The sequence below is a fragment of the Uliginosibacterium flavum genome (assembly GCF_040566545.1).
In the GTDB taxonomy this organism is placed as follows: Bacteria; Pseudomonadota; Gammaproteobacteria; order Burkholderiales; family Rhodocyclaceae; genus Uliginosibacterium; species Uliginosibacterium flavum.
On record NZ_JBEWZI010000019.1, the window covers coordinates 1 to 57671 of the forward strand.

47 protein-coding genes (1 of these 47 running past the window's edge) are annotated in these 57671 nt (G+C 59.8%); 33 read left to right on the plus strand and 14 right to left on the minus strand.

Going from position 1 to position 57671, the window contains the following annotated elements; genetic code table 11:
- Positions 1-487: 487 nt before the first annotated feature.
- From ABXR19_RS15450 to ABXR19_RS15460, 3 genes are all read left to right on the plus strand, one after another.
- The gene (locus ABXR19_RS15450) at positions 488-1669 is read left to right on the plus strand and encodes a flagellin (protein WP_354602042.1); all 1182 of its coding nucleotides are present in this window, start codon (positions 488-490) and stop codon (positions 1667-1669) included.
- Positions 1670-1900: 231 nt separating this feature from the next.
- Positions 1901-2713, plus strand: a complete 813-nt coding sequence (locus tag ABXR19_RS15455) for a hypothetical protein (protein WP_354602043.1) — start codon at positions 1901-1903, stop codon at positions 2711-2713.
- Positions 2710-7578: a glycoside hydrolase family 99-like domain-containing protein gene (locus ABXR19_RS15460; RefSeq protein ID WP_354602044.1), complete on the plus strand. Its 4869-nt coding sequence runs from the start codon at positions 2710-2712 to the stop codon at positions 7576-7578. Before ABXR19_RS15455 ends, ABXR19_RS15460 begins: the two co-directional genes overlap by 4 nt.
- Here ABXR19_RS15460 and ABXR19_RS15465 read toward each other — a convergent pair.
- Positions 7561-7875, minus strand: a complete 315-nt coding sequence (locus ABXR19_RS15465; RefSeq protein ID WP_354602045.1) for a hypothetical protein — start codon at positions 7873-7875, stop codon at positions 7561-7563. The genes ABXR19_RS15460 and ABXR19_RS15465 overlap by 18 nt on opposite strands.
- A gap of 431 nt (positions 7876-8306) precedes the next feature.
- Here ABXR19_RS15465 and ABXR19_RS15470 point away from each other — a divergent pair, with 431 nt between their 5' ends.
- The 21 genes from ABXR19_RS15470 (at position 8307) to ABXR19_RS15570 (ending at position 26145) form a co-directional block, all read left to right on the plus strand.
- The gene (locus ABXR19_RS15470; RefSeq protein WP_354602046.1) at positions 8307-9497 is read left to right on the plus strand and encodes a flagellin; all 1191 of its coding nucleotides are present in this window, start codon (positions 8307-8309) and stop codon (positions 9495-9497) included.
- A gap of 513 nt (positions 9498-10010) precedes the next feature.
- The gene (locus tag ABXR19_RS15475; protein ID WP_354602047.1) at positions 10011-10403 is read left to right on the plus strand and encodes a flagellar protein FlaG; all 393 of its coding nucleotides are present in this window, start codon (positions 10011-10013) and stop codon (positions 10401-10403) included.
- 76 nt (positions 10404-10479) lie between these two features.
- On the plus strand, positions 10480-11868 hold the full coding sequence (gene fliD / locus ABXR19_RS15480; protein WP_354602091.1) for a flagellar filament capping protein FliD: 1389 nt from the start codon (positions 10480-10482) through the stop codon (positions 11866-11868).
- 34 nt (positions 11869-11902) lie between these two features.
- Positions 11903-12316, plus strand: a complete 414-nt coding sequence (gene fliS, locus ABXR19_RS15485; protein ID WP_354602048.1) for a flagellar export chaperone FliS — start codon at positions 11903-11905, stop codon at positions 12314-12316.
- Positions 12313-12648, plus strand: coding sequence for a flagellar protein FliT (locus ABXR19_RS15490; RefSeq protein ID WP_354602049.1), 336 nt, complete (start codon positions 12313-12315; stop codon positions 12646-12648). Before fliS ends, ABXR19_RS15490 begins: the two co-directional genes overlap by 4 nt.
- A 24-nt stretch (positions 12649-12672) precedes the next feature.
- Positions 12673-13863, plus strand: coding sequence for a flagellar hook-length control protein FliK (gene fliK / locus ABXR19_RS15495; RefSeq protein WP_354602050.1), 1191 nt, complete (start codon positions 12673-12675; stop codon positions 13861-13863).
- Complete coding sequence (locus ABXR19_RS15500) at positions 13850-14191, plus strand: EscU/YscU/HrcU family type III secretion system export apparatus switch protein (protein ID WP_354602051.1); 342 nt, start codon at positions 13850-13852, stop codon at positions 14189-14191. Before fliK ends, ABXR19_RS15500 begins: the two co-directional genes overlap by 14 nt.
- Before the next feature lie 281 nt (positions 14192-14472).
- The gene (locus ABXR19_RS15505) at positions 14473-15234 is read left to right on the plus strand and encodes a flagellar brake protein (protein WP_354602052.1); all 762 of its coding nucleotides are present in this window, start codon (positions 14473-14475) and stop codon (positions 15232-15234) included.
- A 2-nt stretch (positions 15235-15236) separates the two neighbouring features.
- Complete coding sequence (locus ABXR19_RS15510) at positions 15237-16175, plus strand: cation diffusion facilitator family transporter (RefSeq protein WP_354602053.1); 939 nt, start codon at positions 15237-15239, stop codon at positions 16173-16175.
- 2 nt (positions 16176-16177) lie between these two features.
- Positions 16178-17215 (plus strand): quinone-dependent dihydroorotate dehydrogenase, encoded by a 1038-nt coding sequence (locus ABXR19_RS15515; RefSeq protein ID WP_354602054.1) that lies wholly within the window; start codon positions 16178-16180, stop codon positions 17213-17215.
- Between the two features lie 366 nt (positions 17216-17581).
- Entirely contained in the window at positions 17582-18163 is a 582-nt protein-coding gene (gene rsxA / locus ABXR19_RS15520; protein WP_354602055.1) for an electron transport complex subunit RsxA, read from the plus strand.
- The gene (gene rsxB, locus ABXR19_RS15525) at positions 18163-18729 is read left to right on the plus strand and encodes an electron transport complex subunit RsxB (RefSeq protein ID WP_354602056.1); all 567 of its coding nucleotides are present in this window, start codon (positions 18163-18165) and stop codon (positions 18727-18729) included. The genes rsxA and rsxB overlap by 1 nt, the downstream gene beginning before the upstream one ends.
- The gene (gene rsxC, locus ABXR19_RS15530; protein ID WP_354602057.1) at positions 18726-20642 is read left to right on the plus strand and encodes an electron transport complex subunit RsxC; all 1917 of its coding nucleotides are present in this window, start codon (positions 18726-18728) and stop codon (positions 20640-20642) included. Before rsxB ends, rsxC begins: the two co-directional genes overlap by 4 nt.
- Entirely contained in the window at positions 20639-21604 is a 966-nt protein-coding gene (locus tag ABXR19_RS15535; protein WP_354602058.1) for a Gfo/Idh/MocA family protein, read from the plus strand. Before rsxC ends, ABXR19_RS15535 begins: the two co-directional genes overlap by 4 nt.
- 7 nt (positions 21605-21611) lie before the next feature.
- Positions 21612-22637 carry an RnfABCDGE type electron transport complex subunit D gene (locus tag ABXR19_RS15540; protein ID WP_354602092.1) on the plus strand — a complete coding sequence of 342 codons (1026 nt, stop codon included), beginning with the start codon at positions 21612-21614 and terminating at the stop codon, positions 22635-22637.
- A 92-nt stretch (positions 22638-22729) separates the two neighbouring features.
- Positions 22730-23320, plus strand: coding sequence for an electron transport complex subunit RsxG (gene rsxG, locus ABXR19_RS15545; protein WP_354602093.1), 591 nt, complete (start codon positions 22730-22732; stop codon positions 23318-23320).
- 11 nt (positions 23321-23331) lie between these two features.
- A complete protein-coding gene (gene rsxE / locus ABXR19_RS15550) occupies positions 23332-24012 on the plus strand; it encodes an electron transport complex subunit RsxE (protein ID WP_354602059.1) in 681 nt (226 codons plus the stop codon).
- A 49-nt stretch (positions 24013-24061) separates the two neighbouring features.
- Positions 24062-24292, plus strand: coding sequence for a hypothetical protein (locus ABXR19_RS15555; protein ID WP_354602060.1), 231 nt, complete (start codon positions 24062-24064; stop codon positions 24290-24292).
- A gap of 37 nt (positions 24293-24329) precedes the next feature.
- The gene (gene nth, locus ABXR19_RS15560; RefSeq protein ID WP_354602094.1) at positions 24330-24977 is read left to right on the plus strand and encodes an endonuclease III; all 648 of its coding nucleotides are present in this window, start codon (positions 24330-24332) and stop codon (positions 24975-24977) included.
- A 5-nt stretch (positions 24978-24982) separates the two neighbouring features.
- Positions 24983-25420: a DUF1841 family protein gene (locus ABXR19_RS15565; RefSeq protein ID WP_354602061.1), complete on the plus strand. Its 438-nt coding sequence runs from the start codon at positions 24983-24985 to the stop codon at positions 25418-25420.
- Between the two features lie 119 nt (positions 25421-25539).
- Positions 25540-26145, plus strand: coding sequence for an HAD family hydrolase (locus ABXR19_RS15570; RefSeq protein ID WP_354602062.1), 606 nt, complete (start codon positions 25540-25542; stop codon positions 26143-26145).
- A gap of 100 nt (positions 26146-26245) precedes the next feature.
- Here ABXR19_RS15570 and ABXR19_RS15575 read toward each other — a convergent pair whose 3' ends face one another.
- Together ABXR19_RS15575 and ABXR19_RS15580 are read right to left on the minus strand one after the other, a co-directional pair.
- Positions 26246-27088, minus strand: a complete 843-nt coding sequence (locus tag ABXR19_RS15575; protein ID WP_354602063.1) for a M48 family metallopeptidase — start codon at positions 27086-27088, stop codon at positions 26246-26248.
- Complete coding sequence (locus tag ABXR19_RS15580) at positions 27081-28244, minus strand: MFS transporter (protein ID WP_435594336.1); 1164 nt, start codon at positions 28242-28244, stop codon at positions 27081-27083. The genes ABXR19_RS15575 and ABXR19_RS15580 overlap by 8 nt, the downstream gene beginning before the upstream one ends.
- A gap of 184 nt (positions 28245-28428) precedes the next feature.
- Between ABXR19_RS15580 and ABXR19_RS15585 the strand changes: the two genes are divergently transcribed.
- On the plus strand, positions 28429-29877 hold the full coding sequence (locus tag ABXR19_RS15585; RefSeq protein WP_354602065.1) for an alpha/beta fold hydrolase: 1449 nt from the start codon (positions 28429-28431) through the stop codon (positions 29875-29877).
- Positions 29878-29995: 118 nt separating this feature from the next.
- Here the strand turns inward: ABXR19_RS15585 and ABXR19_RS15590 are convergent, their stop codons facing one another.
- Positions 29996-30463, minus strand: a complete 468-nt coding sequence (locus ABXR19_RS15590) for an LEA/WHy family protein (RefSeq protein ID WP_354602066.1) — start codon at positions 30461-30463, stop codon at positions 29996-29998.
- Between the two features lie 71 nt (positions 30464-30534).
- Between ABXR19_RS15590 and ybiB the strand changes: the two genes are divergently transcribed.
- On the plus strand, positions 30535-31446 hold the full coding sequence (ybiB, locus tag ABXR19_RS15595) for a DNA-binding protein YbiB (protein ID WP_354602067.1): 912 nt from the start codon (positions 30535-30537) through the stop codon (positions 31444-31446).
- A 58-nt stretch (positions 31447-31504) separates the two neighbouring features.
- Here the strand turns inward: ybiB and ppa are convergent, their stop codons facing one another.
- The 4 genes from ppa to hemN form a co-directional block, all read right to left on the minus strand.
- Complete coding sequence (gene ppa / locus ABXR19_RS15600) at positions 31505-32050, minus strand: inorganic diphosphatase (protein ID WP_354602068.1); 546 nt, start codon at positions 32048-32050, stop codon at positions 31505-31507.
- 139 nt (positions 32051-32189) lie between these two features.
- Positions 32190-32615: a universal stress protein gene (locus ABXR19_RS15605; protein ID WP_354602069.1), complete on the minus strand. Its 426-nt coding sequence runs from the start codon at positions 32613-32615 to the stop codon at positions 32190-32192.
- A gap of 26 nt (positions 32616-32641) precedes the next feature.
- On the minus strand, positions 32642-33346 hold the full coding sequence (locus ABXR19_RS15610) for a sulfite exporter TauE/SafE family protein (RefSeq protein ID WP_354602070.1): 705 nt from the start codon (positions 33344-33346) through the stop codon (positions 32642-32644).
- A 58-nt stretch (positions 33347-33404) separates the two neighbouring features.
- Positions 33405-34781 carry an oxygen-independent coproporphyrinogen III oxidase gene (gene hemN, locus ABXR19_RS15615; protein ID WP_354602071.1) on the minus strand — a complete coding sequence of 459 codons (1377 nt, stop codon included), beginning with the start codon at positions 34779-34781 and terminating at the stop codon, positions 33405-33407.
- 92 nt (positions 34782-34873) lie between these two features.
- Between hemN and fnr the strand changes: the two genes are divergently transcribed.
- Positions 34874-35611, plus strand: a complete 738-nt coding sequence (gene fnr, locus ABXR19_RS15620) for a fumarate/nitrate reduction transcriptional regulator Fnr (RefSeq protein ID WP_354602072.1) — start codon at positions 34874-34876, stop codon at positions 35609-35611.
- A 71-nt stretch (positions 35612-35682) separates the two neighbouring features.
- On the opposite strand, the gene dapB is transcribed toward fnr, so the two are convergent.
- Together dapB and ABXR19_RS15630 are read right to left on the minus strand one after the other, a co-directional pair.
- Complete coding sequence (dapB, locus tag ABXR19_RS15625) at positions 35683-36486, minus strand: 4-hydroxy-tetrahydrodipicolinate reductase (protein ID WP_354602073.1); 804 nt, start codon at positions 36484-36486, stop codon at positions 35683-35685.
- A 50-nt stretch (positions 36487-36536) separates the two neighbouring features.
- On the minus strand, positions 36537-36875 hold the full coding sequence (locus ABXR19_RS15630; protein WP_354602074.1) for an outer membrane protein assembly factor BamE: 339 nt from the start codon (positions 36873-36875) through the stop codon (positions 36537-36539).
- A gap of 177 nt (positions 36876-37052) precedes the next feature.
- Here ABXR19_RS15630 and fur point away from each other — a divergent pair, with 177 nt between their 5' ends.
- On the plus strand, positions 37053-37493 hold the full coding sequence (gene fur, locus ABXR19_RS15635) for a ferric iron uptake transcriptional regulator (RefSeq protein ID WP_354602075.1): 441 nt from the start codon (positions 37053-37055) through the stop codon (positions 37491-37493).
- Positions 37494-37644: 151 nt separating this feature from the next.
- On the opposite strand, the gene ABXR19_RS15640 is transcribed toward fur, so the two are convergent.
- The 4 genes from ABXR19_RS15640 to ABXR19_RS15655 all read right to left on the minus strand — a co-directional run bounded on the left by ABXR19_RS15640 (position 37645) and on the right by ABXR19_RS15655 (position 42402).
- Entirely contained in the window at positions 37645-39159 is a 1515-nt protein-coding gene (locus tag ABXR19_RS15640) for a UxaA family hydrolase (protein WP_354602076.1), read from the minus strand.
- 2 nt (positions 39160-39161) lie between these two features.
- Positions 39162-40685: a tagaturonate reductase gene (locus ABXR19_RS15645; protein WP_354602077.1), complete on the minus strand. Its 1524-nt coding sequence runs from the start codon at positions 40683-40685 to the stop codon at positions 39162-39164.
- A gap of 132 nt (positions 40686-40817) precedes the next feature.
- Positions 40818-41759 carry a sugar kinase gene (locus ABXR19_RS15650; protein WP_354602078.1) on the minus strand — a complete coding sequence of 314 codons (942 nt, stop codon included), beginning with the start codon at positions 41757-41759 and terminating at the stop codon, positions 40818-40820.
- Between the two features lie 178 nt (positions 41760-41937).
- Positions 41938-42402, minus strand: a complete 465-nt coding sequence (locus tag ABXR19_RS15655) for a tRNA (cytidine(34)-2'-O)-methyltransferase (protein WP_354602079.1) — start codon at positions 42400-42402, stop codon at positions 41938-41940.
- A gap of 120 nt (positions 42403-42522) precedes the next feature.
- On the opposite strand from ABXR19_RS15655, the gene ABXR19_RS15660 reads away from it, so the two are divergent.
- The 5 genes in view from ABXR19_RS15660 to ABXR19_RS15680 are tightly spaced (at most 12 nt apart) and all read left to right on the plus strand, a layout consistent with a single transcriptional unit that may run on beyond the window.
- On the plus strand, positions 42523-43932 hold the full coding sequence (locus ABXR19_RS15660) for a GAF domain-containing protein (RefSeq protein WP_354602080.1): 1410 nt from the start codon (positions 42523-42525) through the stop codon (positions 43930-43932).
- Between the two features lie 12 nt (positions 43933-43944).
- Positions 43945-46104: a PqqD family peptide modification chaperone gene (locus ABXR19_RS15665; protein WP_354602081.1), complete on the plus strand. Its 2160-nt coding sequence runs from the start codon at positions 43945-43947 to the stop codon at positions 46102-46104.
- Positions 46101-48062 carry a preprotein translocase subunit SecA gene (locus tag ABXR19_RS15670; protein WP_354602082.1) on the plus strand — a complete coding sequence of 654 codons (1962 nt, stop codon included), beginning with the start codon at positions 46101-46103 and terminating at the stop codon, positions 48060-48062. The genes ABXR19_RS15665 and ABXR19_RS15670 overlap by 4 nt, the downstream gene beginning before the upstream one ends.
- Positions 48063-48070: 8 nt before the next feature.
- Complete coding sequence (locus ABXR19_RS15675) at positions 48071-48913, plus strand: efflux RND transporter periplasmic adaptor subunit (RefSeq protein ID WP_354602083.1); 843 nt, start codon at positions 48071-48073, stop codon at positions 48911-48913.
- 12 nt (positions 48914-48925) lie between these two features.
- A protein-coding gene (locus ABXR19_RS15680) for a tandem-95 repeat protein (protein ID WP_354602084.1) crosses the window boundary here: on the plus strand, positions 48926-57671 show its 5' portion. It continues 5564 nt past the right edge of the window; the window shows 8746 of its 14310 coding nt (coding positions 1-8746); the start codon lies at positions 48926-48928; the stop codon falls past the right edge of the window.

Genomic DNA, 57671 nt, shown 5'->3' on the forward strand with positions numbered 1-57671 from the left:
GCGACTTGCGACTTGCGACTTGCGACTTGCGACTTGCGACTTGCGACTTGCGACTTGCGACTTGCGACTTGCGACAGACGCACGGCACAAAAAAACACCCCGGCAAGCTAACTTTCGGGCAGCTTCCGGGGCTTTTTACGTGCGGGGCACAGTGCCGCCTTAATGTCATTTTCGACCCCCATTCTGGAAACTTGAGGCCCAGAAGCACTTTTTTACGGTTTCAAACACCTCGTAGACCCGCGCCCAGCCTTGTTCTACAGACAATCAAATACGGCCGAAAAAATACTTTTTGCCTGCACTATCACCTCACCCTAAATAAGCCCGTATTTCTCCCGTTGATTGAACCATGGCAGCGCAGCACATGAGGCAAGGCAAACAAGCTCTAAAGTCTCAAGCCGCTCTGACGTAACAGACACACGAGCACACAGCCCGTGATTGCTTGCAAAAGCAAGCAGAAGTGAGAAACGCACATACAAGGAGCTTTATCATGGCCATGACCATCAACACCAACGTCGCGTCGCTGAATGCACAACGCAACCTGACGTCTTCCCAATCTTCACTGTCAACTTCCCTGCAGCGTCTGTCCTCTGGCTTGCGCATCAACAGCGCGAAAGACGATGCCGCCGGTTTGGCCATTTCCGAACGGATGAGCGCCCAGATCAAGGGTCTGACGGTTGCCTCACGCAATGCCAATGACGGCATCTCGCTGGCGCAGACCGCAGAAGGCGCACTCTCCACCATCGGTGACAACCTGCAGCGTATTCGTGAATTGTCGGTCCAGTCCGCCAATGCCACGAACTCGCAATCTGATCGCGATGCACTACAGTCCGAAGTAGAGCAATTGACCTCCGAAATCGACCGCGTGGCCAATCAGACCTCCTTCAACGGCACCAAGATCCTGGACGGCAGCTTCACCAGCAAACTGTTCCAGGTCGGCGCCGACGCTGGCCAGACCATCGGCATCAACAACATTGTCGATGCCAACATTGACAAACTCGGAACCGCCCAGTTTGCAGCAGCCACAACCAGCACGGCAGCAGTCTCGTCGGGCACGGCCACCGCAACCGGCACCGTCTCTGGCATGAGCATCAACGGCATCAGCATTGACACTATCGATATCGCTGTAGGCGATACCGGTGCCGACGTTTCAACCGACCTCGCTAACGCCATCAATGCCAAGATGGACCAGACCGGTGTCTATGCGTCGCTCGACAGCACCAACAAGCTCACGCTGTCTTCGGTGAAAGCAGGAAAAGATCTGGTCCTTGGCAGTCTTGGCTCTCTCACGGGTGGCACAGGTATCGGCCTTGTAACAGGCGGCCTCACAGCAGGAACGGCCGCGTCCCAGACGGCAGTCCATGCAAAAGATGTCGACATCTCGACTTTCACCGGCTCCCAGAAGGCTCTGGAGATTGTCGATAAGGCACTGACGGCAGTAAATTCGGCCCGCGCTGATCTGGGTGCCGTGCAGAACCGCTTCACCTCAACAATTGCCAATCTGGCAACATCGTCTGAGAACATCGCGGCAGCCAAGGGACGCATCACCGATGCCGACTTCGCCTCGGAAACAGCGAACCTGACCAAGGCACAGATCCTGCAGCAAGCAGGCACCGCAATGCTGTCACAAGCCAACTCGCTGCCACAGCAAGTGTTGAGTCTGCTGCAGTAAGCACTCAGCCAATCGCGCAATACCTCAGCCCGCTATCGCAAGATGGCGGGCTTTTTCACGTCTGATCGCCACAGAGCTGAATTGCCCCCAAAAACGCCCTTTTATCCCGGACCCGAAGCGTTCACTGCGGCATATGATGAGAATAAGCTCCCCTTGAACAACGCAGTGTTGCGACGAAATCGACGCGTCTAGAGCCCCTACAAAAATCCGGGACACTCAAAAGGAAACAAAATGATCTGCGGCGTTTCTTATAACGTATTCAACGGCGAAGAGCATCTCCTGCACTCCATAAAACAAATTCGCTCGTGCGTCGACTTTGTTGGTCTCGTTGCACAGAGAGTCTCCAACCTTGGGAATTTAGCAGATCCATCGTTGGAGTCTATTATCGATACGGCAATCCGATCCGGCCTGGCTGACAAAGTAACCTGGTACACACCCGACCTCGCCGCCCCACCGGTAATGAATGAGCTACATAAGCGCAATATCGGACTGAATGACGCCAAGAGCGCGGGAGTCACTCACTTCATGACCATGGACTGTGACGAGTACTATGACAGTAAAGAATTCTTAGCGGCGATTGACTTCATCCGCGACTGCCGCATCAAAGCGACATCAGTACGAACTTATCTACACATCCACAGACCAATCTGGCGATCACGACTTCCTGACAACACCTGCTGTTCTTTCCTGTCAGAGATCGACGCCAAGTCGGTAATCACTCTAAATTCGCCTTACCCCACATTCATAGACGGCACCAGAGGCATCAACGGAAATGGCAGACCATTCCATTTCTTTGATGAGCACATCATTGCCATGAAACACATGAATCTAGTGCGAAAAAGCATCGACTCAAAGCTATCAAATTCCTCAAACGCCGGCATGATCGATTTCATCAACAATGTCCGTACCATCTACAACCAATGGACCCCAGGAGAAACCTTGAATTTCCCGGGAAAGCCTCCAATGGAAATAATTGAAGTTCCGGACATATTTAACATTGACGCCATCTTTCAAACCAACGAAAAGGCCGCCAAAAATCCATGACCAAGAAAACAGTAATCCTGACAAACCACAGCCTCAGATACTATGCCGGCTCTGAGCTAACAACGTTTGAATTAGCCAGGGAGTTTCTTCGCCGAGACTGGGATGTGTATGTTGCTTGCTTTGAGCTCAGCCCCGCCATAAAAGATCTATTTAAGCCACTAGAGATTAGCTGGATAAACCTTGGCGAAGAACAATTCCCTCTGACTGACCGTAAGGTCGATCTAGTCTGGGGGCATCACTTCACCACTTTCGACAGATTATTTGCATACCACAGAATTAAATCTGAAAAATCAGTTTTTGTATCTTTGTCGCCTTTTGAACCACTCGAAAGCCCGCCGATATACGCCAAAAATCTTAGCGCCATCGGCGCAAACTCCATCGAAAACTTCAACGCCTTGACCCAACAAGGCTTCCCTTCTGAGCGCATATTCCTGTTCGAGAACAGCGTCAGCGAAGACTACTTCTCGTTGCAGCCCAGCAAAAAACCCTACTCCCCATGCAGCATAGCCGTAATTTCAAATCACGTACCCAATGAAATCCGAGAAATAAAAGGCAACAACAAACAGATCTCCATAGATTTTTATGGATTTGAGTACCAAAGCGTTCTGATCACCAAGGAAATCCTCTCCCAATACGACCTTGTTATAACTATTGGCCGGACAGTACAGCAGTGCTTTGCGCTAGGAATACCTGTTTACTGCTATGACAGGTTTGGCGGGCCTGGCTACATAGACATCTACAATTTTGAAAAAGCTGCGGCCTACAACTTCTCAGGGCGCTGCTGCCGAACAAAACTAGGGCACGTAGAATTAATCAAACACCTGCTATCAGGCTACCCTGATGCGGTAAAAAATCTTTCTATACTTAGAGAAATATCAATAAAAAGATTCTGCATATCAGACAACCTCAGCAACGCACTTAACTTCATTGCACCTTACAGCACAAATGAATTGCCGCTCGAAATATCATCAACCATAGCGAGGCAGTCTCTTTACCACGCCAAGCGAGAAAACACCCAAGCTGCCGCAAACGACCCAGCGAGGTCTAAATTCGAAGAGTCCACGCGCAACGTTTTCAAAACAGAAGAGCAAATAAAGAGTCAAACAGACAACAAGCAGCTCCAAGAATACGAAAATTACTCGACGAAAAAGTCATCATCAGCCAGAGCCATCGCTTTCTACCTGCCGCAGTTTCATCGAATCCCGGAGAACGACCAGTGGTGGGGAGACGGCTTCACCGAATGGGACAACGTGCGCCAAGGCAAGCCCTTGTTCGATGGGCATTATCAACCGCACATCCCAAGCGAGCTTGATTACTACAACCTTGACGATATCTCGGTACTCTCCAATCAGGCAAAACTAGCGCGCGAGTACGGCCTGGAGGGGTTTTGCTTTTATTACTATTGGTTCGACGGCAAGCGCCTGTTGGAAAAGCCCATTGATCAAATGCTGGCGCATCCTGAGATAGATCTACCATTCTGCCTTTGCTGGGCCAACGAAAACTGGACCCGTCGCTGGGACGGCGGTGAGCGAGAAATTCTCATCGAGCAAAGCTATTCCACAGACCTCAACGCCCGCTTCGCAGAAGACCTGCTGCCTTATTTCAGGGATAGCCGCTACATCCGCATCAATGGCAGGCCCGTGTTGCTGATCTACCGCACCGACATCATTCCGAGTCTTAAAAATACCATCGCCAGCTGGCGCCAGACCTGGCGTGATCACGGCATTGGCGAGGTCTATCTGGTTTGCGTGGAAAGCTTTACCGTCAGCCCGCCAGAAGCCAACGGCTTCGATGCCAGCTGCGAATTCCTGCCGCACCAGGTCGACTTTTCATCACTCCCCCCCTTTCCCTATCCACAGCAGCTGGCTGATCGCAGCGCCCGAATTGGCAGCTACGAAAAACTGGTGAAACAGCTGTGTGCTCGCCCGGCACCTCCCTACAAACGCTTCCGTGGCGTGGTGCCGGCTTGGGACAACAGCGCCCGCCGGCGCAAGGGCGGCGCCACCTTGTTTACGGGCTCTTCACCTGAACTCTACGAACAATGGCTGGCACATGCGATACGCCAGACCCGCATCAACTTTGAAGGTGAAGAGCAATTGCTCTTCATCAATGCCTGGAATGAATGGGGCGAAGGCTGCCATCTGGAACCCGACCAACGCTACGGACGGGCCTATCTCGAAGCCACGCAACGCGCACTGAGCGCACCCGTCGACGTAGATCTGCATTACGAACGCAAGCTCAAACCCTACCTTGACTGGATCGCCAGCACCGCAGAGCGCTTCCCGCGCGCCCTGCCCGAGCATTCCCTGAACAGCCTTGTTTTCGTCATCGACGCCACCACGAGCAGCGCCGGACTGGCAGACACCCTGGCAAGCCTTGACGCCTGCTGCACTGCCGGTGCCCGCCGGGTGCTTGTGGCCACACAGCCGCAGGGCGCAGAGCAGGCGGAATTCATCCAGAGTGATTCAGTGAGCGCCAGCTTGCTAAGTCGGATCAGTGAAATAGCTGGGGCCTGGCTATGCATCCTGAGCCCGGGCGACAAGATCAATCCGGCCGCCTTCCACGCACTCGCGGCGGCACTTCGCGAAAACTCGGTGCCCGGGCTGATCTACACCGACCACGATCTGCTGGATGAGCAGCGGCGCCGCCACAGCCCCAATCTCAAGCCCGACCCAGACCCGGACCTGCTCTACGCTGCCGACTACATCGGGCGCGCCGTGCTGATGCACTCAGCATTGCTGGCAAGCCCCGGCGTCACGGCAGATATGCTCTGGCCGGAAATCCTCCTCACCTGCAGCCTGGAAGCTACGCGTGACAGCAAGGCCCGCTGGCAACACGTTGCGGAAATCGCCTTCCACCTCGCGGACATCCGCCCCCCCAGCTTACCCGTCGCCCAGCGTGCCGCAATACTGGCCGCGCACTTCTCTCGCCACGGCATACACGCCGAGATACAGCAGGGGCTGGCGCCGGAAAGCCTGCGCATCAGCTATCAGCACGCCGAACGCCCGCTGGTATCCATCATCATTCCCACCCGCAACCAGCTCGGGCTACTGCGACGCTGCATCGAAAGTTGCACCGAAAAGACCAGCTATCCCCACTATGAGTTGCTGATCGTCGACAACAACAGTGACGACCCAGAGACCCTCGTCTATCTGCAGCAACTGATCGATCTCGGCCTGGATCAGCTGCAGATATTCTCCTACCCCCACCCCTTCAATTTTGCCGCCATGAACAACCTCGCGGCCAAGGAAGCGCGGGGAGAATACCTAGTACTGCTTAACAACGACACCGCCATCATTAAGAGCGACTGGCTGGAGGCGCTTCTCAATCACGCCCAGCGCCCTGAAGTCGGTGCTGTGGGCGCAAAACTGCTCTACCCGGACGGAAATATCCAGCACGCAGGCATAATCCTCGGCTTGCGAGGCCCCGCTGAGCACCCCTTTATCGGTAGCCCGATGCAGGCCGAAGGCTACAACCAGCGCCTGCTGCTGGACCAGCGCTACAGCGCCGTCACCGCCGCCTGCATGATGGTGCGGAAATCCGTGTATCTCGAAGTTGGCGGCATGGATGAGCGAGCCTTCGCCGTCTCGTACAACGACGTGGATCTTTGCCTGAAGATCGGTAGCGCCGGCCACGCCGTGGTATGGACACCACACGCGCTCGTCATGCACGTCGGCAGCGTCAGCCAGAAAGCCGAAGACCCGGCCAAAGACGCCGCCAAGCGCGAGCGCTTCAACAAAGAAAAAGCCGCGATGTATGAGCGCTGGTTGCCACAGCTCACCCGCGACCCGGCCTACAACCCCGGCCTCAGCCTCAACGGCAAGGGCTTCGAACTGGAGGCAAACCCGCTATTCCAAAGAAATCCCGGCAGCCCGAAACTCTACGCCCTGTGCGGCGACCAACAGGGCTCTGGCTTCTACCGCATCATCGCCCCTTGTGACCAGCTTGTCAGTGCAGGGCTCGCCACCGGCGCAAGCTCCCGCATCTATCTGCCCCCCCCGTGCGTTGCCAAAGCCGCGCCGGATGTCATGATCTTCCAGCGCCAGATCACCGACGAGCAGATCAATAGCATGCAGCAATACCGCAAGCTCATTCCGGCGAAAATGATCTTCGAACTGGACGATTACCTCCCCAACCTGCCGCTATCCAGCATTCATCGCAAGGACATGCCGCCCGACATCCTTCGCAACCTGCGCCGCGCCATGGCGCTGTGCGACCGTGTCGTCGTCTCCACAGAGCCGCTCAAGGCAGCGATGCACAACTTCCATCCGGAAATCGTCGTACTACCCAACTATCTACCTCCAGCGCAATGGGGCGGTCTACCCTCTCGCGGGCCTCACACCCCTGCGCGCAAGCCCCGCGTGGGTTGGGCCGGCGGCGCGGGCCACACCGGAGATCTGCGCTTGATCCGCGAAGTCGTGCAGGCACTGCAGGACAAGGTTGAATGGGTGTTCTTCGGCATGATTCCCGAAGGCGTCCACCCTGATTCGGTTGAATGTCATATTAGCGTAAGCCTGCGGGATTACCCGACCAGCCTCGCAGTGCTGGATCTGGACCTCGCACTTGCCCCCCTGGAGGACAACCGCTTCAATGCCTGCAAGAGCAATCTCCGGCTGCTCGAATACGGCATTTGTGGCTACCCGGTCATTGCATCCGACGCCCCACCCTATCGCTGCGGATTGCCTGTCACACTGGTCAAAAATCGCTTCAAAGACTGGGTGGAGGCAATTGAAGCCAAAATAGCCGATCCCGATGCTCTCAGACAGGAAGGCCTCACATTGCAGACAGTCGTGCGCGAAACCTGGATGCTAAAGGGCGAGAACCTCGCCCGCTGGCAAGCGGGATGGCTACTCGGCGCCACCTGAAAAATCATCCGCCTGGGCGTGGCTGCATAAACCAGCCCAGAGCGACTCCCCTGATTCCGGATGGACTGATGCCACACGCACGGCCTGAGCTGTGCCGAGTGAAGTAAATTGGTCCTGCCCGCCGATCAAAATATCGCGCTTTCGCCCAATCACCGGGCAAGTCGAAGCAACAAAGCTTCGTTCCCGGTGTCGGTGCTGCCCTGCCTTTTCATACCCATAAATCCGCAGTTGCGGTGCGCCGCGTTGGCGCAAGGATTCGTTATAGATCGGCCTGCGAGTGGCAGTGAGATTACCCATGCTGCAAGTTCATCAGCCGCAGCCCACCGAGCCGTTACGCAGCAACTTGTGCAACAAGGCCAGCCTCGCTCCTCACCTATGGATCAAGCGCTCGTTCGCGCGGTGGGTGGATCACCCAAACAGATGCTTCTAACTCTCTGTCTCTGTTCAGCCCTTCAGAAACGGCAGTTATTGCCGGCATATCGCAGCGATGCGGCAAGCAACGGCAATTTTTTCGTAGAACCCCTCCCGCTTCAAGCCCGACGAGCTTTACCTTAAATCCTCTGAAAGGCTTGCCAGATATGGTTCTTGATGAAGTGGCACACCCCATGCATAGGAGAAGCCAAGTCGATCTACCTGAGAGATGGTGGACACGAACCGACCGCAATGCTCAGTGCCTTGGGTCAGAGACTTCGGCTCAATCATCAAATCGTCTAGTGGAGAACTGAATCATGGCCATGACCATCAACACCAATGTGGCGTCGCTCAACGCCCAGCGGAATCTGACTACGTCGCAGAGTTCGCTTGCAACCTCGCTACAGCGCCTGTCATCAGGTTTGCGCATCAACTCTGCCAGAGACGATGCTGCCGGCTTGGCAATTTCGGAACGCATGAGCACCCAGATTCGTGGTCTGACCCAAGCATCGCGCAATGCCAATGATGGCATCTCGCTGGCGCAGACTGCAGAAGGCGCAATGGCAGAAATTGGCAACAATCTGCAGCGCATCCGCGAACTTTCAGTCCAGTCCGCCAACGCAACGAACTCCGACTCGGATCGCGTTGCGTTGAACCAGGAAGTCCAGCTGCTGGTCGCCGAAATTGATCGAGTGGCAAACCAGACGGCATTTAACGGTACCAAGATCCTGGATGGCAGCTTCACCAGCAAACTGTTCCAGGTCGGCGCCGACGCGGGCCAAACCATCGGCATCAACAGCATCGTCGATGCAAACGTGGATACGCTCGGCATAGCTCAGTTCGCCGCAGCATCAGCGACCACCGCCGCGCTTGTAACTTCAGGCGGCACAGCCACAGCTGCCGGCTCGTTCGGTGGTACGGTCATCAACGGCGTAACGATCGACACGGTAAATATCGCCATTGGTGACAGCAGCAGCGAAGTCTCGGCCAATATTACCAATGCCATCAACGCCAGGATGGATCAGACCGGCGTATTTGCCGAGGTTAACAGCACAACCGGTGTCCTCACCCTGAACTCACTGAAGGCCGGGCAGGATCTGACTTTCACCGCCGGCACGCAAACGGCCGGCACTGGTGTCACAGCCGCACTGACAGGCATTGCGGCAGGTACCGCAGCCTCCCAGACTGCAGTTCATGTCGAGGATGTGGATATTACGACCTTCATCGGCAGCCAGCGCGCCCTGGAAATCGTGGATAAGGCCCTCACAGAGGTAAATTCCTCACGGGCCGAAATGGGCGCCATCCAGAACCGTTTCACTTCAACCATCACGAACCTGCAGACTGCCACGGAAAACCTATCATCATCTCGCGGCCGAATCCTGGATGCAGATTTCGCGGCTGAAACCGCCAATTTGAGTCGTACCCAGATCCTGCAACAGGCGGGCACGGCGATGCTGGCCCAGGCCAACGCACTGCCACAGCAGGTCTTGCAACTGCTGCAGGGTTAAAAATATCCTGCTTCGGACAAACGGGGGCTGCGGCTCCCGTTTTTTTATCCACTGGAGATGCGCATCAAATGGCACTCTTGAAGCCTGCAAGCTGAAGAACAAGGATTGGCAATGGTCTACAAGCCACCATGCCGGAAATCCAATCCACACGCGGCTGTACAGACCGCCGCCATTCAAAACCGTCATTGCAGGCTCCGTCACTCGACGCATCCTGGCCGGCTCGTCCCCAAAGAAACGTGAGATCTCACCCTAGAAGCTCAGGTAACCCTGTGGAAGTTACCGAAGGCTCCGTTAATTCCTTCAGCAGGAAGAAATCCGGAGTGCAGATGAAGATCTGCCGGGCTCAACCTGTAACAAGAGAAACGCATTCATCAATTGGATAAGACTGCCATGAACAGGCGTGCAAACAAGCTTGCAACAAATACCGGAAACGGAATTCGAGCCCCCCTGCATGCCGCCGGACTCAGGCACTTAACCAAATGAGAATACCTGCCACGACAGGAGGTTAGCATCATGGCAATTCCTTCCCTCTCAGCATCACTTCCTGCCGCCCCAACGGCAAAACCTGCCGCAGCCTCCCCCGTGGCACGCCCGACTCGCAGCAACGAGTTGTCCGACGCAAACCCTGCAGCCTCTGCGGCAGATCTTGCGCGGATGCCTGATCCTGCCGTGCAGCCTCCCAGCCGCCAGCAAATCGATCAAGCCATGGAACAGATGCGCGAGGCATTGCCTCCTGTGGCACGAAACCTGCAATTCTCGCTTGACGAGGAAACTGGTCGCAGCGTTGTGAAGGTAGTGGACGCCACAACCAACGAGGTGATTCGCCAGTTTCCCAGCGAGGAATTGCTGGCCATCGCCAAAGCGCTGGACAAGTTCACCGGCCTGATGCTCAAGCAGAAGGCGTGACAAGGAAATGCCGTCCTGAGGACGGAATGCGAGGAACATCATGGCAGCCATAACTTCTGCAGGCTTGGGTTCGGGTATGGATATCGAGGGTCTGATCTCCAGCCTGATGTCGGCCGAGCAACGACCAGTCACCCTCCTCCAGACGAAGGAAAGCAAAGAGACCACCAAGCTGTCCTCATGGGGGCAGATCAAAAGCGCACTTTCCAGTCTGCAGGTAGCCGCTCAGGCGCTGGATACGCGCAGCGAATTCGCAACCTACAAAAGCAGCATTGCTGACTCCAGCGTAGCCAGCGTGGCGATCAACGGCACAGCCGTCGCAGGCAATTATTCGATTGAAGTCGGCCAGCTTGCCTCCGCGCAAAAAATCAAGTCGGCAGGTTATGCATCAATGAGCTCGGCTGTCACCGGCAGTACCTTGCCCGCGACACTGACACTCGAGATTGGCACAACCACAGCGGGCGTTTTCTCTGGCGACGGCAGCAAGACCAAAACCATCACCATCGACTCAAGCAACAACACCCTGAGCGGATTGCGCGATGCCATCAACGCATCCAAAAGCGGGGTAAGTGCCAGCCTGGTCAATGATGGAGGCAGTTCACCGTATCGCATGGTCCTGACGTCGGACAGCACCGGAACCGCCAGCACTTTCAAACTCTCAGGCCTCACAGACTTCAGCTATAACCCTGCCACGAACACCGGCACAGGGCTGAGCACGGTCAACACAGCAACCAATGCTCAGCTGACAATCGATGGCATGAGCGTCACCAAATACAGTAATACGATTACTGATGCCATTCAGGGCGTGACCCTGAATCTGAGCAAGACCAACGTTGCAAATGCCACCACCCTGACCGTTTCCAACGACACCGCTGGCGTGCAGACAAAGGTCGCAGCATTTATCAGTGCCTATAACTCGCTGAATTCCGTGATCAAGGTTCAAACTGCCTACGATCCGAACAGCAAGACCGCTGGCACGCTCAATGGCGACAGCACGGTCCGCAACATTCAGAGCCAGCTTAAAAGCATCCTGACGAGCGTGGTAGGCAGCGGATCAATGGCTCGCATGTCAGATGCCGGCATTGCTTTTCAAAAAGATGGCAGCCTGGCCCTTGATAGTGCGAAGTTCCAGGCCGCTCTGGCCAAACCCACTCAGGATGTCGCTGGACTGTTCGTCAAGGACGCCAGTAGCAGTTCCAACGGCGTGGCGAGCCAGATAGCCACTCGCGTTGCCTCGATGCTGGCCTCTGGCGGGATGCTCACCGCTCGCACCGATGGCATAAATGCCACCATCAAGACGCTGGATAAACGCATTGACACGCTCAACGACCGCTTGGTCGGCATAGAAAAACGGTACCGCGCGCAATTTACCTCTCTCGACACAACCATCGCGAACATGAATGGCACCAGCAGCTTTCTCACGCAACAGTTGTCTGCGCTGTCCAACCTGAGCAATTACTCAAACTAAGCAACCATTCCAAGTATCAAGGAGACGATCAATCATGTTTGCACGCAACTCAGCAGCCACTTACGCCAGGGTTGGCATCGAGACGAACGTGTCATCTGCTGATCCACATCAGTTGATCTTGATGCTTTTTGACGGCGCGTTGCTAGCGGTTAATTCCGCTGCCGCTGCCATTGAGAGCAAAGACAACCCTGCAAAGATCCGTCACATCAGCAAGGCTGTCGAAATCATCACCATGGGCCTTCAGGCCAGCCTAGATGCGTCGGGGGGGGAACTGACCGAACGATTACACGCACTCTATGACTACATGGGCATGCGTCTGGCGCTGGCCAATGCGCAAAGCAACACAGCCCCACTCATTGAAGTTTCTGGCCTGCTGCGCGACCTGCGCGAAGCCTGGGCCCAGATCAGCGACGCGACACGCGCCGAAACCACTGCACAGGAGGCATGATGAACACGCCTGTCACCCTGTATGAATCGATCCTTCAGCTGTCGCGCCGCATGGTTGCCGCAGCGGAGGCCAATGACTGGGATCTGTTATGCGCGCTGGAGAGCGAAGTCACGGCATTGCGCGAGCGGCTGCAGCAGGACGATCCGCCTGCCCTGCAAGCCTCGCTGGATGAGGCTACGCGTCAACGCAAGGCCACACTGATTCACCAGATTCTGGCCGATGACCGCGAAATCCGCAGCCATACCCAGCCCTGGATGGAGAGCGTCAAAACCCTGCTGGCCGGCAACGCGCGACAACGCTCCGTGCAACAGGCTTACGGCGCAGGCCGTTAACGACATTTCACCGGACGACAGGTCATGATCCCCTCAGACCTTGCCGTCCGCCTGCGCAGCCTGATCGATGCAAGCGTGCAACCTATGTCGGTGGCGCACGCGATCTCGTCCGATCTGCCGCGTTTCGAAACCGGTTCGCGCTTCACCGCGCAAATCCAGAACCCCTTGCCAGACGGCAGTTTTCGCGCCGTGGTTGAAGGCAAGACGATGACCCTGGCCTTGCCGGACTCCGCCAAAAGCGGCGATGTGCTGGAACTGATCGTCACCGAGCAGCGCGGCAGCACCATCCACGCCCGCCAGACCAATACGCTGCCCTTGCCCGCCATGAATGCCGGCGAGGTGCCCAAGCCCGTGCTCAGTCAGACCGGTCAGTTGATCAGCCAGTTGCTGACTGGACGCTTTGGCGAGCCCGAGCCGGTGCCACTCGCCAAGGGCGCAACGCTACTGCCTGCACCACCGCAAACCGCCGCCGAACTGGTTCCCCTGCTCAAACAGGCGGTCAGCAGTAGCGGTCTGTTCTACGAATCACACCTGCGCCAGTGGGTCGAGGGCAAACTGCCGCTCGCCACCCTGCAGCAGGAGCCTCAAGCGCAACAGCCGCCCCTGCCCGATCCAGCCGCCCCCCCTCTGTCAAGCCGCACCGCGCTTGAGTCTTCAGGCAGGGCGCCGCTAGATGCAAACGGCAAGCCACTCTCCAAGCTATCGGTTGAGAGTGAAGCCGCCAAGGTGATGCTGACACCAGCCAGCAGCGCGGACGACGCGGCCGAGCCAGCCCAGGCTCGCGCGGTTCATCTGGAAGCCTTTGCCGAGCAAGCGGGCAAAAGCAGCGCAGCCAAAGCCGTGGCGGAACCACTGATGCCGATAGTGCAACAGCAGCTCGAAGCCCTCGCCAGCCACCAGATGACCTGGCAGGGGCAGGTCTGGCCCGGCATGCAGATGCAATGGGACGTGAGCGACCCCGATCATCAACGCACCAGCGGCGATGAAGAGCTGCCGCAGATCTGGCGCAGCACCCTGCGCCTGCAACTGCCGCGCCTCGGGGACGTTCAAGCCCAGCTGGTTTTCGGCCCGCAGGGGCTGAGCGTGCAGATTGACACTGACAACGGCGTATCCGCCCAGCGCATGCGGGTGGCACAGGCGCAGTTGCAGTCATCGCTGGAGGCGGCGGGCGTGCCCATCATCCAGTTGCAGGTGAGCGAACATGCAAGCGCCTGAAGCACGTCAGGAGCAACCGGAACGCCGCGCCAGCGCGGTGGCCCTCGCCTATCAGGACGGCGATGGCGCGCCGCGCGTTGTCGCCAAGGGCAATGGCCTGATCGCCCAGGAAATCATCGACCGGGCGCGCGCCGCAGGCGTGTATGTGCACGAATCACGCGAACTGGTCGCACTGCTGATGCAGGTAGATCTGGATCAGAACATTCCGCCACAGCTTTACATCGCGATTGCCGAGCTGCTGGCCTGGCTCTACAAGCTGGAGCAAGGCCAGCAGGCGCCCCCACCCGAGCTGCCCGGTGATATAGTCGAGCAAGCTGCCGCACTGTAATTCCAACTCCAGATAGAAACGATACTTTGTTGACTTCGCCTTGCCGTGCTACAGCACTGTCTGCGGGCTCGTCGTCGCGTCTCTATCTGGAATTGGAATAAATAGCCGGCGGTACCTGATATTTCAGAAGCTGTTCACGATCTGTTGCGAGAGGCCGTCAGCGGGGTGAAGAGCAGCGCAGGAACCGGAGTGTATGTTGATACACGAGGATTCCGAGCAGCGCATGAGCCCCGATCACGGCCTCGCAGTAAGATCATGGACTGCTTCTTAGAGCCTCCAGAATGACAAAAGCGACCACACCCGAGCCCAAGTTCGAGCTTCTGCAAGCCGACGATTATTCGCAATACCTGCTGCGCGAGCCACGCGAAATCGCCTTCGTGCTACGCCAGCTGGCCGCCCGGCGTTCGATGGTCACCGCCCATTTTGGCGAACGCAACGAATTCCTGCTGACCACCGTCATTGAAGTCGCCGCCGACAACAAAAGTCTGCTTGTCGATCTGGGGCGCGAAGAAACCATCATCGCCAATGCCATGGCCTGCGGCAAGTTGCTGTGCGTGACACAAATCGACAAGGTCAAAGTCCAGTTCCCGCTGGAGCGCCTGGAACGCGTCACTCACGAAGGCTTCCCGGCCCTGCGTGCGCCCCTGCCCGATGTGCTGCTGCGCCTGCAGCGGCGCGAGTATTACCGCCTCTCGGCGCCGGCTGCCGACACCCTCAGCTGCCAGATCCCCTTAGCGAATGATCGTCGCATCACGGCCCGCGTCATTGACATTTCGGGCGGAGGCATCGCGGTGCTGGCTCCGCCTGATGACACCCTGCTGCAGCCGGACATGAGCTTTCGTAACTGCCAGCTGGTGTTGCCCGAATTCGGCGCCATCACCGCCACCGTGCACGTGCGCAGCCTGTTTCGCATGACCCAGCGCAACGGCCAGGACATGCTGCGCGCCGGCTGCCAGTTTCAGGATCTGAGCGCACCAATGGCCCACGCCATCCAGCGCTACATCCTGCGCATCGAACAAGATCGCGCCAGCCGCAACGTCTAAACATGGCGGCCAACACCACTTCCGACGCGATCACCTACATCCGCTTGTCGGTTGTCGCAGCGCTGGCCACGATCATCCTGAAGTTCATCGCCTGGTGGCTGTCCGGCTCGGTCAGCCTGCTTTCGGATGCGATGGAATCCTTCGTCAATCTGGCCGGAGCGATCTTTGCGCTGGTGATGCTCAAGATCGCCGCCGAGCCGCCCGATGCTGATCACCCCTGGGGCCACAACAAGGCCGAGTATTTCTCCAGCGGCTTTGAAGGCAGCCTGATTTTCGTCGCTGCCGGCGCCATCCTGTGGGCCGCCATTCCGCGCCTGTTTGCACCCCAGCCACTCGAATCACTGGGCATAGGCCTGTGGTTCTCGGCCGCCAGCACCGCCATCAACTTCGCCACGGCAATCACCCTGCGCCGGGCCGGCAAACGCCTGCATTCGGTGGTGCTGGAGGCTGACTCAGCCCACCTGATGACCGATGTATGGACGTCGGTCGGCGTGGTCGGCGGGCTGATCGGCGTGATGCTCACCGGCTGGCTGTGGCTGGATGCGGTGATCGCCATTCTGGTAGCCCTGCACATCCTGTCAGAAGGCTGGAAACTGATGAGCGGCGCCGTCGGCGGGCTGATGGATCACGCTATGGATGCCGACGAAATCCTGCAGATCAAACAGATCCTGCGCAACTATGCCGAACGCAACGTGCACTACCGTCACCTGCTCACCCGCCGCTCCGGCACCCAGCGTTTCGCCCACGTCGACATCCTCGTTCCCGGCGACTGGAGCGTCGAGATCGCTCACACCCTGCTCGACGAAATCGAAGCCCGGATTGCCGCAGAAGTTCATGGCACACAAACCACGACCCATCTGGAGCCGGTATATTGCGTCCTCAATACCGCTCCACCGGCCGCCACCAAGCCAGTCGCAGCCGCCCGTTCACCACAGGAATAAAGATGCTCTACTCACTCGCCCGTCCCGTTCTGTTCTCGCTCGACCCCGAATGTGCCCATGACCTCAGCCTGTGGGGCATGCGCAATTTCGGCGGCTGGATGCCATCAGTGAGCATGCAGGAAGGGGAGACCGTCGAAGTGATGGGCCTGCGCTTTCCGAACCGCGTCGGCCTGGCCGCCGGTCTCGACAAGAACGGCGAAGCCATCGATGCGCTGGCCTCCTTCGGCTTTGGCCACATCGAAATCGGCACCGTCACCCCGCGTGCTCAGCCCGGCAATCCGAAGCCGCGCATGTTCCGCATCCCGGCCAAGACCGCGATCATCAACCGCATGGGCTTCAACAACGACGGCGTCGACAACCTCGTCGCCAACGTTCGGGCCAGCCGCTTCAAGGGCATCCTCGGCATCTCCATCGGCAAGAATTTCGACACGCCGATTGATCAGGCGGCCGACGATTACATCAGCTGTCTGGACAAGGTTTATGGCCACGCCAGCTACGTGGCAGCCAATATTTCCTCGCCGAACACCAAGAATCTGCGCCAGCTGCAGGGCGAATCAGAACTCGACAGCCTGCTCGGCCGCCTCAAACAGCGCCAGACCGAACTCGCCCAGGCCCATGGCCGCTACGTGCCGATCGCCCTGAAAATCGCGCCGGACGTGGATGAAGCTCAGCTCACCAACATCGCCGACGCCCTGCGCCGTCACCGCATCGACGGCGTGATCGCCACCAACACCACGCTCTCGCGCGATGCCGTGATGGGCCAAGTCCATTGCAACGAAGCGGGCGGCCTGTCCGGCGAGCCCGTGCGCGAGCGCTCTACCGAAGTCGTCCGCTCGCTGGCCGTCAAACTCGGCGGCGAAGTGCCCATCATCGGCGTCGGCGGCATCACCCAGGGCGAGCACGCGCTGGAAAAGCTCCAGGCCGGCGCGACGCTGATCCAGCTCTACACCGGCTTCATCTATCGTGGCCCTCAGCTGATCAGCGACTGCGTCAAAGCCACGCGCGTGTTTGAACGCGATGCGCCGGAAACGGTCGCTTAATCCGCCAGCGGCGGAGTGCTGAGTTCTGAGGATTGAGTGCTGAATGGGCATGCCTGTAGAGCCGCGCCCAGCATGCGTCTTCTGGCAAGGGTGTTGAAGAGGCTTATTGGATGAGCCTCTCCGAGCACCGCTGTAGGTCGGGCTTTAGCCCGACATCCTCATTGCCACACCCGCGTCGGGCTAGAGCCCGACCTACGAAAGGTCTGCCTCACGAGCGCTAGCGGACGTTTTTACTCAGCACTCAATCCTCAGAACTCAGCACTTGCGGCGGTCTTATGCCGCATCTGCATACACCTATAACACCCCTGCGCTTTGGTTTCACACTGCGGACGGGGATAATCGTGTCCAAACTTCGGGCAAAAATTCATGGCTCACTACATTTTTCTGATCATCGGCGCCGTTCTGGTCAATAACGTCGTCTTCGTACGCATCCTCGGCCTGTGTCCGTTTCTCGGCGTTTCCAAGAAACTGGAAACGGCCATCGGCATGGGCGCCGCCACCACTTTCGTGCTCACCCTGGCCTGCGGCAGCAGTTACCTGATCGAGCACTGGCTGCTCATTCCCTTCGATGTCGCCTATCTGCGCACTTTGTCTTTCATCGTGGTGATTGCCGCCATCGTGCAGCTGACCGAACTGGTGATCCAGAAGACCAGCCCCGTGCTGCATCAGGTGCTGGGCATCTACCTGCCGCTGATCACCACCAACTGCGCGGTGCTGGGCATTCCGCTGCTGTCGGTCAATTATCAGCACAATTTCATGGAGGCCCTGCTCTTCGGTGCCGGCAGCGCCACCGGCTTCTCGCTGGCGCTGGTGCTGTTTGCCGGCATCCGCGAACGTCTGGAGGGGGCCGAGGTGCCAGCGCCATTCAAAGGCACGGCGATTGCGTTGGTCACCGCCGGGCTGATGAGCCTGGCTTTCATGGGTTTTGCCGGACTGGACAAGTTCTGATGTTGTCAGCTCTCCTCGTAATGGCGGGTCTCGCCATCGTCATTGGTGCCGCACTCGGCTTCGCCTCGCTCAAATTCAAGGTCGAGGGCGATCCGCTGGTCGACAAGATCGACGCCATCCTGCCGCAGACACAATGCGGCCAGTGTGGCTTCCCGGGCTGCAAACCCTATGCCACCGCGATTGCCAATGGCGAGGCGGACATCAACTGCTGCCCCCCCGGCGGCGATGACGGCATCCACAAACTGGCCGATCTGCTGGGGCGTGACTACAAGCCGCTGAACGCCGAAAATGGCGTTGAGAAACCCAAGGCCGTGGCCTTCATCGACGAGCAGACCTGCATCGGCTGCACCCTGTGTCTGCAAGCTTGCCCGGTCGACGCTATCTCCGGCGCGGCCAAGCAGATGCATACCATCATCGCCCCGCTGTGCACCGGCTGCGAGCTGTGCATCGCGCCCTGTCCCGTGGACTGCATCACGATGCAAGTAGTAGAAGAAACCGTGGATACCTGGAAATGGCGTTACCCGACCTTTCTGCTCAAACCCGTTGCTGAGAGGGCCTCCGCATGAACGCGCTGCGCAAACTCTTCAGTTTCAATGGCGGCGTGAAACCGGCCACCAACAAGACCGACTCCTCGCGCGATCCGATCGTGACGCTGGATCAGCTGCCCCTGCCCGCACAGTTCGTGGTGCCGCTGCATCAGAGCGTGGGCGGCATTCCGCAACCTCTGGTGGAAGCCGGCGAGCGCGTGCTCAAGGGCCAGCGCATCGGTGGCGCCGACGGCAATTTCTCGGCCGCCGTGCATGCACCAACGTCCGGCACCGTGCTGTCGGTGGAGCCACGCCTGATGGCGCACACATCCGGCCTGTCGATGCTCAGCGTGGTGATCGAGCCCGATGGCAAAGAGGAATGGACCGAAACCACGCCACTGGACTGGCGCAAGGCCAGTGCCGACGCCGTGCGCGACCATCTGCGCAATGCAGGCGTGGTCGGTCTGGGGGGCGCCGTTTTCCCCAGCCACATCAAGCTGCGCGCGGGCCGCACGACGCCGATGAAGTCACTGATCATCAATGGCGCCGAGTGCGAGCCCTTCATTACCTGCGACGATCTTTTGATGCGCGAGCGTGCCGACAAGGTGCTGGCCGGCGTCAAGATCATGCGCGAGTTGCTCGGCGCGCAGGAAGTGCTGATCGGCATCGAAGACAACAAGCCCGAAGCCATCGCGGCCATGACGGCCGCCTGCACCGCAACGGGCGACGCCACACTGCAGACCATTGCCGTGCCGACCCGCTACCCCGCAGGCGGCGCCAAGCAGCTGATCCGCGTGCTGACCGGCATCGAAGTGCCGCATGGCGAACGCTCCACCGACTACGGCGTGCAGTGCTTCAACGTCGGCACCGCCTATGCGATTTTCGAGGCCATCGAACTCGGTCGTCCGCTGATCTCGCGCATCCTGACGATTGCCGGCAACGTCGAACATCCGCGCAACTACGAAGTGCTGTTCGGCACGCCGATGGATTTCATCGTCAAGCAGGCCGGCTGGAAGGACGACACCAACGCCTTCATCATGGGCGGTCCGATGATGGGCTTCCGCATGCCGGCTTTCGATGTGCCGGTGGTCAAGGCCACCAACTGCATCATCGCCGCCAGCCCGCGCCTGTTCGCCCCGCCCCCGCCCGAAATGCCCTGCATCCGCTGCGGCGAGTGCGCCCGCGCCTGCCCCGCCGACCTGCAACCTTTCGAAATGTACTGGCACAGCCGTTCCAAGAATTTCGGCAAGGTGCAGGAATACAACCTGTTCGACTGCATCGAATGCGGCTGCTGCAGCTATGTGTGCCCCTCACATATCCCGCTGGTCGATTACTACCGTTTCTCCAAGACCGAGATCTGGGCGCGCGAACGACAAAAGGAAGCCTCCGACGAAGCGCGTGTGCGTTTCGAAGCCCGCAACGAACGCGCTGAACGCGAGAAGCGCGAAAAGGCTGAAAAGCTCGCTGCCCGCACAGCCGCATCCAGAGCCGCTTCCGCAGCCACCAGCCCGGAGAGCAGCGCTGCGCGTGCCTCTACAGACATGTCATTGGAGACGCCCGCTGCGAGCGGCTCTGCAACCGACGAAGGCAAGAAGGCCTTGATCGAAGCGGCCATGGCTCGCGCCAAGGCCAAGAAAGCGGAAGCCGCTGCGAATGCCCTCTCCTCCAGCCCTTCTGGGAGCGTTGAGGCGGCACTAGGCGCTACACCGGTAAAGCAGGAGCTCGATGCAGCAGGCAAACAGGCCCTGATCGACGCCGCCATCGCCCGCGCCAAAGCCAAAAAAGCCGAAGCGGTGGCGGGTGAAGATGCTGCGCCGGCAGCCGAAAAGCCAGCCAAAAAAGTCCTGAGTGAAGAAGAAAAGAAAGCCCTGATCGACGCCGCACTGGAACGCGCCAAGGCCAAGAAAGCCGCCGCCGAAACTGCCACAGAACCGAAGGACACCGCACCATGAGCAGCCTCGTCAACTGGGGCATCCTCGGCTACGCCCGGATCGCCCGCATGCAGGCCATTCCGGCCATCGCCGCCGCCGGTAACAGCCGCGTCCACGCCATCGCCTCGCGCGACGCGGCCAAACTCGCCGAAGCCTGTGCCCAGGTGCCGGGCGCCGTCGGCTACGCCAGTTACACCGACGTCCTCAACGATCCGGCCGTGCAGGCGGTCTATATCCCGCTGCCCAATTCGCTGCATCGCCAATGGGCGATTGCCGCGCTGGACGCCGGCAAGCACGTGTTGTGCGAAAAGCCGCTGGCCCTGAATGCCGCCGAGGCGCGTGAAATGACCGCGGCCGCGCGCAGCAACGAACGCCTGCTGATGGAAGCCTTCATGTATCGCTACACCGACCGCACAACTCAGTTGCGCACGGTGCTGGAATCCGGCGTACTGGGCAAGATCCGGCATGTGAATGCCAGCTTCCGCTTCCTGCTCGACCGTGCCAGCACGATCAAGATGCAGCCGGAACTGGGCGGCGGCGCGCTGTATGACGTCGGTGTGTATCCGCTCAACCTGCTGGGCCTGATTGCTGGCGACGCACTTCCGGTCGCCGTGCATGCCGAAGGCGAATTCGACAATGGCGTGGATGTGAACGTCTCGACGCTCCTGCGCTACGAATCCGGCCTGCTCGCCACGCTGCACTGCGGCTTCAATGCCTTCGGCCAGATGGGCGCCGAGATCGTCGGCACGCAAGGCCGTCTGCTGATGCCCGATCCCTTCCTCGGCGATGCCGGTGAACTCACCCTCGTCACCGCCCAGGGCACGCGCAGCATTCCGGTCGTCGCTACCGACCGCTACGCCTCGCAGGTGCGCGACTTCGCCGCCGCCATCCTGCAGAACCGCGCGCCACTGCTCTCGCTTGATGAATCCATCCGCAATCTGGACGTGCTAGACATGATCCGCGCCAGTCTGAAAGCTCACTGACACCATGATCAACAATTCCCCCTACGTTCGCGCCCAGGCCAGCGTCACCCGCGTGATGCTCAAGGTGCTGGCGGCCCTCGTACCGGCGATTGCCGTGTATGTGTGGCAGTTCGGCCCGACCATCCTGATCCAGTTGGCACTGGCGACAGTCACGGCACTGGCCAGCGAAGCGCTGATGCTGAAGCTGCGCGGCAAGCCGCAGCCGCTTTTCCTGACCGATCTATCGGCGATTGTGACGGCTTGGTTGATCGCCCTAGCCTTTCCGCCCATGGCGCCCTGGTGGGTGATCGTCACCGCCACGGCCTTTGCCATTGTCGTGGCCAAGCATCTGTACGGAGGCCTCGGCCAGAACCCCTTCAACCCGGCGATGGTGGCGTACTGCGTGATGATCGTGGCCTTCCCATCGCTCATGACGCAGTGGCCTGGCGACATGCGGATGCAGGCTGCGGCACTGGCCGAGCACGCTCAGGTATTTCCGAATGGCCCGGCCATGGCGCTGGACGCCATCACCAGCGCCACGCCGCTGGACGCGCTGCGCACGGGTCTGCGCGCAGCGGGCAGTTCGGTCGCCAGCGTCAGCGCTGACCCGGCCACCTTCGGCAGCGTCGCCGGACGTGGCTGGGAATGGATTGCGCTGGCCTACCTGATCGGCGGCCTGTGGCTGATCCAGCAGAAAATCATCACCTGGCACATCCCGGTGGGCTTCATTGCCGGGCTGGGCGTGATTGCCGGTGCCTTCTGGCTGGGCGACAGCACGCATTACGCCTCGCCATTACTGCACCTGGCCGCAGGCGGCTCAATGCTTGGCGCTTTCTTTATCCTGACTGACCCGGTATCGGCCGCCACCACGCCTCGCGGCAAGCTGATCTTTGCGGCCGGTGCCGGACTGATCGTCTATCTGATCCGCGTCTTCGGCGCTTACCCGGATGGCGTCGCCTTTGCCACGCTGCTGATGAACATTCTGGTGCCTTTGATCGACATGAAGACCCAGCCGCCGGTCTTCGGTCACAAGAGCCCGCGCAAGGACGCATGATGCAAGAAGACAACCCGAACAGCTCCGCGCCCGAAGCCGCAAGCGCCAAGCAAGAATCCGTGCTGGGTCTGTCGGCCAGCACGGCGGCCGTGATGCTCGCCTTCACCCTGGTGTTCACCGGCCTGATGGCCGGCACCTATGAAGCCACGCGCGAACCGATTGCGCGCAGCGCGGCTGCTGAACAGCTGCGTCTGATCAACGAAGTGCTGCCGCCGGCCAGCTACGACAACACCTTGCTGAACGACGTGCGCACTCTCGGCGCGACGCCCGAACTGGGTCTGCCCAAGGGCGGCCGCATCTGGCGTGCGCGCAAGAATGGCCAGCCCGTGGCGCTGGTCTTCGAAGCCATCGCCCCCGATGGCTATGCTGGCGCGATCAAGCTGGTGATTGCGGTCGGGGCAGATGGCCGCGTGGGTGGCGTACGCGTCACCGATCACCACGAAACCCCGGGCCTGGGCGACTACATTGATCCGAAGAAGGACAAGAACAAGGCCAGTCCGTGGGTTGAGCAATTCGTCGGCAAGACGCTCGCCACCCTGCCGCTGGAGCGCTGGAAAGTGAAGAAGGATGGCGGTGAATTCAACTATCGCACCGGCGCCACGATTTCACCGCGCGCAGTAACCAATGCCGTAGCCCGCGCTGTGCAATATGCCAGCACCCAGCGCGACGCGCTGTATCAGTAAGGAGTCTGCTCATGGCAACGCATGACCTGAAGGACATTTTCTGGAACGGTGTCTGGCGACAGAACACCGGTCTGGCGCAATTGCTGGGCCTGTGCCCGATCCTGGCCGTATCGACCAATCTGGTGAACGGCGTCAGCCTGGGCATCGCCACTATTGTGGTGATGGCCATGTCGAATGCGGTGGTGTCGGCGCTGCGCAACCTGATTCCGTACGAGATCCGCATCCCGGTGTTCATCCTGATCATCGCCGCGCTGGTCACCGTCCTTGACCTGGCTTTCAATGCGTATCTGCACGAGCTGTATCTGGTGCTGGGCATCTTCGTGCCGCTGATCGTCACCAACTGCATCGTACTGGCTCGTGTAGAGGCTTACGCAGCCAAGAACCCGCCTCTGGCCTCGGCCGTCGACGGCATCGGCATGGGCGTCGGTCTGGTGCTGGTGCTGACCATCCTCGGCGGCGTACGCGAAATCATCGGCAGCGGCACCCTGTTCTCAGGCATCGAAATGCTCTTCCCCAGCGCGCATGCCATCCAGATCCTGCCGGCCAACTACCCCGGCTTCCTGTTCGCCATCCTACCGCCGGGTGCCTTCATCGCCCTGGCCTGCCTGATCGCCGCACGTAACTGGTTTGAGGCGCGCAAGGCTACGGCAAAGCCCGTTGAAGCCGCGGGCTGCGCGCCGGCTGCGCACTGACGCAGCAGGAACATATCGACGCCCATTCTTGCTAGAAAGGAAGCTCACCATGTTGACAAAGGCCCAGCGCGTATCAAGAAAGAAGGACAACGTAACCTACTGCTATCCAAGCAAAGGATATGACTCAAGCAGTGCAATCCAAATTGATTTGGAGCACTACGAGGAAGTTGACACAATTCAAGGTGAGTTACCGGAAAGCGACGAAACGTTTCCAAAAGGCGCTCCCATGGAGAACTATGCCAAGGTAGGCGAGAAAATTCTCAAAAAGAAAATCCGCTGATTTGATCTAAACAGTGACTGCTAACATGCCACGCCTGATGACGAAAGCGGAAGTCCGCGAAGCCTTCCGGCGCTGGCAAGCGGCCAATCCAGCCCCGGTCACCGAGCTGGAATACGCCACACCCTTCCAGCTGCTGGTGGCCGTGGTGCTGTCGGCGCAGGCCACCGACAAGGGCGTGAATCTGGCCACGCGCAGCCTCTTCCCGGCCGCCCCAACGCCCGAAGCGATGGCTACGCTGGGCGAAGCCGGCATCAGTGACTACATCAAGACCATCGGCCTGTTCCGCAACAAGGCCAAAAACGTGGCGCAGCTCAGCCGTCAATTACTGGAGCGCCATGCGGGCGAAGTCCCACGCTCGCGTGAAGCGCTGGAAGCGCTGCCCGGCGTGGGCCGCAAGACCGCCAACGTCGTGCTCAACGCCCTGTGGCGCGAGCCGGTGATGGCCGTGGATACACACATTTTCCGCGTGGGTAACCGCATGGGTCTGGCCCCCGGCAAGGATGTGCGCGCCGTTGAAGACGCGCTGATGCGCCGCATCCCCAAGGACTATCTGGTCGATGCCCACCACTGGCTGATCTTGCACGGCCGCTACATATGCACCGCACGCAGCCCGAAATGCGGGCAATGCAGCGTTCGCGACCTGTGTCAAAGTACTGACAAAACCGATCACCCGACTCAGTCCTGAAAATCATGTTCAACCCCACCCGCGATCAAGCCCGTCTGTTTTTCATCGACAGCTGGCGCAAGCATCAGGCAAAAGAGAGCCTGACCGCGATGGAAGACATCGCCGCCGAATTGATCTTCCAGCACCCGGAATACCAGGCCTTGCTGGAAAATCCGGAAGCCGTGGACAAGGATTTCAGTCCCGAAGACGGGCAAGTGAATCCTTTCCTGCATCTGTCGCTGCATCTGGCGATTCATGAGCAGCTCTCGATCAATCAGCCGCCGGGCATCCGCGAAGCCTATGACGCCTGCCTGCGCCGCCACGGCGACGATCGCCACGCGGCCCTGCACGACGTACTCGACGCGCTGGGCGAAACGATTTTCGCAGCGCAACGCAGCGGCCAGCCGATGGATGCGCTGGCTTATGTCGAAAACGTTAAACGACGGGGAAAAGGCGGGAATTAGGCGTTGGGAACTCGGGACTGGGAACTGGGGACTGGGTAAAATCAAACCCGCCCCCACCCCGGGTACCCAGTTCCCAGTCCCGAGTTCCCGATTCCAGTCCCCAGTCCCCAGTCCCCAAAATGATAGACACCATCATCTTCGATCTCGGTAACGTCCTGATTCCCTGGGAGCCGCGCTGGCTGTTCCGCAAGCTGCTGGCAGACGAGGCGCAAGTCGAGCATTTCCTGCAGGAAGTCGATTTCAATGCGTGGAACGCGGCGCATGATGCTGGCCAGCCTTTTGCCGTTGGCATCGCTTCGCATGGCGCGAAACACCCGCAGCATCGCCATCTGCTCGAAGCCTATTTCGAGCGCTGGGAGGAGTCGGTCGCGGCGCCCTTCGATGAATCCGTAGCGCTGCTGCACGAACTGAAAGCGGCCGGCTTTCGTCTGCTCGCGCTGACCAATTTCTCGACCGAAACCTTCCCACGCGCGCAGCGTCTGTACAGTTTCCTGCAGGAATTCGAAGGTGTCGTGGTCTCGGGTGAAGAAGGGCTGATCAAGCCGGATCCGGCCATCTATGAATTGTTGCTCGAGCGCTATGGCGTAGAACCCACGCGCGCCGTGTTCATCGACGACAGCGCCGCGAACGTTGCCACGGCGCGCCAGTTGGGCATGCATGCCATTCACTTCACCGGACCCGAAATGTTGCGCGGCAGCCTGCGCGCACTGAATCTACCCGTCTGACAGTACGTGCCTGAAGAGCCGCCCTGCGCCTGCCTCTGCAGGCAGGCATACTGAAGAATCAAGCCCGGGGCTGCTCTTCAGCATGCTCGCACAAAACATCCTACAAGCTAGCTCGCCCGCCGCGCTTGGCCTGCTCGTACAGCGGCATCACGATATCGCCGTAGTGCTGCAAATCCTGTTGCCGGTCTGCGCTGGCCGGGTGGGTCGACAGCCATTTCGGTGGCGCTCCCTCGTTGGCCTTGCCCATCTTCTGCCACAGCGACACCGCCGCACGCGGGTTGTAGCCGGCGCGGGCGGCGAGTTCGATACCGATGCGATCTGCTTCGGTTTCGTGTTCGCGAGAATTGGGTAGCTCAAACGTCACGTTGTAGACCATCCCGGCCAGATCCATCTGGCCTTGGTCTGCCCCCAGCACCAGACCGACGATGGACAAACCCAGCCCGGCGTTCACTGACTTGGAGGCGCGCTCCCAGGCATGTTCGCGCAAGGCATGAGCGATCTCATGGCCCATCACCTGGGCGAGCTCGTCATCCGTCGCCTGGAGTTGTTCGATCAGCCCGGTATAAACCGCGATCTTGCCGCCGGGCATGCACCAGGCATTCAGCTCCTTCGAGCTGATCACATTCACTTCCCACTTCCAGTTCACCGCTTCCGGGCGAAAAACCGAGATCTGCGGAATCAGACGATTGGCGATCCGGCGTACCCGCTCCACATCTTCCGCATCCTTGTTCAAGGCCTGTTTTTTCTGCGCTTCGCCCAGCAGCTGCTGGTACTGCAACGCGGCTTGCTGATTGAGCTGGGCGCTATTGATCAGCGGCGAAACATGTTGCGGGCGTGACACGCCCACCATGCCCGGCTGGGTTGTCTGCACGGTCTGACATCCCACCACGGCGGCGCAGGCCAATACGATGGCCCAGGACCAGGGGCCAATATTCTTACGCATGATGCTCTTCTCCATTTTCAGGCCAGGCGCTCCGGCTCAGCCATAACACACCGAAACCGATCAAGGCGAAACCGGCACTGGCGGTATAGGTCCAGCCTGCGCCCACACCATCCCACAGCCAGCCGCTGGCCAGGCTGCCGATGATGCCGCCCGCCCCGAAGGAAATGCTGCCATACAAAGCCTGCCCCTGTGCCTGATGCTGACCACCGAACCAGTGGCTGATCGCCGACACGGCCGCGATGTGATTCACGCCGAAAGTAATGCCGTGCATCAATTGCGCCAGTAGCACGACGACAATCACGTCCACGCACCAGCCAATCAACAGGAAACGCAAAATCGCACAGCCCAAAGCGAAGAGCAGCAAGGCCTTGATCGAGAAACGCTGCATCAGGCGCGGTGCCCACATAAAGATGAGGATCTCCGCCAGCACACCGAGCGTCCACAACAGCCCGACAACGCTCTTGCTGTAGCCAGCGGCGACCAGATGGATGGAGTAGAAAACATTCAGCGCACCATGCGCCGAGGTCATCAGCATGCAGGAGGCCAGCAATGCGAGGACCTCTGGTCGACGCACGATGGGCCACAGCCCGCCCTTCACGCGCTCGGCATCACAGTGTGGCGCCTCCGGCACCCACAATGACGAAATCACAATCGCCAACAGCATCGCCACTCCGCCATACACGACCCAGTCAATGCTCGCGCGCTCCAGCCACCAGCCCATGCCGAGCACCGTGACCACAAACCCGAATGAACCCCAGGCGCGGATCGCGCCGTAGCCGGGCCGCCCATTCAGATGATTGAAAGTGGTGGCCTCGGCGAGCGGGCTCTGCGCCGTCCAGAAAAAGCCCATCACCGCCAGCGAAGCGGCAATTCCCCAGAAGCCCGTCGACCACGCAATGCCCATGAAGCCCAGCAGGGAAATCAGTGCCGCCACGCGCAGCACCGGCATGCGCCGCCCCAATCGATCCGCCAGCCAGCCCCACAGATTCGGCGCGAGCAGACGCATCCACTGCATCACCGCCAGCAAGAAGCCGATCTGCGCTGCGGCAAAGCCACGGCTCTGCAGATACAGAGCGAAATACGGCATGAAGATACCGATGAAGGCAAAGTAAAAAAAGTAGTACGCGGAGAGGCGGCGGAAGGGCACAGAAGGCATCCCGTTATTAGACCAGATAGCGACCGCCCAGCCCATGCCCGCAGAGCCCCTGTGCGCCTATCTGTGCGAGCAGGCGTGCTGCAGATCCTTGCCACGTGCGGGTCTTGAAGCAGATGCACGGCGCGCCTGGCAACACGCGAATCCACTACCATCCCGTTACCGTGTCGCGCGAAATTCTCCTCCCATGCAAGCTCTGCGTCGCATCCTCCTGTCTGCAGCCCTGCTCTGCGCACCCCTGACATCCGCGCAATCCCAATCTGAGCCGGTTGCCCCGCCGTCCGTCTGCGATTACTGCAAGGAAAAACTCCTGACGCTGGATACGCTGCGCCAGGCTCTGCCCGCCGACTGGCTGCTGCAGACCGAACGTGAACCCGTCTTCGGCGGCGAGCTGCTGGTCGTTCAGGCCGGTCTGCAAAACCCGCAAACGCTGGTTCTGGTGCATGGCCTCGGCCAGAACGGTTTCACCGACTGGGTCAGCGTGATGCCGCAACTGGCACAGCGCTACCACGTCATCAGCTTCGACTTCCCGGGCTTTGGCTACTCCAGCAGCCCGAACGGCAAGTATTCGCCGCGCAACTACGCCCGCGTGCTGAATGGCGTACTCTCCCGCCACGCCAAGGGACGCGCCATCGTCGTCGGCCATTCGCTGGGCGGTGCGGTGTCGCTGCGCTTTGCCAGCGAATATCCGGCGCAGCTCGACAAGCTGATCCTTGTCGATGCCGCAGGCATCCTGCAGCGCACCGCCTTCGTCAAGCACAGTGCGCGCGTGCCGCTGGGTGTCGAGCAAATGCCCGGTTTTCTGAAAAATACAATCGCGCGCATTCAGGATTTCGGCAACTCCGCCGTCGAAAAAATCGCCAGTTTTCCCGATCCGACGCGCCTCCTCGGTGCCAGCGAAACCCTGTGGGGTGGGGTGATGGCCAATCGCAGCAACGCCAATGCGGCGATGGCGCTGGTCGAGGAAGACTTCAGCGCGGACATTCCGAAACTGCAAACGCCCACCTGGATCATCTGGGGCGAGGCCGACACTGTTGCCCCGCTGCGTACCGGCCAGACGCTGGCGCGGCGCCTGCCACTGTCGCAATTGCTGACAATGCCAGGCGTGGGTCACACGCCGATGGAGCGAGCCACCGCGCAGATGCTCTACCCGCAACTGCTACGCGCGCTGAACAACCAGCCCGTAACCGCCGCTCGACCAGAAGCGCCCAGCGGCGCCTTGACCGACCTGCACTGCCGAGGGGAAACAGATCGGCTCTACAGCGGCCATTTCCGCGAAGTCATCATCGAGGGCTGCACTGCGGTCAAATTGCAGAATGTCAGCGCCGAGCGCATCGTGATTCGTGACGCCATCGTGCAGATGCTCAACGTGCAGGTGCGCGCCAAGGGCACGGCGCTGGAAGTGGTCAACTCGGAACTGATTGCCACTGCCGGAGAGTTCAACGGCGACATTGCCATCCGCGCCGACAAAGCCCGCGTCGATCTGGCCGGCATCAAACTTGAGGCCCGCCGCACCGCGATCGAGGTGCAAGGCTTCTCGCGCCTGATCGGCTCGGTCAACGAAATCCGCAGCCCGGCTTACACCGGCCCTTGGCAAGGCAGCGAGGAAATCGAAATGGGCGTGCTGGCGCCCTAGCCTGAAGAGCCGCCCCCAACGGCGATCTACAAGCAACCTGTCCGCAACGCTTTACAAACAGCCACTCTCCAGACTGCATGCCTGCAGAAGTCCGTCCCACGCGACTCTGCAGGCATCCTCAAAAACGCGCGCCCAAACCCTGCAGCTTGCTGAGATCCAGCGCACCGGGCTGATCAAAAGGTGCGCGCCCATAGCCGCTGATTTGGGCTTCACCTTTTATGCGGTAGTGCAGTTTGCCATCGGCGGCGGTGAGTTCCTGCAAACGATTGAGCAAACCGAGCAAATGCGCCCTGGCATCCAGCTCGACCAGCGCCTCACCCCGTGCGGGAATGCTGACGGCGGCCGGCGCCTGCCCGCTGGCAAACGTGCTCTCGCCCACCTGCAGATCAAATGTGACACTCTCGACGGTGATCGCCATTGCGTTCGGATTCTTCACGCGCAATTGCAGCTTGATGCGCTGCTGCAGGATGTTGCCGCCGGTCAGCCGCACGTCCGCCAGACTCACCTCCGGCTTATGCCAGGTGACACAGGCCGCCAGCGAGATTGACACACCCAGCAGCAAGAAACGCTTGGTCACTTTACGCATCGGCACACACATTCATCTTCAGTCCTTTTGGGCAATTTGGTTCAAACGCGGCGACAAGCGATAATCGCAGCATGAATTACGCCTCAATCATCAAGGAAATCGGGCGCGGCACCAAGGGTGCTCGCGACATGTCACGCGAACAGGCACAGGAAGTGTTCGGTTTGATTCTGGACGGAAGAGTTCCGGACATCGAACTGGGCGCCATTCTGATTGCCCTGCGCATCAAAGGCGAGAGCCCGGATGAATTGCAGGGCTTCCTTGCCGCGCTGAATGAACGCACGCGTCAAGTAGAACTGCCACCCGGCCCGCGCTGCGTGCTGCTTCCCACCTATAACGGCGCGCGCAAACAACCCAACCTGATGCCGCTGGTCGCGCTGCTACTGGCGCGTGAAGGGGTGCCGGTGCTGATTCAGGGGCGGCACGATTTCGACTCCCGCGTCAGCCCGTTTGACCTGCTCGCTGCGCTGGACATCCAGACAGAACGCAGCCTGCCGGATGCCTCCAGCACACTGGCAAATCGCCAGATCGCCTGCCTGCGCCTGGACATGCTGGCGCGCGGCCTGGACTGGCTGCTTGGCCTGCGCCTGACGCTGGGCGTACGCAACAGCGGCCATACCTTGGCCAAGCTGCTCGATCCCTGTCGCGGCCGCAGCGTACGCGTGGTGGCGGTCACCCACCCGCCCTATCTCGACTCCATGCAAGCCCTGCTCGAAGCCGACAAAGCCACCGCGCTGCTGATGCGCGGCACGGAAGGCGAAGCCTTTGCCGCACCAAAGCGGCGGCCGCGTCTGCTGGGATTCTCGAATGGCGTGGCGGCAGAACTGTTTTCTGCCGCTGAGTTTGGTGGCGAAGAAATCGCTGGTGAGACCTGTACGATCCCCGAAAACACCGATCTGATCCGGCGCATGCTGGCAGGTCAGACGCCGACCCCGCAGCCTATCCTTGATCAGGTTACCGCCCTGGCACAGCTGGCGCGCGCCTGACAAACAAGAGCCCGCCGGTTTGCACCAGGCGGGCTCTTTGTTTCCGATTCAATCCAGCTCAGTCCGTCGAAGCGCCAGCCTTGGCGTTGAAGGCCGCCACGCCGGAATAAATTTCCTGGCGCGCTGCATCGGGGCCGTCCCAACCCTGCACCTTGACCCACTTACCCGGCTCCAGATCCTTGTAGTGCTGGAAGAAATGCTCGATCTGACGCAGCAACAGGTACGGCAGATCCTGATAAGTACGGATATTGTCGTACAAGGAAGTAATCTTCGGCACCGGCACAGCCAGCACTTTGGCGTCTTCACCCGCCTCGTCCGTCATGCGCAGCACACCCACCGGCCGGCAGCGAATCACGACGCCCGGGATCAAGGAAAACGGCGCCATCACCAGCACATCCACCGGATCACCATCCCCCGAAATGGAACGCGGCACGTAACCGTAGTTGCAGGGATAGGACATCGAAGTGCCCATGAAGCGGTCAACAAACACCGCACCGGTATCCTTGTCGATCTCGTACTTGATCGGGTCTGCGTGCGAAGGAATCTCGATGATGACGTTGACGTCATCGGGCACATTGCCCGGCAAGACGTTGTTGAAACCCATGAAAAAGCCCTCGTTGGTTGGGTGTGGAGGCCGTTTTTATTGTGACGACGGCTCAGGCGGAAGCCATTCTCTGTCTTTTTTCATGCTTTGGGTATCGGTGAAACTACGAACCCGCCCAAATAGCCGGCCTGACCCAAAATCACTTCACCAATGTCACCGGCTTGTGCGCCAGCGCCACCACCCGCGCCGCCACAGAGCCCAGCAAGGCCTGGGTTACCGAACCGCGCCCATGAGTCCCCATCCACACCGCATCACATTCCAGATCCTTGGCGGCATGAGCAATCGTCTCACCTGGCGAACCTACGCGCACATGCGTCTGCACACCCAGTCCGGCCTGCTTGAGGCGTTCTGCGACCGGCAGCACCACGGCCTGCCCTTCCTCATGGTAATAGGCATCAACAATCTCACGCGCCACATGCTTGGTCGCAAACCCTATTGGAATGGGCAAATGAACATAGAGCACATGGATCTGCGGCATCTCGCGCAAACGTGCCGCAAAAACCAGCAAGGCATCCACCGCCCGGGTGGAAAATTCGGAACCATCAACGGCCAGCAAAATGTTCATTTTGTTCTTTCGTCATGATTGAATTGCTAAACCGCACACACCACGCCTGCCCACAAGCGGCCACCCAGCTCAGGCGCACGAATCAGACCATAAACACCAAAAGCCAACACGATCAAACCCGCTACAAGCCTGAAAGAACGGCTGCGCACGACATTTCTGTAGCGCATCGCCAGCATGCCCGCCAGCAGCAGATTCGGTAAAGTTCCCGCCCCGAAAGCCAGCATCAGCCCGCCGCCGCGCAAAGCAGAGCCGCTGACCAGCGCAAGCGATAAAACGCTGTAAGTCAGGCCGCAGGGCAAGAAGCCCCACAAAAACCCGACCGGTAGAGCCCCGCGCCAGTCCCGCACCGGCAACAAATGACGACTCAGTGGCTGGATACGCCGCCACAAGCCCTGCCCAAGGCGCTCGACGCCCACCAATACACGAGTGAAACCCATCAGATAAAAACCCATGCCTATCAGCATCAGGTTGGCCAGCACATACAACGCTAGTTGTATCGGCAGGAAGCGGTTGAACAACAAGCTGGCGGATCCCAATGCACCCACCGCCGCGCCAATGCAGGTATAGCTGCTGATCCGGCCCAGGTTGTAGGCCAGCTGTCGTGACCAGACTGAAGCTGTGCCAGGCTGCGGCCCCGACAAGGCGCTAACGATCCCGCCACACATGCCAATGCAGTGGGCGCCGCCCAGCAGACCAATCAGAAAAACAGCCCAGTATCCGGTTTCAGGCACGAGAAGCTTTCACAAGACGAGGAGCCGCATTCTAAGCCGGGATCAGCAGCTCACAGACTCAGATCACCCGCGAGTATCGACGCTGCTGCTGATCCGTGTGCAAATAGGCATCAAAGACCATCGCAATGATGCGCACAAGCATGCGCCCCGCCTCGGTAACGCTCAGTCCCTGCTCGCTCAACTCAAGCAAGCCAGCCGCTTCCAAACCCTGCAGTGCATCCAGTTCAGAGGCGAAATACTCGGAAAAACGAATAGGGAACCTCGCCTCGACAGCCGTAAAATCCAGCGCAAAATCACACATCAAGGCCTGAATGATGGCGTTTCGCAGGATATCGTCTTCGCTCAAGGTCCAGCCACGCATGAGCGGAAAAGCGCCCTGATCGATGGCCGCGTAATACGCCTCCAGATCACGCTGATTCTGACTGAAAGCGCCACCCGCCTTGCCGATTGAAGATACGCCAAAGGCCAGCAGATCACATTCGGCGTGGGTGGAATAACCCTGAAAATTGCGCTGCAAGCGGCCTTGGCGCTGGGCGACAGCCAACTCGTCATCCGGCCGTGCAAAGTGATCCATGCCGATGAATACATAGCCCGCATCGGCCAGCTTGGCGATGGCCAGAGACAGAATCTGCAACTTTGCATCCGGCGAAGGCAGATCAGCCGCCTCGATGCGTCGCTGCGGCATGAAACGAGTCGGCAAATGGGCGTAGTTATACAGAGCCAGGCGATCCGGCTGCATGGCCAGCACCGTGTCCAGCGTCTTACCGAAGCTCTCGACGCTCTGGTGCGGCAGACCATAAATCAGGTCAACACTGATCGATTTGAAGCCGTATTGACGCGCAGCATCCAGCACCACGCGCGTTTCCTCGACCGACTGGATGCGATTGACCGCCTGTTGCACATTGGGATCAAAATCCTGCACCCCGAGGCTCATGCGGTTAAAGCCCTCGCTTGCGAGCAATGCCACAATTTCCGGCGTGACCTTGCGCGGATCGACCTCGATTGAATACTCGCCATCCGCCTGCAAGATGAAGTGCTCACGAATACTTGCCATCAGGCGCCGGATTTCATCGGGCTGCAGGAAAGTGGGGGTGCCGCCGCCCCAGTGTATCTGCTGCACATTGCGCGGCTCCGGCAACAATGCGGCTTGCATCGCCATCTCACGCGCCAGATAGTCGACGTACTTCGCCGACAAGGAGCGATCCTTGCTTATCACCTTGTTGCAAGCGCAGTAGTAGCAGATCGTGTTGCAGAAGGGGATGTGAAAATACAGTGACAGCCCGCTGGCAGGATCAATTCGCTGCAGGTGTTGCTGCAAGCTTGCCGCATCAAAATTGTCGGAAAACCGATCAGCTGTCGGATAGGACGTGTAGCGCGGGCCTGGCACATCAAAACGCCGAATCAGGTCGGGGTCAAAGCTGATCGTTTGTTTCACGATTCATGTTCTTTTCAAGTGGTTGAAGACAATCGCAGAGATAGTAAGCAAATACGTTGATGTTGATCAATTCGCAAGGTAAACTCTAATCCGTGGACCAAAAAGTTACCATTCCCCTGACTTCAAACAATATGCGCGTTGCCTGTTCTGAGTGCAATCTTCGCGAGCTGTGTCTCGCCGTCGGTCTTGATGATGAAGATCTGTACAAACTCGATGACATGGTCACCAAGCGCAAGCTCAAGCGCGGCCAACAACTTTACCGTGCTGGCGATTCGTTTGATGCCATTTACGCCATTCGAACCGGCTTTTTCAAGACCGATATCCTCACCGAGGAAGGCCTTGAACAAGTAACCGGATTTCAGATGGCAGGTGAAATCCTTGGCATGGATGGCATCAGCACGGATCGTCACGTCTGCAACGCAACCGCGCTGGAAGACAGCGAGGTCTGCCTGATGCCTTACGATCAACTCGAAGAGCTGTCGCGCCACATCAAATCCCTGCAGCAGCAATTCCACAAGTTCATGAGCCGCGAAATCGTGCGTGACCAGAGCCTGATGATCTTGCTCGGTTCGATGCGTGCAGAAGAGCGGATCGCCGCCTTCCTGCTCAACTTATCGCAGCGCATGCGGGTGCGTGGCTATTCCGCCTCCGAATTCCACTTGCGCATGACCCGTGAAGAAATCGGCTCCTACCTCGGTCTGAAGCTGGAAACGGTCAGCCGCGCTTTCTCGAAATTCCACGACGAAGGCCTGATCGGCGTTCAGCAGAAATACATCCGCATTCTGAATGCGGATGGCCTCAAGGCCTTGCTCAACCACACCCCCTCCTGATCGGAACTACCGCGTCCCAAAACAAAAGAGACGCCACGGCGTCTCTTTTGTTTTGGCGATAACAGACCCGCTTACCGCAAACCCAGCACATCCTGCATGTCGTAAAGCCCGCTGGCCTTACCCTGCAGAAAGGCTGCCGCGCGCAAGGCGCCCGTCGCGTAGGGCATGCGGCTGCTGGCTTTGTGCGAGATTTCGACGCGCTCGCCCAAGCCACAGAACATCACCGTGTGATCACCAATCACGTCGCCGCCACGTACTGTCGCAAATCCGATGGTTTCCGGCTTGCGCTCTCCTGTTACGCCTTCACGGCCATAAACAGCGCAATCCCTGAGATCGCGATCCAGCGCCTTGGCAACGACTTCACCCATGCTCAGAGCCGTACCCGAGGGCGCATCCACCTTGAAACGATGGTGCGCTTCGAAAATTTCCACGTCGTAACCCGACGCCAGAATTTTCGCGGCCAGATCCAGAACCTTGAACACCGCATTCACGCCGACCGACATGTTCGACGCAAACATCACGGGAATCTCACGCGCAGCCTCGCCGATCAAAGCCTTCTGCTCCGCCGTAAAACCTGTCGTACCGATAACCAGGGAACGCTTGAGACGCCGCGCCACGCTCAGATGCTCCAGCGTCCCTTCGGGGCGCGTGAAATCAATCAGACAGTCAGACACAACCAATGCGGCCTCCACGTCACTGCCAATCATCACACCACATGCATTACCCATCAACTCGCCCGCATCGCGTCCAATAAACGGGCTGTCGGCACGATCCAGGGCGGCAGAAAAAACAACATCAGGCATTTGCAGGGCGGCTTCAATCAGCATGCGCCCCATACGTCCGGAAGCTCCGGCAATAGCGACTTTGACGGTCATCGAAAATCCTCTGGGAATGAAGCGGAGCGACGCGAGGCCGCTCCGGGTAATCAGGGCTTGGCGGCGGCCGGACCAGTGATGTCGATCACACGTGGCGCAATCGGAACTTCAGCGCGCCCCGCGGCTACATCACCCTCGATACGATCAAGCTTGTCTGCAATAAAGAAAATTGCGACGCTGCGACGCTCCGGCTCGGCATAGCCAGTCGAAAACTGATAAACGTAATCCCAGCGATCTGCATGAAACACATCCACCAGCAGGGGCGAACCCATCACGAAGCGCACCTGCTCCCGGCTCATGCCTGGGGAGAGTTGTGACAGCATTTCCTGCGTTACGGCATTACCTTGGCGCACATCGATACGAAAAGGCTTGATGACATTGCTGAGCATGCTGGACGAGCAGGCTGTCAGCAGACAAACAACGGCTGACAGAAAAACGGGTCGCAAAACCATACGGACGGACTCTCGTGACATCGATAATCGGGGGTGCGCGCACCCGGAAACATTCCAAGACGAACGCTTGGACTATATCATACGGCCCCACACCCCACTCACCCGGAGACAGTGATGCCCCCACCGCAAAGCCTCAAGGAAACAGGTCTGAAAGCGACATTACCGCGCCTGAAGATTCTCGACCTGTTTCAACGCACCGCCGAGCGCCACCTCTCTGCTGAAGACGTGTACCGTCTGCTCCTCGCAGAAGAGCTGGATGTCGGTCTGGCAACCATCTACCGGGTACTCACCCAGTTCGAACAAGCCGGCCTGCTCAAGCGTCACCACTTCGAATCAGGCAAAGCCGTATTCGAACTCGACAAAGGTGATCACCACGATCACATCATGTGCGTCGACTGTGGTCGCGTTGAAGAATTCTTCGACCCGGAAATCGAGGCTCGCCAGAATGCCGTGGCTGCAGCACAAGGATTCAGGGTGCGCGAACACGCCATGTATCTGTACGCCGAGTGCATCAAGCCGAACTGCCCCAACAAAGGCAGCAAGAAACCGGACTGAACTGCAGGCCCCGAAAACGACAAAGCCGCCCACGAGGCGGCTTTGTCGTTTCACCAGCACCTGCCTGCAGAGCCCCCATTGACGGACTTCTTCAGGCAGGCATGCCGCAAACCGGCTCCAGTAGCCGCTCTGCAGACAGGCACACTGCAGATCACATCACCGCGCCGATCTGCCAAGGCAGGAACTCATCATTGCCGTAACCCAGCACTTCACTGCGAGCTTTCTCGCCCGACGCGTAGCGGATGATCGCATCGAAAATTCGCTGACTGATGTCCTGCATCGGCACGCCATCCAGCAAATCGCCGCAATTCACATCCATGTCATCGCGCTGACGATTCCACAGCGCGTTATTGGTTGCCAGCTTGATGGTCGGCACGCCGGCACAGCCAAAGGCTGAACCACGCCCGGTGGTGAAACAGATCAGCTGCGCGCCGCCAGCGGCCTGCCCCGTTGCAGAAACCGGATCGTAGCCGGGCGTGTCCATATAGACGAAACCCTTGGCATCAATTTGCTCGGCGTACTCGAATACACCGTTGAGCGTCGTGGTGCCACCCTTGGCTACGGCGCCAAGAGATTTCTCCAGGATCGTGGTCAGACCACCCGCCTTGTTGCCGACAGAGGGATTGTTATCCATCTCGCCACCGTTGCGACTGGTGTAATCCTTCCACCAGCTGATGCGGCCGATCAGCTTCTCAGCAATCGCCGGGGTTGCGGCACGACGCGTCAGCAGATGTTCAGCTCCGTAAATTTCCGGTGTTTCCGAAAGAATCGCCGTCGCGCCATGCGCTACCAGCATATCCACCGCGCCGCCCAGCGCCGGGTTGGCGGTAATGCCGGAATAACCGTCCGAGCCACCACAGTTCAGGCCGATGATCAAATGGCTGATCGGCGCAGGTTCGCGCTGCACGGCATTGGCCGCCGGCAACATCGCCTCGACCATCTCAATACCGCGCGCAATCGCCTTGGAGGTGCCGCCCAGATCCTGGATATTCACGCTCTGCATCATCCCGGCCGGATAAGTACCCAGCTCTTCGATCAGCGGCGCTACCTGATTCATTTCGCAGCCCAGACCGACGAAGAGCACGCCAGCAAAGTTCGGGTGCTGCGCATAGCCGAGCATGGTGCGCTTCAGGGCCAGCATGCCCTCGCCTGCGCTGTTCATGCCACAACCCAGTGGGTGCGGCATCGGCACAATGCCATCAATATGCGGAAACGCAGCCAGACGCTCCTTGTTGAAATGATTGGCGATGGCGCGCACGACGGTCGCCGAACAATTCACGGAAGCAATCACGCCGATATAGTTGCGCGTGCCAACCTTGCCGTTATGGCGCTTGAAGCCCATGAAGGTCGCCGGCTGAGCAACTTTGGCGGTGTCATGTACGCCCTGACCGATGGCGTAATCGCGTTCAAAATCCGCAACCCCCAGATTATGCACATGCACGTGCTGGCCAGCGACGATGTCCGTCTTGGCAAAACCAATAATCTGGTTATAGCGATGCACAGCCTCACCAGCCTTGATGTCGCGGGTTGCGACCTTGTGGCCAGGTGGGATCAGATTGCGCACTTCAAAATCTTCGCCCGGAACACGGTTACCCGGCATCAACTGACGCGTGGCGATCACCACGTCATCATTGGCATGCAAGCGAACGGCAATGGATGCATCCATAATCAAGCCTCCTCAGCCATGGCTGTCATCGCGGCCTTGACGCCCAGTGCCTTGATGCTGGCCAGCGAGCGAACAACCTGCTCGTTCAGCCCCGGCACTTGATTCAGGTCCTCACCCCACAAGCGCACATCGCCGAGCAGGCCACGAACCAGCGCAGTCAGATCAGAACCGCCTTGAGCGGCACGCCACGCATCCCCAATCACCGATAGCACATCAGGATTATCGCGAATCGGATAGCTCTGACCGGCGCGATCACCGACAAACTCACCCGCCGCATCAAACTTGCCATGATAGAAATTGAGCAGTGCGGCCAAAGAAAACGACAAGCCGGCCGGCGCCTTGCCGTATTCCCGTGCGTAATCCTTCACCGTCGGCAGCACGCGCACCTGCCACTTGGAGACAGAGTTCAGCGCAATGGAAATCAGCTCATGGCGAATGTGCGGATTGGCAAAGCGCTCCATGATGGTGTCGGCATAGCTGCGACGCTCGGCATCGGGAAGCGGAACGAAAGGCACGATTTCCTTGAACATCACGCGATTGAGGAATTTCGACACCACCGGATCTTCGGTCATGGCCTGCACCGTATCCAGGCCGGCGCAGAATGCGGCCAACGATGAGGCTGTATGCGCGCCATTCAGGATGCGCACCTTGCGTGTACGGTAGGGCTGCAGATCGTCGGTCCACACAACATCCAAGCCGGCTTTATGCAAGGGCAACTCGTCAGCCAAGTGGGCCGGACCTTCAATCACCCACAGCAAGAACGGCTCTGCCGCCACCATCAGCGGATCTGTATAGCCCAGATCGACGTAGAGGCCTTCGGCTTCCGCCGCCGGGAAGCCCGGCACGATGCGATCCACCAGAGTGTTGCAGAAATAGTTGTGATCCTTGACCCAGACCACGAAGTCAGCCGGCAATTTCCAAGCTTCAGCGTGCTGCAGCACAATGCTGCGCAGCTTCGTGCCATTCGCCTCAATCAGTTCGCAGGGCAGGAAGACCAGACCACTCGCAGCCGTGCCGCCCAGTTTCTGAAAGCGCGACCACAGCAAGGATGCGACCTTGGCCGGAAAACTGTTCGGGCACACGTCAGGCGCAAACGCTTCATCAACATGCGCGATGCCCGCTTCGGTGGTATTCGAGATCACGAAGCGCAGGGTCGGATCCTGCACACAGGCGAGCATCTCGCTCCATTGTGAATAGGGGTTCAGCGCCGTATCGACACAGCTGATGATGCGGCGTGAATCGACCGTCTGGCCGCCCTGCACACCGCGCAACAGCACCGTATACAAACCATCCTGAGCATTGAGCATGTCGGCCAGACCACGCGCCAGCGGTTGAGCAATCGTCACGCGGCCGTTGAACAGCCCCGCACCATTGGTTACATCGATAAGCCAGTCGGCGAAGCCGCGCAGGAAGTTACCATCACCGATCTGCAGGATGCGAACGGGTGCCTTGGCAGGCACAGCTTCTGGACTGAAATCGGCACGCAGCTTGCCGGTGCTGAGAATATTGCGATTGAGTGCGGCCACAAACGAGCTCCTTGAATGGCGTCGAACGCAGCGCCACTCAAAAAGAAGTGGGCAATACGCCTGACAAATTATCGATTTGCAGGCATATTAGCCCAAGTTGCCTGACAACTTCAACTCGTGTAAACCCGGATTTCAGCCAAAAAAGAAGACCGGCATCGCGGCTAGAGGAATAATCGCGCCGGGGTACTGAACCACAATGGAAGCCAATTTGTTGCCGTAGCGCCCTGCTACCTCGGGTGGTTGCCCCGCCAGACGCGCTGCCAGATAGCCGCCGGCAAAAGAGTCGCCTGCGCCGGTGGTATCCACCACTTTTTCAACCCGGAAAGTCGGCACCATGACCACTTCCTGTCCGCGCACGCGGATCAGGGTTGGATCGACACCGCGCTTGACCACCACTTCGTCACAAGGCAGCGAATACGCGTGAGCTAGCGCAGACTCTTCGTCCAGCCCGTAAAGCGCGGCATTGTCTTCCAGGGTAATCAGGGTCAAATCGGCATTGGCGAAAGCACGGTCGTACCAAGCCTTGGTATTCGGATCGCCACGCCAGACGCGCGGACGGTAGTTATTATCAAAGTACACCTTGCCTCCACGGGCGCGCAGGCGGTCGATCAAACCAAACAAGGTCTCGCGACCAGCGTCGGGCAGCACAGCCAGACTGATCCCGCTGTAATAGAGCACATCCAGCTCATCAATGTGCTGGCCCAGCAGACTGTCCTGCTGCCCCAGGAAAAAATCCTTGGCGGCACTCATGTCACGCCAGTAATAGAAGGTCCGTTCACCCGTCTCATCAACCTGAATGGTGTAAAGCCCCGGCATCTTGCCTTCGACGCGGCGCACCATACAGGTATCGATACCTTCTTTTTCCCAAGCATCGACCATCATGGCACTGAAAGCATCTGTGCCAAGTTGGGTCGCATACGAAACCTGAATGCCAGTATCTGCACCCAGCCGGGCCAGATAAACAGCGGTATTCAGGGTATCGCCACCAAAAGTCTGCTGCATGGTGCCAAACATCTCGCCACGCAGCTCAATCATGCACTCGCCGAAAAGGGCGACCCGACATTTATTTTTCATGTATCCAATCTCTACAAAAAACGGAGCAGGCGGCGCGGAAGGCCCACATCAGCCCAAGCGAAGTGTAATCAAGTTTGACGAAAGCTATTGCAACGGCACGCTCGCGCGATGACATAAATCAATCGATAAGTTGATGTGCCATTGCAACAAACCTACTTGGCAAGCGCTGCGGCACCACTCACAGCCCGCCGTTGAAGCCAAGTTGCCGCCACGCTTCATACGCAACAATCGCCACCGTATTGGACAAATTAAGGCTACGCACTCCCGGCTGCATCGGCAAACGCAAGCGCCGCTCTTCTGCAACGTCCGCCAGCACCTGCGCCGGCAAACCCGCCGACTCGGCGCCAAACACCAATACATCGCCGGCCTCGAATGCAACCGTATCGTAGCGCACCCGGCCGCGCGTACTCAGCACAAACATGCGCCGCCCGACCAGCGCGGCCTGACAACTGGCCCAATCCGGATAGCGGGTAACGACTGACAACTCGGCGTAATCCATACCGGCGCGCTTGAGCTGCTTATCACTCAAATCAAAGCCAAGTGGCTCGACCAGATGCAACTTTGCGCCAGTGTTGGCGCACAGACGAATGATGTTGCCCGTATTCGGAGGGATCTCGGGTTGGTACAGGACGATATTAAGCATGGGCCAATTATCGCCTGCCCTTCCTCCGCCGTGGAACAGATGATTGCTTTCTGTTCAAGGATTGTGGATCCTTCGCCGTTGAGACAGACGGGTTTATCCGTCACAAATATAAAAAAATAAATGAACGAAACGCTTCCACCGGAACCTGTGCGCAACACCGGACAGTCGAGCAATGGCATAGCGCTATTGGCAGTGCTTGACGCGCTCTCGCAGCCGGATTTTGCCCAGGCCGCAGCGGCTGTCGCCAGCGTGCTGGCCAAGGAACTAAGCTGCACGCGCGTCGGGGTCGGCATGACGCGTGGCCGCAGCACAGAGCTGGTTGCGCTCTCCGGGATGGCCGATACTCGCCAGGAACTGGAGTTGCCACGAAAAATCGCGGCCGCAATGAATGAAGCCGTTGATCAGCATGTAAGCCTGCGCTATCCGGTCACCGCCGCGGATGCGCCGCACATCACCTTGATGCAGGGCGAGCTGGCCAGCGCCGAACTCGGCGCCGCCCTGCTGAGCATTCCACTGCCCTACCAGCAAACCGCAATTGGCGCGCTGACGCTGATGCGCGGCATAGACCGCAAATGGTCGGACGCCGAACTCGCCGACGCCGAACAAATGGCAGCGCTGATCGGCCCTGTGCTGATGCTCAAGCAACGCGCTCACGAGCCCTTGCTGACCCGTTTGCGACATCTGCCGGCAAACACACTACAACGACTACGCAAGCCCGGTTCGTCCGGCGTAAAACTGCTCGCCCTGCTGCTGACTTTCTTCCTGGCATTTGCATTTTCCCTCCCTGTAAACGATCAGGTGACGGCCCACGCGCGCCTCGAAGGGGTGATCCAGCGCAGCATCTCTGCCCCCGTTGATAGTTTCATCCAGGACGTACTGGTTCGCCCGGGCGCACAAGTCAGCGAAGGTGAGCTCCTGCTGACGCTTACGGACCAGGATCAGCGCTTCGAACAAAGCCGACTGGAAGCAGAGTTAGGTCGTTTCCGTAACGAGCAAGCAGAAGCTTTCGCACGACAGGATCGTTCAAAAATGGTCGGCTCCCAGGCGCGAGTCGAGGAAATAGCGGCCCAGCTGGCACTGGTGATCGAAAAAATCAATCAGACACGCATCACAGCCCCCTTCCCCGGCATCGTGATCCGTGGCGATCAGCAGCAACAAGCAGGTGCGCCGGTCAAGCGTGGTGAAGTACTGATGGTGCTCTCGCCATCTGCCGACTTCAGGCTTGTCCTGCAAATTGACGAACACGACATTGCCCACATCAGCGCGGGGCAGACTGGCCGCGTCGCTTTTTCGGCACTCCCCGACACAAGCTTTCCACTGCAGATCCAGCGCATCACTCCGGTAGCCAGTATTTCCGGGGGCAACAACAGCTTCGAAGTTGAGGCTGGCCTTGCAGGCCGGAATAGCGCCCTGCGTTCCGGGCTGGAAGGTGTCGCTCACATTGCCATGGGTAAGCGGCCGCTGGCCATGATCTGGGGTAGCCGCGCTCTCGACTGGCTGAATTTCCAGCTCTGGATCCTGTTCGGCTAGAACGGACAGACCATGACCGACTCGCTATTCAGCCCCTATTGGTATCGCGCGGCAAAGCTACATCCGCAACTAGCCAGTACCACGCGCATTACCCGCCAGGTTTTTCGCGGTGAAGCCTGGTATGTACTCAGTAGCCAGACCTCTGGGCGCCAGTTCCGCGTTAACCATCTGGGCTATGAACTCGTCGGCCGCCTTGACGGCTTGCGCAGCGTGCAGGAAATCTGGGACATCCTGGTACGCCAGCTCGGCAATGACGCGCCAAGCCAGCACGAAGTGCTGAGTGTGCTCTCTGAGCTGATTGCAGCCGGCATGTTGCACAGCGAACACACACAAGATCTGGCGGGAATTTTTGATGCCTCCCGACGCCATCACGAACGCACGGGCTCACGCCTCAATCCGCTGGCCTTCAAGGTCCCGCTCTGGGATCCCTCCGCCTTGCTGGAGCGTCTGGAGCCGCTGGGCCGCCGCCTGCTCACGCGAGGAATGCTCCTTGTCTGGTTGATCAGCACCTTGCTGGCCCTCATTCTGACCCAGATTCACTGGCCCGAGCTGCGCGCCTACGCCGCACAGCACCTGACCAGCCACAGCAACCTGATGCTGATGTGGCTGGCTTACCCGCTGGTCAAAGCGCTGCACGAGCTGGGACATGCCCTGACCATCCGCACCTGGGGTGGCGCCGTGCATGAATTCGGAATTACCCTGTTCCTGCTGATGCCAGTGCCCTATGTCGACGCCTCCGCCGCATCCGCCTTCATCGAAAAGCGCCGGCGCGTACTGGTCAGCGCAATGGGGGTGATGGTCGAGCTCGCCGTCGCCTCTCTGGCCTTGCTGCTATGGCTGAATGTCAGCGATGGCTGGCTGCGCGAACTGAGTTTCGCCATCATGAGCGTCAGCAGCATTTCCACCCTGCTCGTCAATGCCAATCCACTGATGCGCTTTGACGGTTATTACGTCCTCACTGATGCGCTGGAGATTCCCGGCTTATCGTCGCGTGCCGACAACTATCTGCGCTATCTGGGCGAACGCTGGGTGCTCGGCAACTCGCAGCTGCACCCACCGGCCGGGGTCGACGGCTCGCGCGTGCTTCTGCTCAGCTTCGGCCTCGCCTCGCTGATCTACCGCATCGTCCTGATGGCGGGCATGGCAATCTGGCTAGGCGGCAAGCAGTTCGCGCTAGGGTTACTGCTTGCGCTGTGGTTGCTCTTTCGTTTTGCCTTGCGTCCCTTGTGGCAATTGAGCTTACTGGTCCTGCGCGGCAGCCGGCTGGGCAAAACCCGCAAGCGCGCCATGCTGGCTTTTGGCGTGTTGATGGCCGCCTTGCTGCTGGGCACGCTGGTCGTGCCCGCGCCCTACGCCTCGCATGCCCAAGGCTTGGTCTGGGTGCCCGATGAAGCCCGGGTTCGTAACGAAGCCGACGGCTTCGTGGATAGCGTATTGGTCAGCGACGGACAACGGGTGCGTGCAGGCGATGAATTGCTGCGTCTGCGCAATCCTGATCTGCTCGCCTCGCGCCAGCAATTGCAGACCCGCCTGGCCAGCCAGTTACAGGCCTATCAAGGGGTGTTGCTAAATCAACCCTCTGCCGCCATCGGACTGGGCGAAGAGATCGACAAACTGCGCGCCCAGATTGCGCAATTCGACCAGCGCATCGCCGCACTCAGTCTGCGCGCCCCGCTTGACGGCCGGGTTGGCTTGCCGGCTGCCCACAATCTGCCCGGACGCTACTTCAATCGCGGCAGTGTCATTGCCCATGTGATCAATCCTGAGCGCATGACCGTGCGCATGGCGCTGGCCCAGCAGGACATTGACTTGCTCCAAAGCTCGCCATCAAGTTTCACCGTCCGCATCGCGGAGAGCCGCTCCCAGAGCCTGTCTGCAAGCATATCAAGCCAGGAGCCAGGCGCCGCATGGGTCTTGCCGAGCCCCCTTCTGGGAGACAGTACTGGCGGGCCTTTCGCGACTGATCCTGCAGACAAGGACGGTCTGCGCACCTTGGAGCCAGTATTCATTGTCGACCTCAAGATCAACGGGCAAAGCTTGGCACGGATTGGTTCGCGAGCCTGGATCCGCATCGAACATGCGCCGCAGCCATTAGCCGCGCAGCTCTGGCGCAGCCTGCGTCAGCTTTTCCTGCGCCAGTTCGGCAGCAACGCGACAGGGAGTGCCACATGAATCGTGTCCCCCTGCCCATCCCCGGCGTGATCCTCGGCGCATGGCCGGAACGCAAGCTATCGGCGGATGCCTACGGCAGTGCGCGCATTGACGCCTTCTGGGCCGGTCTCCCCTTCGTCGAACACGCACGCCAGCGCCAACTGGCTGCAACAGCCACGCGTATAAGCATTGAGTTTGAACGCCTGCGCGAGCATCCAGGGCGCGCCTCGGGCGCCCATCTGCTGCAACTGCGGGCAGAGTTGAGTCGCGACGGTTTCATCTCTGCCACCGCCGAGCGCTGCACCGCCATGGTCATGTTGGCGATCGAAGCCACCTTCGGCCGCCGCCTGCGCCCCAACCAGATCATGGCGGCCCATGCTGTCCTGCGCGGCGGGCTGGCCGAAGTACCGACCGGCGAAGGCAAAACACTGGCGACCGCTTTGGCCGCCTGCATCGCCGCGCTGGCAGGCGTGCCCGTACACGTCATCACCAGCAACGACTACCTGGCAGCCCGCGATGCGGCTTACCTGCAGCCACTAGCCCACCGGCTTGGCCTCCAGGTGTCCGCCATCGCTCAGGACATGAGCCATGGCGAGCGCCGTGCGGCTTACGGCGCTCATATCACCTACACCAGCTCCAAAGAACTCGTTTTCGACTACCTGCGCGACAGTCTGCTGCCCATGCCCTCCCCCGGCACCCCGGCACCCGGACATCAACGTGTGTTGCGTGGCCTGTGCATGGCCATTATCGACGAAGCTGACAGCGTACTGCTGGATGACGCAGCCACTCCATTCATCCTCTCCGAAACCACTGCCGATCCGGTACAGGCCGCTGTCTGTGCGCTCGCGCTGCGACTGGCCAGCCACATGCGCGCCGGTTTCGACTTCCGTATTGACCATCGCAGCCACAGCGTGGATTTCACGGCAGACGGCCAGAGCCTGCTGATGGCCGATCCCGAAGATGCGCATCCACTCTGGGCAATCCCGCGCTATCGCGAGGAAATGGTCGAGCTGGCTTTACGTGCTCTGCATATCCTGCAGCGCGACAAGGACTATCTGGTGCAAGACGGCAAGGTCAGCATCATCGACAGCAACAGCGGGCGACTCGCGGCAGGCCGCGCCTGGTCGCGCGGACTGCACCAGATGGTCGAGATAAAAGAGCGCTGCAAACCCACCCCGGCCACACGCGTGCTGGCGCAGATCACATTCCAGCGTTTTTTTCCTCGCTATCTGCTGCTCGGCGGCATGAGCGGCACCTTGGTTGAAGCCCGCCACGAGTTGCTGGAAACCTACCATCTGAACGTTTTGCGGATCCCGACCGGTCGCCCCTCCGGCCTGCGCGTTCTGCCTCCTTTGGTGGCAAAAGAAGCCTCGATTCGCTGGCAGAAAATGCTGACTGACATTGCAAACCTGCATGCGCAAGGACTCCCGGTGCTGGTTGGTACTGACTCGGTCAAGGAATCAGATCGTGTCAGCCGACTGCTGACCCAGGCAGAGCTCCCGCATCGAGTGCTCAACGCGCGTCAGGATTGTGAGGAAGCCGAACTAATTTCGGCCGCCGGGAGAGCGGGTGCCATTACCGTAACGACCAACATGGCCGGGCGTGGCACCGACATAATAATCGACGAAACCGTGGCAAAATCAGGGGGCTTGCACGTCGTATCCTGCCAGCACAACAGCTCGCGCCGCATCGACAGGCAGCTGTTTGGCCGAGCAGGTCGGCTTGGTCAACCCGGCAGTGCCCAGACCCTGCTATCTCTGGAAGAAGGCCTGCTTGGGCGAACCCTGCCAAGCAGCCTGCAACACGTGTTGCAATTGTTTTCAAGCACCCGTGGCTTTATGCCGTTAGTAGTAGGTGGAATACTCTTGCGTGTCACCCAGTATCTGGAAGAACGGCGTGGCCGATTGGCGCGTCAGCATTTACGCGAGGCCGATGCCCGCCAACAGGAACGACAGCTCTTCGGAGCGCGTCCAGAATAAACAGACTGATGAAGCCAACTTTTTCGAAACGCCTGCTCACCCTGACACTGCTCATGCTGGCCGTGCTGCCGCTGCTCGCGATGGCCGCTGCACCGGGCGCTCGCAGCGACATTCTGGGCTGCCTGCTCACCCCGCAAGCCGAAGTCGACGTAGGCAGTCCGGTGGTCGGCGTACTCGCCAAGGTTCTGGTTGATCGTGGCGACACCGTCAAAAAGGGGCAGTTGCTCGCACAGCTCATCGATGACGTGGAGCGTGCCGCAGTGAAGTCCTCCGCGCAGCGCTTCGAAAACCGCGCCGATGTCGCTGCAGCCAAGGCGGCCTACGACTTTGCTCAGAAAAAAGCCGAAAACGCCGACGAACTGCTGGCCAAACAATTCATCTCGCAACAGGCGCGTGACCAGGCCGCATCAGAAGCCAAAGTGGCCGCCATGCGCTACGCCCAGACGCAGGAGCAGCGCATCGTTGCCCGCGAAGATCTGGCTGTAGCGAACGCACAACTGGGCTTGCGCAGCATCACCGCCCCCTTCAATGGCGTCGTCGTAGAGCGTTACCTGCAAGCTGGCGCACGGATTGAAGACAAGCCGGTGATCAAACTCGCCCAGATTGACCCACTTCACGCTGAAGTTGTCGTGTCTGCCAACCGCTTTGGCAGCATTCGTGCGGGCTCTCAAGCCACGCTAACCCCTGAAATGCAGGGAGCCCCGGCAATCACGACTCAAGTTGCACGGGTCGATGCGGTCGTAGATGCCGCCAGCAACACTTTCCGCGTACGCCTGAGCGTGCCGAACCCCGGTGGAAAAATCCCCTCTGGCCTGCGCTGTCAGGTCAGTTTCGGCGAGAGCCCTCGCTGACGGAGCGTCACGATGCCCGTGCGCCAATTCCTGCGCCGTACCTTTGGACTCAGATCCGTCGCAGGCATGCCCATCCCGCGCAAGGCGGTCTTCGAGGAGGTAGAAGCCCGCCTCCTCTACTCGGCCGACTTGGCCCCGGGCATCAGCGATGCAGGCCTCAGCGCCGAAATCCGCGTCATCGACAGTCGCACGGATAGCGCGCCCAGCACGGTTACGACACAAAGTACCCAGCACGCTCAGCAGCTGGTCTTCATTGACAGCACGGTCGCCGACGCAGACAAATTGCTCGCAGATGTGCGCAGTGGCAATCCAGATGCTGAAGTCATTTCCATTTCAAGCGAGCGCGACGGCATCAGCCAGATCAGCGAAGCCCTCGCTGGTCGCAGCAACGTCAGTGCCATCCACCTGATCACCCATGGTAGTGCCGGCGAACTCAAGATCGGCAACAGCACCCTGAACGCCAGCACCGTCGCGGGCTACAGCACCCAGCTTGAATCGTGGCGCAAGGCTCTCTCGACAGAAGCCGACTTACTGATCTACGGCTGTAACTTCGCTGCAAACGACAACGGACAAAGCTTTGCCGACGAACTGGCCAAACTGACCGGTGCCGACGTCGCAGCCAGCAGCAATCTCACTGGCGACGCCACTCAGGGCGGAGACTGGACACTCGAATACCAACGCGGTGAAATTGAAGCCACCGTCACCGTGAGTACGGCACTACAACAATCCTGGGCCGGCACACTGGCAATCGTTCAGGATTCAGTCAGCACCGCAACAACAACGAGTGTTGGCGCAAGCAGCCTCAGCTTTGCGCATACAGTCGGTACCGGAACAAATGGAATCCTGATTGTCGAATACGCAACCCGAGGCACCACATCCCCCGACTCGATCACTTACAACGGCGTAGCGCTGACCCGGCTGGATACAAACTCCAACAGCACCGTCGTCACCACCGAAATCTGGTACCTCAAAACCCCCGCTGCCGGCACCCACAACATCGTCATTACGATGCCGGGGGCAGCCAAAGAATTCACCGTCGGCGCAAGCAGCTACTTCAACGTCGACCAGACAGCCACTTTCGGTACAGTCGCAAAAGCTACGGGTACCGGCACAGCAGTCAGCGTTAACGTTGTATCGGCAAGCGGCGATCTGGTCATTGATGCCATCGCGACCCGCCAACAAACCTCAAACCCATCCACGGGGGCCGGACAGACCCAGCGCTGGACCAACACCTGCGGCGTGAGCAGCGCGGATCCGCTAGGTGCAGGCAGCTCCGAGGCTGGAGCCGCCTCTGTCACCATGAGCTGGACCCTGTCAGGCTCACAAGAATGGGCCACCTTGGGCGTCTCGCTAAATGCAGCTCCCAGCGTGGCTCCAGTCGTCAGCTCAGCAGGCGCATTGACCATTACACAAGATGCTGTCACCACCGCAGCCACATCAACCCTGGGAGCAACGAGCCTCACACTCGCCCACACCGTTGGCGCCGGAACCAACAGCATTCTCATCGTCGAGTACTCCACACGCGGCACAGACTCGCCAACTTCGATCACCTATAACGGAGTCGCGCTGACCCGGCTGGATACAAACGCCAACAGCACCGTTGTCACCACGGAGATCTGGTATCTCAAAAACCCTGCGGCAGGCGCCCACAACATCGTCGTCACAATGCCGGGTAGCGCCAAGGAATTTGCCATCGGCGCCACCAGCTATTTCAACGTAGACCAGACCAGCACTTTCGGTACGGTCGCGAAAGCCACCGGCACCGGCACGGCAGTCAGCGTTACCGTCGCATCAGCGACCGGCAATCTGGTTATCGACGCCATGGCGACCCGCCAACAAGGCGGAGTCCCTTCGGTTGGCAGCGGACAGATTCAGCGCTGGACCAATAGCAGCGGCACGGGCAGTGCAGAGCCGCTTGGCGCAGGCAGCTCCGAGACCGGTGCTGCCTCAGTTACCATGAGCTGGACTCTTGCGGACGCAATGGAGTGGGCCACTATCGGGGTATCGCTCAACGCAGCAAACGATGCCTCAGGCGGCATTCTGGCTTACACGGAAAACGCTGCCGCGACACCGATAAGTACGACCATTACGGTCACCGACGCCGACAGCAGCAACCTCACCGGCGCCACCATCCAGATCACTAGCAACTATCAGAACGGTCAGGACGTGCTGGCCTTTACCAATCAACTTGGCATTACCGGCAGCTGGAACGCCAGCACCGGCATGATGACCCTCACCGGCACCGCAAGCGTCGCCAATTACCAAACCGCGTTACGTGCTGTCACCTACGCCAATACCAGCAACAACCCCAACACCAGCACCCGTACCGTCACCTTCATTGCTAACGATGGCACGGCCACCGGCAGTGCAACACGCAGCATCACCGTTGCGGCGGTCAACGACGCGCCGGTCGTCACTGCCGGCAATACCCTGGTCTACACCGAGAATGGCGTCGCCACAGCCGTCAGCAACGCACTGACGCTCACCGACGCCGACAGCACCAACCTCACCGGCGCCACCATCCAGATCACCAGTAGCTACCAGAACGGTCAGGACGTGCTGGCCTTCACCACCCAGAATGGCATCACCGGTTCGTGGAATGCCACCACCGGCATGATGACGCTCACCGGCACCACTACCGCCGCCAATTACCAGAGCGCTCTGCGCTCGCTCACCTACGCCAATACCAGCGATAACCCCAGCACACTGGCCCGCACCGTCACCTTCATTGCCAATGATGGCGCTACGACCGGCAGTGCTACGGCCAGCATCACCGTTGCGGCCGTCAACGACGCGCCAGTCGTCACTGCCGGCAACACCCTTGCTTACACCGAGAATGGCGTCGCCACAGCCGTCAGCAGCGCACTGACGCTCACCGACGCCGACAGCACTAACCTGACCGGCACTACCATCCAGATCACTGGCAATTATCAGAACGGTCAGGACGTTCTGGCCTTCACTACTCAGAACGGCATCACCGGTTCGTGGAACGCCACCACCGGCATGATGACGCTCACCGGCACCACTACCGTCGCCAATTACCAGAGCGCTCTGCGATCGCTCACGTACGCCAATACCAGCGACAACCCCAGCACCAGCACTCGCACCCTAACCTTCATCGCCAATGATGGCGCGGCGACCGGCAGTGCTACGTCCAGCATCACGGTAGCTGCAGCCAACGACGCGCCCACGGCAACGATCACGCCCGCAAGCTACAATGCTACAGAGCAGACCTCGCTGACCTTGCACGGCACCGGCCTCGCCGTTTCCGACGCCGATGCCGGCAGCAGCAATGTCACCGTCACCGTCACCGTCGTCAGCGGCACCCTCACGGCAGCGGCGGGTTCCACCGGCGCCGGCGTGTCAGGCTCAGGCACCGCCATGCTCACGCTGACCGGCACGCTGACGCAGATCAACAACCTGCTCGCCGGCAGCAACTCCGGCACGCTTACCTATACCAGCAGCTCTAACACACCACCGGCATCCGACACGCTGACCCTGCAGATCAACGACGGCGGCAACACAGGCTCGGGCGGCACGCAAACCGGCTCCGACACCGCGACGATCAACCTCAGCGCCGTCAACGACGCGCCAACGGCCACAATCACGCCGACCAGCTACAACGTCAACGAGCAGACCACGCTGACCCTGCAGGGCACCGGTCTGGCGATTGCCGATGTAGATGCGGCCAGCGCCTCGGTCACGGCCACCGTGTCGGTGGTGTCGGGCACACTGAGTGCAGCCGCGGGCACGACCGGCGTTGGTATATCCGGATCCGGCACCAGCAGTATCACGCTGACCGGCACCCTCACGCAGATCAACAATCTGCTGGCCGGCAATCTGTCGGGCACGCTCAGCTACATCATCAATTCGAACACGCCGCCCGCATCGGACACGCTGACGCTGGGCGTCAATGACGGTGGCAACACAGGATCAGGCGGCGCCAAGACCGGTTCGGATACGGCTTCCATCAACATCACGGCCATCAACGACGCGCCCACCAACACGGTGCCCGGCGCGCAGGCCACTGACGAAGACACGGCACTGGTCTTTTCTTCTGGCAACGGCAACCGGATCCAGATCGCCGACGTCGATGCCGCCAGCGGCAGCATGCAGATCACGTTGTCGGTCACCAACGGCACGCTGACCCTGGCAGGCACGACGGGACTCTCCTTCAGCAGCGGCGATGGCACGGGTGATGCCAGCATGATCTTCACCGGCACGGTGGCCAACATCAACACCGCGCTGGCCACCCTCACCTACAACCCGACCGCCAACTACAACGGCGCCGCGACGCTGACGCTGATTACCAACGACCAGGGCAACACCGGCTCGGGGGGTGCACAGTCCGATACCGATAACGTCAGCATCACCGTCAATGCCATCAATGATTCGCCGGTCAACTCGGTGCCCGGTGCGCAATCGGTCGCTGAGGACACCAACCTCGCGATCTCGGGCATTACCATCAATGACGTTGATCTCAACCTGATCAGTGTGGCGCTGTCGGTCAACAACGGTACGCTCAACGTCACGCTCTCGGGCGCGGCCAGCATCTCGGCCGGTGTCAACGGCACGGCAACCCTGACCGTCTCCGGCACACAGGCAGATATGAACGCCACCCTGGCCAGCCTGATCTATCGCGGCACGCTCAATTACAACGGCAGCGATACGCTGACCGTGTTGTCTACCGACAGCAATGGCGCGACCGATTCCGATACCGTTGGCATTACCGTCACGGCGGGCAACGATGCGCCCACCAACACGGTGCCTGGCACGCAGGCCACTGACGAAGACACGGCACTGGTCTTTTCTTCTGGCAACGGCAATCAGATCCAGATCGCCGACGTCGATGCCGCCAGCGGCAGCATGCAGATCACGTTGTCGGTCACCAACGGCACGCTGACCCTGGCAGGCACGACGGGACTCTCCTTCAGCAGCGGCGATGGCACGGGTGACGCCAGCATGATCTTTAGCGGCACGGTCGCCAACATCAACACCGCGCTGGCCACCCTGACCTACAACCCGACCGCCAATTTCAACGGCGCCGCGACGCTGACGCTGATCACCAACGATCAGGGCAACACCGGTTCGGGCGGCGCCCGGTCCGATACCGATAACGTCAGCATCACCGTCAACGCCATCAATGATTCGCCGATCAATTCGGTGCCGGGGGCACAGGTTGTGGCCGAGGACACCAACCTCGCCATCAGTGGCATCACGGTCAATGACGTCGATCTCAACCTGATCAGCGTGGCGCTGTCGGTCAACAACGGCACGCTCAACGTCACGCTCTCGGGCGCCGCCAGCATCTCGGCCGGCGTCAACGGCACGGCGGCCCTGACCGTCTCCGGCACCCAGGCCGATATCAATGCCACGCTCGCCAGCCTTATCTATCGCGGCACGCTCAATTACAGCGGCAGCGATACGCTGACCGTGTTGTCTACCGACAGCAATGGCGCTACCGATTCCGATACCGTTGGCATTACCGTCACGGCCGTCAACGACGCACCCGTCAACAGCGTGCCCGGCGCGCAGGCCACCGATGAAGATACGGCGCTGGTATTTTCTGCAGGCAACGGCAACCAGATCCAGATCGCTGACGTGGATGCCGCCAGTGGCAGCATGCAGATCACGCTCTCCGTCACCAACGGTACGCTGACGCTTGCCGGTGTCACCGGCCTGTCGTTCAGCAGCGGCGATGGCACCGGTGATGCCAGCATGATCTTTACCGGCACCGTCGCCAACATCAACACCGCACTCGCCACCCTGACCTACAACCCGACCGCCAATTTCAACGGCGCGGCAACGCTGACGCTGATCACCAACGACCAGGGCAACACCGGTTCGGGCGGCGCCAGGTCCGATACCGATAACGTCAGCATCACGGTCAATGCCATCAATGACGCACCCGGTCTGAGCACTACCGGTACCACCTTGTCCTACACCGAAAACGCCGCCGCCACCGCCGTCGACAGCGGCATCACGGTCAGCGATATCGACAGCGCCAACCTCGCCAGCGCAGTGGTGCAGATCACCGGCAATTATCAGAACGGCCAGGACGTATTGGCCTTTGCCAACCAGAACGGCATCACCGGCAGCTGGAACGCGGGCACAGGTACGCTGACACTGACGGGCAGCGCCAGCGTAGCGAACTACCAGACTGCCCTGCGCTCGATTACTTACCAGAACACCAGCAACAATCCGGTAACGACGACCCGCACGGTGTCCTTCACCGTCAATGACGGCGCACTCGACAGCAACACGGCCACGCGCAACATCGGCCTGACTGCCGTCAATGATGATCCGGTCAACAGCGTGCCTGGCGCGCAGGCCGTCGATGAGGATGACGTGCTGGTCTTCAGTGCCGGCAACGGCAACCAGATCCAGATTGCCGACGTGGATGCCGCCAGCGGCAGCATGCAAGTCACACTGTCAGTCACCCACGGCACGCTTACGCTCGCGGGCACCACCGGGCTGTCGTTCAGCTCGGGTGATGGTACGGGTGACGCCAGCATGATCTTCACCGGCACGGTGGCCAACATCAATACAGCGCTGGCCACACTGACCTACAACCCGACGGCCAACTACAACGGCGCAGCCACCCTGACGCTGATCACCAACGACCAGGGCAACACCGGCACGGGCGGCGCGCACAGTGATACCGACAACGTCAGCATCACCGTCAACCCCATCAATGACGCGCCAGTAGCCAACGACGACAGCGCCTCCACCGCGCCGGGCGTGCCGATTGACGTCAACGTCAAGGCCAACGACAGTGATGTGGACAACGTCGCTGGCGACCTGACCGTCACCATCATCAGCAACAGCCCGGGCACCAGCGCCACGGTAAATCCGGACGGCACGATCAATTTCGATCCGGGCGCCACCAACGGTGCGCAGACCGTTACCTATCAGCTGACCGATGTTGACGGACTGCAGAGCGGCATCGCAACACTGACCATCAACGTCGCCGCCAACAACCTGCCAACCAGCCTGGATGATTCGGCCACCTTCGACGAGGACACCAGCTACAGCTTCCTGGTCAGCGATTTCGATTTCAGCGATGCCGATGGTACACACACGCTGGCGGGCGTGCGCATCGACACCCTGCCGCTCGACGGCACGCTGACCCTCTCGGGCGTAGCCGTCACAGCCGGGCAGACCATCACCACCGCCAACATCACCAACCTGCTGTTCACGCCGGCGCTGAATGCCAATGGCAGCCCTTACGCCACATTCACCTTCAGCGTGCAGGACAGTATCGGCGGTTACGATGCCAGCCCCAACACCTTCACGCTGAATGTCGACGCGGTCAATGACGCGCCGGTCAACACCCTACCGGCGTCGCAGAACACCACCGAAGACAATTCACTCACCCTGTCCATCGGCAACGGCAATCCAATCAGCATCAGCGACATCGATGCCGGTGGCGCCAGCATGGCAGTCACGCTGTCGGTCACCAATGGCACGCTGACGCTGGCGGGCATTACAGGCCTGTCATTCACCACGGGTGACGGCACAGCCGACGGCAGCATGGTTTTCACCGGCAGCATTGTCGACATCAACACGGCACTCAACGGCCTGATCTTCGCCCCGACGGCGGACTTCAACGGCACGGCTACGCTGACGCTGACCACGGACGATCAGAGCAACACCGGTTCAGGTGGCGCCAAAACCGATACCGATAACCTGACGATCAATGTCGACCCAGCCAACGACGCGCCGGCCCTCACCACCACGGGCAGCACGCTGGCCTATACCGAAAATGCGGCGGCCACGGCCATCGACGGTGGCCTGACGGCCAGCGATATCGACAGCGCAAACCTGAACGGCGCCACCATCCAGATCAGCAGCAACTACCAGAATGGCGAGGACGTGCTGGCCTTCGCCAACCAGAACGGCATCAGCGGCAGCTGGGATGCGGGCACCGGCACCCTCACGCTGTCCGGCAGTGCCAGCGCGGCGAACTACCAGACGGCCCTGCGCAGCATCACCTATCAAAACACCAGCAACGCGCCTTCCACTGCCACACGCAGCGTCTCTTTCACGGTCAGTGACGGCAGCCTGTCGTCCAACACCGCCACACGCGACATCAGCGTGGCGAACGCCAACGACGCGCCGGTGGTGACGATTGCGCAGCCCTCCTACAGCGCCAGCGAGCAGGTCAATCTGTCGCTGGCAGGCACCGGCCTGTCGCTAGCCGATGTGGACGCCGCATCTGGCAGCCTCAGCGCCACGCTGTCGGTCGTCAGCGGCACGCTGACGGTCGCTGCGGGCAGCACCGGCGTGGTGGTGGGTGGATCGGGCACAGATAGCGTGACGCTGACCGGTACGCTGGCGCAGATCAACAACCTGCTGGCCGGTAGTGGCAGTGCAACGATCACTTACCTGATCAGTTCGGATACGCCGCCGGCCAGCGACACGCTGACGCTGGCCGTGGATGACAACGGCAATACCGGCGGCGGCAATCTGTCCGATTCCGATTCGGTAACGATCAACATCACGGCCATCAACGATGCGCCGGTCAACACCGTGCCGGGTGCACAGAGCGTGGCTGAGGATGCAACACTGGCCTTCACCGGCGGTGCGGCGATTTCGGTCAATGATGTGGATGCCAATCTGTCCACCGTGCAGCTGTCGGTGGGCAACGGCGCGCTGACCGTCAGCCTGGCGGGTGGTGCGACGATTTCATCGGGCGCGAACGCCAGCGGCACGCTGACCCTGTCCGGTTCGCAGGTGCAGATCAATGCTGCGCTGG

Coding starts and splice junctions, on each gene's coding strand:
- ABXR19_RS15660 (WP_354602080.1), top strand. CDS start 42,523: ATGAACGAAACGCTTCCACCGGAACCTGTGCGCAACACCGGACAGTCG.
- ppa (WP_354602068.1), bottom strand. CDS start 32,050: ATGGGTTTCAACAACGTCTTGCCGGGCAATGTGCCCGATGACGTCAAC.
- ABXR19_RS15575 (WP_354602063.1), bottom strand. CDS start 27,088: ATGCGTAAGAATATTGGCCCCTGGTCCTGGGCCATCGTATTGGCCTGC.
- ABXR19_RS15500 (WP_354602051.1), top strand. CDS start 13,850: ATGCAAGCGCCTGAAGCACGTCAGGAGCAACCGGAACGCCGCGCCAGC.
- fliS (WP_354602048.1), top strand. CDS start 11,903: ATGTTTGCACGCAACTCAGCAGCCACTTACGCCAGGGTTGGCATCGAG.
- fliK (WP_354602050.1), top strand. CDS start 12,673: ATGATCCCCTCAGACCTTGCCGTCCGCCTGCGCAGCCTGATCGATGCA.
- rsxB (WP_354602056.1), top strand. CDS start 18,163: ATGTTGTCAGCTCTCCTCGTAATGGCGGGTCTCGCCATCGTCATTGGT.
- rsxE (WP_354602059.1), top strand. CDS start 23,332: ATGGCAACGCATGACCTGAAGGACATTTTCTGGAACGGTGTCTGGCGA.
- nth (WP_354602094.1), top strand. CDS start 24,330: ATGACGAAAGCGGAAGTCCGCGAAGCCTTCCGGCGCTGGCAAGCGGCC.
- ABXR19_RS15570 (WP_354602062.1), top strand. CDS start 25,540: ATGATAGACACCATCATCTTCGATCTCGGTAACGTCCTGATTCCCTGG.
- ABXR19_RS15515 (WP_354602054.1), top strand. CDS start 16,178: ATGCTCTACTCACTCGCCCGTCCCGTTCTGTTCTCGCTCGACCCCGAA.
- ABXR19_RS15450 (WP_354602042.1), top strand. CDS start 488: ATGGCCATGACCATCAACACCAACGTCGCGTCGCTGAATGCACAACGC.
- fliD (WP_354602091.1), top strand. CDS start 10,480: ATGGATATCGAGGGTCTGATCTCCAGCCTGATGTCGGCCGAGCAACGA.
- ABXR19_RS15605 (WP_354602069.1), bottom strand. CDS start 32,615: ATGAACATTTTGCTGGCCGTTGATGGTTCCGAATTTTCCACCCGGGCG.
- ABXR19_RS15665 (WP_354602081.1), top strand. CDS start 43,945: ATGACCGACTCGCTATTCAGCCCCTATTGGTATCGCGCGGCAAAGCTA.
- ABXR19_RS15470 (WP_354602046.1), top strand. CDS start 8,307: ATGGCCATGACCATCAACACCAATGTGGCGTCGCTCAACGCCCAGCGG.
- ABXR19_RS15455 (WP_354602043.1), top strand. CDS start 1,901: ATGATCTGCGGCGTTTCTTATAACGTATTCAACGGCGAAGAGCATCTC.
- ABXR19_RS15630 (WP_354602074.1), bottom strand. CDS start 36,875: ATGCTCAGCAATGTCATCAAGCCTTTTCGTATCGATGTGCGCCAAGGT.
- ABXR19_RS15465 (WP_354602045.1), bottom strand. CDS start 7,875: ATGGGTAATCTCACTGCCACTCGCAGGCCGATCTATAACGAATCCTTG.
- ybiB (WP_354602067.1), top strand. CDS start 30,535: ATGAATTACGCCTCAATCATCAAGGAAATCGGGCGCGGCACCAAGGGT.
- ABXR19_RS15670 (WP_354602082.1), top strand. CDS start 46,101: ATGAATCGTGTCCCCCTGCCCATCCCCGGCGTGATCCTCGGCGCATGG.
- ABXR19_RS15565 (WP_354602061.1), top strand. CDS start 24,983: ATGTTCAACCCCACCCGCGATCAAGCCCGTCTGTTTTTCATCGACAGC.
- ABXR19_RS15505 (WP_354602052.1), top strand. CDS start 14,473: ATGACAAAAGCGACCACACCCGAGCCCAAGTTCGAGCTTCTGCAAGCC.
- ABXR19_RS15510 (WP_354602053.1), top strand. CDS start 15,237: ATGGCGGCCAACACCACTTCCGACGCGATCACCTACATCCGCTTGTCG.
- ABXR19_RS15580 (WP_435594336.1), bottom strand. CDS start 28,244: ATGCCTTCTGTGCCCTTCCGCCGCCTCTCCGCGTACTACTTTTTTTAC.
- ABXR19_RS15650 (WP_354602078.1), bottom strand. CDS start 41,759: ATGAAAAATAAATGTCGGGTCGCCCTTTTCGGCGAGTGCATGATTGAG.
- dapB (WP_354602073.1), bottom strand. CDS start 36,486: ATGACCGTCAAAGTCGCTATTGCCGGAGCTTCCGGACGTATGGGGCGC.
- rsxG (WP_354602093.1), top strand. CDS start 22,730: ATGCTCGCCTTCACCCTGGTGTTCACCGGCCTGATGGCCGGCACCTAT.
- ABXR19_RS15640 (WP_354602076.1), bottom strand. CDS start 39,159: ATGGATGCATCCATTGCCGTTCGCTTGCATGCCAATGATGACGTGGTG.
- ABXR19_RS15675 (WP_354602083.1), top strand. CDS start 48,071: ATGAAGCCAACTTTTTCGAAACGCCTGCTCACCCTGACACTGCTCATG.
- ABXR19_RS15655 (WP_354602079.1), bottom strand. CDS start 42,402: ATGCTTAATATCGTCCTGTACCAACCCGAGATCCCTCCGAATACGGGC.
- rsxC (WP_354602057.1), top strand. CDS start 18,726: ATGAACGCGCTGCGCAAACTCTTCAGTTTCAATGGCGGCGTGAAACCG.
- rsxA (WP_354602055.1), top strand. CDS start 17,582: ATGGCTCACTACATTTTTCTGATCATCGGCGCCGTTCTGGTCAATAAC.
- ABXR19_RS15490 (WP_354602049.1), top strand. CDS start 12,313: ATGATGAACACGCCTGTCACCCTGTATGAATCGATCCTTCAGCTGTCG.
- ABXR19_RS15590 (WP_354602066.1), bottom strand. CDS start 30,463: ATGCGTAAAGTGACCAAGCGTTTCTTGCTGCTGGGTGTGTCAATCTCG.
- ABXR19_RS15535 (WP_354602058.1), top strand. CDS start 20,639: ATGAGCAGCCTCGTCAACTGGGGCATCCTCGGCTACGCCCGGATCGCC.
- ABXR19_RS15460 (WP_354602044.1), top strand. CDS start 2,710: ATGACCAAGAAAACAGTAATCCTGACAAACCACAGCCTCAGATACTAT.
- ABXR19_RS15475 (WP_354602047.1), top strand. CDS start 10,011: ATGGCAATTCCTTCCCTCTCAGCATCACTTCCTGCCGCCCCAACGGCA.
- ABXR19_RS15555 (WP_354602060.1), top strand. CDS start 24,062: ATGTTGACAAAGGCCCAGCGCGTATCAAGAAAGAAGGACAACGTAACC.
- ABXR19_RS15585 (WP_354602065.1), top strand. CDS start 28,429: ATGCAAGCTCTGCGTCGCATCCTCCTGTCTGCAGCCCTGCTCTGCGCA.
- fur (WP_354602075.1), top strand. CDS start 37,053: ATGCCCCCACCGCAAAGCCTCAAGGAAACAGGTCTGAAAGCGACATTA.